Origin of the sequence: Parabacteroides sp. TM07-1AC, from assembly GCF_003480915.1 — a bacterium.
Taxonomy (GTDB): Bacteria; Bacteroidota; Bacteroidia; order Bacteroidales; family Tannerellaceae; genus Parabacteroides; species Parabacteroides chongii.
The window spans coordinates 173,015-230,685 of sequence record NZ_QUKD01000002.1 but is presented as its reverse complement, the minus strand read 5'-3'; the positions used below and the strand labels follow the sequence as shown (position 1 = coordinate 230,685).

The 57,671-nt window shown below is 43.7% G+C and carries 52 protein-coding genes and 1 tRNA gene (2 of these 53 running past the window's edge); 33 read left to right on the top strand and 20 right to left on the bottom strand.

Going from position 1 to position 57,671, the window contains the following annotated elements:
• The 11 genes from DXD68_RS05685 to rny all read left to right on the top strand — a co-directional run.
• Positions 1–862, top strand: the final stretch of a protein-coding gene (locus tag DXD68_RS05685) for an ABC transporter permease (RefSeq protein ID WP_122360699.1). The gene continues 1,547 nt to the left of window position 1, outside the view; 862 of the gene's 2,409 nt are visible here — the last part of the coding sequence; its start codon lies beyond the left edge, outside the window; it ends in the stop codon at positions 860–862.
• A gap of 27 nt (positions 863–889) precedes the next feature.
• A complete protein-coding gene (locus DXD68_RS05680) occupies positions 890–1,564 on the top strand; it encodes an ABC transporter ATP-binding protein (protein ID WP_122360698.1) in 675 nt (224 codons plus the stop codon).
• Between the two features lie 215 nt (positions 1,565–1,779).
• Positions 1,780–2,316 (top strand): hypoxanthine phosphoribosyltransferase, encoded by a 537-nt coding sequence (gene hpt, locus DXD68_RS05675; protein ID WP_122360697.1) that lies wholly within the window; start codon positions 1,780–1,782, stop codon positions 2,314–2,316.
• 35 nt (positions 2,317–2,351) lie between these two features.
• Positions 2,352–2,924, top strand: a complete 573-nt coding sequence (locus DXD68_RS05670) for an adenylate kinase (RefSeq protein WP_122360696.1) — start codon at positions 2,352–2,354, stop codon at positions 2,922–2,924.
• A gap of 15 nt (positions 2,925–2,939) precedes the next feature.
• A complete protein-coding gene (gene obgE, locus DXD68_RS05665; RefSeq protein WP_122360695.1) occupies positions 2,940–4,097 on the top strand; it encodes a GTPase ObgE in 1,158 nt (385 codons plus the stop codon).
• Positions 4,042–4,893 carry a peptidoglycan editing factor PgeF gene (pgeF, locus tag DXD68_RS05660; protein WP_122360694.1) on the top strand — a complete coding sequence of 284 codons (852 nt, stop codon included), beginning with the start codon at positions 4,042–4,044 and terminating at the stop codon, positions 4,891–4,893. The genes obgE and pgeF overlap by 56 nt, the downstream gene beginning before the upstream one ends.
• Before the next feature lie 6 nt (positions 4,894–4,899).
• On the top strand, positions 4,900–5,589 hold the full coding sequence (locus DXD68_RS05655; RefSeq protein ID WP_122360693.1) for a B3/4 domain-containing protein: 690 nt from the start codon (positions 4,900–4,902) through the stop codon (positions 5,587–5,589).
• A gap of 129 nt (positions 5,590–5,718) precedes the next feature.
• Positions 5,719–5,919, top strand: a complete 201-nt coding sequence (locus tag DXD68_RS05650; protein WP_122360692.1) for a winged helix-turn-helix domain-containing protein — start codon at positions 5,719–5,721, stop codon at positions 5,917–5,919.
• A gap of 148 nt (positions 5,920–6,067) precedes the next feature.
• Positions 6,068–6,361 carry a hypothetical protein gene (locus DXD68_RS05645; RefSeq protein WP_122360691.1) on the top strand — a complete coding sequence of 98 codons (294 nt, stop codon included), beginning with the start codon at positions 6,068–6,070 and terminating at the stop codon, positions 6,359–6,361.
• Between the two features lie 5 nt (positions 6,362–6,366).
• Positions 6,367–6,663, top strand: a complete 297-nt coding sequence (locus DXD68_RS05640; protein ID WP_122360690.1) for a cell division protein ZapA — start codon at positions 6,367–6,369, stop codon at positions 6,661–6,663.
• A gap of 107 nt (positions 6,664–6,770) precedes the next feature.
• Entirely contained in the window at positions 6,771–8,309 is a 1,539-nt protein-coding gene (gene rny, locus DXD68_RS05635; RefSeq protein WP_122353866.1) for a ribonuclease Y, read from the top strand.
• Positions 8,310–8,391: 82 nt separating this feature from the next.
• On the opposite strand, the gene DXD68_RS05630 is transcribed toward rny, so the two are convergent.
• Both DXD68_RS05630 and DXD68_RS05625 read right to left on the bottom strand, forming a co-directional pair.
• A complete protein-coding gene (locus tag DXD68_RS05630) occupies positions 8,392–10,233 on the bottom strand; it encodes an LTA synthase family protein (RefSeq protein ID WP_122360689.1) in 1,842 nt (613 codons plus the stop codon).
• A gap of 64 nt (positions 10,234–10,297) precedes the next feature.
• Positions 10,298–11,911, bottom strand: coding sequence for an ABC-F family ATP-binding cassette domain-containing protein (locus DXD68_RS05625; RefSeq protein ID WP_122360688.1), 1,614 nt, complete (start codon positions 11,909–11,911; stop codon positions 10,298–10,300).
• 509 nt (positions 11,912–12,420) lie between these two features.
• On the opposite strand from DXD68_RS05625, the gene DXD68_RS05620 reads away from it, so the two are divergent.
• From DXD68_RS05620 to rodA, 8 genes are all read left to right on the top strand, one after another.
• Positions 12,421–14,094, top strand: coding sequence for a tetratricopeptide repeat protein (locus DXD68_RS05620; RefSeq protein WP_122361075.1), 1,674 nt, complete (start codon positions 12,421–12,423; stop codon positions 14,092–14,094).
• Between the two features lie 129 nt (positions 14,095–14,223).
• On the top strand, positions 14,224–15,396 hold the full coding sequence (locus DXD68_RS05615) for a 6-bladed beta-propeller (RefSeq protein WP_122360687.1): 1,173 nt from the start codon (positions 14,224–14,226) through the stop codon (positions 15,394–15,396).
• Positions 15,397–15,635: 239 nt separating this feature from the next.
• A complete protein-coding gene (gene purH, locus DXD68_RS05610) occupies positions 15,636–17,159 on the top strand; it encodes a bifunctional phosphoribosylaminoimidazolecarboxamide formyltransferase/IMP cyclohydrolase (protein WP_122360686.1) in 1,524 nt (507 codons plus the stop codon).
• Positions 17,160–17,178: 19 nt separating this feature from the next.
• Positions 17,179–18,198, top strand: coding sequence for a rod shape-determining protein (locus tag DXD68_RS05605; protein ID WP_122360685.1), 1,020 nt, complete (start codon positions 17,179–17,181; stop codon positions 18,196–18,198).
• Positions 18,199–18,291: 93 nt separating this feature from the next.
• Positions 18,292–19,146, top strand: coding sequence for a rod shape-determining protein MreC (gene mreC / locus DXD68_RS05600; RefSeq protein WP_122360684.1), 855 nt, complete (start codon positions 18,292–18,294; stop codon positions 19,144–19,146).
• Entirely contained in the window at positions 19,139–19,654 is a 516-nt protein-coding gene (mreD, locus tag DXD68_RS05595; protein WP_122360683.1) for a rod shape-determining protein MreD, read from the top strand. Before mreC ends, mreD begins: the two co-directional genes overlap by 8 nt.
• Positions 19,644–21,530, top strand: coding sequence for a penicillin-binding protein 2 (mrdA, locus tag DXD68_RS05590; protein WP_122360682.1), 1,887 nt, complete (start codon positions 19,644–19,646; stop codon positions 21,528–21,530). Before mreD ends, mrdA begins: the two co-directional genes overlap by 11 nt.
• Positions 21,511–22,956, top strand: a complete 1,446-nt coding sequence (gene rodA / locus DXD68_RS05585) for a rod shape-determining protein RodA (RefSeq protein WP_122361074.1) — start codon at positions 21,511–21,513, stop codon at positions 22,954–22,956. The genes mrdA and rodA overlap by 20 nt, the downstream gene beginning before the upstream one ends.
• A gap of 10 nt (positions 22,957–22,966) precedes the next feature.
• Here rodA and gldH read toward each other — a convergent pair whose 3' ends face one another.
• From gldH to spt, 3 genes are all read right to left on the bottom strand, one after another.
• Entirely contained in the window at positions 22,967–23,482 is a 516-nt protein-coding gene (gene gldH / locus DXD68_RS05580) for a gliding motility lipoprotein GldH (protein ID WP_122360681.1), read from the bottom strand.
• The gene (locus tag DXD68_RS05575; protein ID WP_122360680.1) at positions 23,418–24,863 is read right to left on the bottom strand and encodes a stage 0 sporulation family protein; all 1,446 of its coding nucleotides are present in this window, start codon (positions 24,861–24,863) and stop codon (positions 23,418–23,420) included. Before DXD68_RS05575 ends, gldH begins: the two co-directional genes overlap by 65 nt.
• A gap of 169 nt (positions 24,864–25,032) precedes the next feature.
• Complete coding sequence (gene spt, locus DXD68_RS05570; protein ID WP_122360679.1) at positions 25,033–26,220, bottom strand: serine palmitoyltransferase; 1,188 nt, start codon at positions 26,218–26,220, stop codon at positions 25,033–25,035.
• Between the two features lie 197 nt (positions 26,221–26,417).
• Between spt and DXD68_RS05565 the strand changes: the two genes are divergently transcribed.
• Entirely contained in the window at positions 26,418–27,389 is a 972-nt protein-coding gene (locus DXD68_RS05565) for a diacylglycerol/lipid kinase family protein (RefSeq protein WP_122360678.1), read from the top strand.
• On the opposite strand, the gene DXD68_RS05560 is transcribed toward DXD68_RS05565, so the two are convergent.
• Positions 27,374–28,090 carry a tRNA1(Val) (adenine(37)-N6)-methyltransferase gene (locus DXD68_RS05560; protein WP_122360677.1) on the bottom strand — a complete coding sequence of 239 codons (717 nt, stop codon included), beginning with the start codon at positions 28,088–28,090 and terminating at the stop codon, positions 27,374–27,376. The genes DXD68_RS05565 and DXD68_RS05560 overlap by 16 nt on opposite strands.
• A 104-nt stretch (positions 28,091–28,194) precedes the next feature.
• Here DXD68_RS05560 and lon point away from each other — a divergent pair, with 104 nt between their 5' ends.
• A complete protein-coding gene (gene lon, locus DXD68_RS05555; protein ID WP_122360676.1) occupies positions 28,195–30,657 on the top strand; it encodes an endopeptidase La in 2,463 nt (820 codons plus the stop codon).
• Positions 30,658–30,749: 92 nt separating this feature from the next.
• Here lon and DXD68_RS05550 read toward each other — a convergent pair whose 3' ends face one another.
• The 5 genes from DXD68_RS05550 to nusB all read right to left on the bottom strand — a co-directional run bounded on the left by DXD68_RS05550 (position 30,750) and on the right by nusB (position 34,159).
• Positions 30,750–31,199 (bottom strand): DUF5606 domain-containing protein, encoded by a 450-nt coding sequence (locus tag DXD68_RS05550; RefSeq protein WP_122360675.1) that lies wholly within the window; start codon positions 31,197–31,199, stop codon positions 30,750–30,752.
• A gap of 66 nt (positions 31,200–31,265) precedes the next feature.
• The gene (coaE, locus tag DXD68_RS05545) at positions 31,266–31,838 is read right to left on the bottom strand and encodes a dephospho-CoA kinase (RefSeq protein WP_122360674.1); all 573 of its coding nucleotides are present in this window, start codon (positions 31,836–31,838) and stop codon (positions 31,266–31,268) included.
• Positions 31,835–32,845 (bottom strand): YbbR-like domain-containing protein, encoded by a 1,011-nt coding sequence (locus DXD68_RS05540; RefSeq protein ID WP_122360673.1) that lies wholly within the window; start codon positions 32,843–32,845, stop codon positions 31,835–31,837. The genes coaE and DXD68_RS05540 overlap by 4 nt, the downstream gene beginning before the upstream one ends.
• Before the next feature lie 12 nt (positions 32,846–32,857).
• Positions 32,858–33,169: a preprotein translocase subunit YajC gene (gene yajC / locus DXD68_RS05535; RefSeq protein WP_122360672.1), complete on the bottom strand. Its 312-nt coding sequence runs from the start codon at positions 33,167–33,169 to the stop codon at positions 32,858–32,860.
• A 63-nt stretch (positions 33,170–33,232) separates the two neighbouring features.
• The gene (gene nusB, locus DXD68_RS05530) at positions 33,233–34,159 is read right to left on the bottom strand and encodes a transcription antitermination factor NusB (protein WP_122360671.1); all 927 of its coding nucleotides are present in this window, start codon (positions 34,157–34,159) and stop codon (positions 33,233–33,235) included.
• 225 nt (positions 34,160–34,384) lie between these two features.
• On the opposite strand from nusB, the gene DXD68_RS05525 reads away from it, so the two are divergent.
• On the top strand, positions 34,385–34,747 hold the full coding sequence (locus DXD68_RS05525; RefSeq protein WP_122361073.1) for a DUF3276 family protein: 363 nt from the start codon (positions 34,385–34,387) through the stop codon (positions 34,745–34,747).
• Positions 34,748–34,848: 101 nt separating this feature from the next.
• Here the strand turns inward: DXD68_RS05525 and DXD68_RS05520 are convergent, their stop codons facing one another.
• The gene (locus DXD68_RS05520; protein WP_122360670.1) at positions 34,849–35,016 is read right to left on the bottom strand and encodes a DUF362 domain-containing protein; all 168 of its coding nucleotides are present in this window, start codon (positions 35,014–35,016) and stop codon (positions 34,849–34,851) included.
• A 111-nt stretch (positions 35,017–35,127) separates the two neighbouring features.
• On the opposite strand from DXD68_RS05520, the gene DXD68_RS05515 reads away from it, so the two are divergent.
• On the top strand, positions 35,128–35,829 hold the full coding sequence (locus DXD68_RS05515; RefSeq protein WP_122360669.1) for a porin family protein: 702 nt from the start codon (positions 35,128–35,130) through the stop codon (positions 35,827–35,829).
• On the opposite strand, the gene DXD68_RS05510 is transcribed toward DXD68_RS05515, so the two are convergent.
• The 3 genes from DXD68_RS05510 to rsfS all read right to left on the bottom strand — a co-directional run bounded on the left by DXD68_RS05510 (position 35,816) and on the right by rsfS (position 39,237).
• Positions 35,816–36,649, bottom strand: a complete 834-nt coding sequence (locus tag DXD68_RS05510) for a phosphatidate cytidylyltransferase (protein ID WP_122360668.1) — start codon at positions 36,647–36,649, stop codon at positions 35,816–35,818. The genes DXD68_RS05515 and DXD68_RS05510 overlap by 14 nt on opposite strands.
• A gap of 139 nt (positions 36,650–36,788) precedes the next feature.
• Positions 36,789–38,849, bottom strand: a complete 2,061-nt coding sequence (gene ftsH / locus DXD68_RS05505) for an ATP-dependent zinc metalloprotease FtsH (RefSeq protein WP_122360667.1) — start codon at positions 38,847–38,849, stop codon at positions 36,789–36,791.
• Positions 38,850–38,877: 28 nt separating this feature from the next.
• Positions 38,878–39,237, bottom strand: a complete 360-nt coding sequence (rsfS, locus tag DXD68_RS05500; protein ID WP_122360666.1) for a ribosome silencing factor — start codon at positions 39,235–39,237, stop codon at positions 38,878–38,880.
• Positions 39,238–39,461: 224 nt separating this feature from the next.
• Here rsfS and DXD68_RS05495 point away from each other — a divergent pair.
• A tRNA-Gln gene (locus DXD68_RS05495) sits at positions 39,462–39,532 on the top strand.
• Positions 39,533–39,575: 43 nt separating this feature from the next.
• On the opposite strand, the gene DXD68_RS05490 is transcribed toward DXD68_RS05495, so the two are convergent.
• The gene (locus DXD68_RS05490; RefSeq protein WP_122360665.1) at positions 39,576–40,481 is read right to left on the bottom strand and encodes a helicase associated domain-containing protein; all 906 of its coding nucleotides are present in this window, start codon (positions 40,479–40,481) and stop codon (positions 39,576–39,578) included.
• 172 nt (positions 40,482–40,653) lie between these two features.
• Between DXD68_RS05490 and DXD68_RS05485 the strand changes: the two genes are divergently transcribed.
• Positions 40,654–40,863 (top strand): hypothetical protein, encoded by a 210-nt coding sequence (locus DXD68_RS05485; RefSeq protein ID WP_122360664.1) that lies wholly within the window; start codon positions 40,654–40,656, stop codon positions 40,861–40,863.
• On the opposite strand, the gene DXD68_RS05480 is transcribed toward DXD68_RS05485, so the two are convergent.
• Complete coding sequence (locus tag DXD68_RS05480) at positions 40,860–42,353, bottom strand: IMP dehydrogenase (protein ID WP_122360663.1); 1,494 nt, start codon at positions 42,351–42,353, stop codon at positions 40,860–40,862. The genes DXD68_RS05485 and DXD68_RS05480 overlap by 4 nt on opposite strands.
• 178 nt (positions 42,354–42,531) lie before the next feature.
• Here DXD68_RS05480 and DXD68_RS05475 point away from each other — a divergent pair, with 178 nt between their 5' ends.
• On the top strand, positions 42,532–43,239 hold the full coding sequence (locus DXD68_RS05475) for a pirin family protein (protein WP_122360662.1): 708 nt from the start codon (positions 42,532–42,534) through the stop codon (positions 43,237–43,239).
• 70 nt (positions 43,240–43,309) lie between these two features.
• Here the strand turns inward: DXD68_RS05475 and DXD68_RS05470 are convergent, their stop codons facing one another.
• Both DXD68_RS05470 and DXD68_RS05465 read right to left on the bottom strand, forming a co-directional pair.
• A complete protein-coding gene (locus DXD68_RS05470; protein ID WP_122360661.1) occupies positions 43,310–44,596 on the bottom strand; it encodes a M64 family metallopeptidase in 1,287 nt (428 codons plus the stop codon).
• Positions 44,597–44,874: 278 nt separating this feature from the next.
• Complete coding sequence (locus tag DXD68_RS05465) at positions 44,875–48,816, bottom strand: hybrid sensor histidine kinase/response regulator transcription factor (RefSeq protein ID WP_122360660.1); 3,942 nt, start codon at positions 48,814–48,816, stop codon at positions 44,875–44,877.
• Between the two features lie 180 nt (positions 48,817–48,996).
• Between DXD68_RS05465 and DXD68_RS05460 the strand changes: the two genes are divergently transcribed.
• From DXD68_RS05460 to rseP, 7 genes are all read left to right on the top strand, one after another.
• A complete protein-coding gene (locus DXD68_RS05460; RefSeq protein WP_122361072.1) occupies positions 48,997–50,808 on the top strand; it encodes a glycoside hydrolase family 2 protein in 1,812 nt (603 codons plus the stop codon).
• A 130-nt stretch (positions 50,809–50,938) separates the two neighbouring features.
• A complete protein-coding gene (locus tag DXD68_RS05455) occupies positions 50,939–51,538 on the top strand; it encodes a DUF4290 domain-containing protein (protein WP_122360659.1) in 600 nt (199 codons plus the stop codon).
• Positions 51,535–52,839 (top strand): UDP-N-acetylglucosamine 1-carboxyvinyltransferase, encoded by a 1,305-nt coding sequence (gene murA, locus DXD68_RS05450; protein ID WP_122360658.1) that lies wholly within the window; start codon positions 51,535–51,537, stop codon positions 52,837–52,839. The genes DXD68_RS05455 and murA overlap by 4 nt, the downstream gene beginning before the upstream one ends.
• An 11-nt stretch (positions 52,840–52,850) precedes the next feature.
• The gene (gene rimM / locus DXD68_RS05445) at positions 52,851–53,372 is read left to right on the top strand and encodes a ribosome maturation factor RimM (protein WP_122360657.1); all 522 of its coding nucleotides are present in this window, start codon (positions 52,851–52,853) and stop codon (positions 53,370–53,372) included.
• A gap of 71 nt (positions 53,373–53,443) precedes the next feature.
• A complete protein-coding gene (locus DXD68_RS05440) occupies positions 53,444–54,316 on the top strand; it encodes a M23 family metallopeptidase (RefSeq protein WP_122360656.1) in 873 nt (290 codons plus the stop codon).
• A gap of 4 nt (positions 54,317–54,320) precedes the next feature.
• Positions 54,321–55,487 carry a 1-deoxy-D-xylulose-5-phosphate reductoisomerase gene (locus DXD68_RS05435; RefSeq protein ID WP_122360655.1) on the top strand — a complete coding sequence of 389 codons (1,167 nt, stop codon included), beginning with the start codon at positions 54,321–54,323 and terminating at the stop codon, positions 55,485–55,487.
• A 56-nt stretch (positions 55,488–55,543) separates the two neighbouring features.
• Entirely contained in the window at positions 55,544–56,875 is a 1,332-nt protein-coding gene (gene rseP / locus DXD68_RS05430) for an RIP metalloprotease RseP (RefSeq protein WP_122360654.1), read from the top strand.
• Between the two features lie 184 nt (positions 56,876–57,059).
• Here the strand turns inward: rseP and DXD68_RS05425 are convergent, their stop codons facing one another.
• Positions 57,060–57,671: the 3' portion of a hypothetical protein gene (locus DXD68_RS05425; protein WP_122360653.1), read on the bottom strand. The gene runs 108 nt beyond the window's last position; the window shows 612 of its 720 coding nt (coding positions 109–720); its start codon lies beyond the right edge, outside the window — the gene reads right to left on this strand; it ends in the stop codon at positions 57,060–57,062.

Sequence of the window (57,671 nt, the reverse complement as noted above, 5' to 3'; positions counted from 1 at the left end):
CGGACAGGTCGACTCGCTGAAGCTGGTTGGCGTTGTGGGCGACGGTCATTTCATGAAAACCCTGGGACTGACACTGCTCAAAGGAGATATGTTCGGTGCCGACAAGAATGCTTATATGGATGGGACATATAGTAAAGAATCGCCTGTCGTGATCAACGAAACGGCGTGGAAGATGATGAATGTGAAAGATCCGGTCGGCATGATCGTTCAGAATAACGGATGGTTCGGAGAGACTTCCCGGATCGTCGGAGTGGTAAAGGATTTCCATTTCCAGCCGTTGCGTGAGAAGGTGAAACCTGCCTATCTGTATTATTCCCGCCAGCTGTTGAATACGCTGTATATCAAGATCGCACCGGAGAACAAGGCGGAAACCCTGAAGTTCCTGAAAGATAAATATGAGGAAATGCGTCCGGATAATGTGTTCTCTTACCGTTTCTTCTCGGATGCGCTGAACCGGAACTATGCCCACGAACAACAGCTGGGAGAAATGTTCCTGGTGTTTACGGTATTGGCGATCATCGTGGCGATGATAGGCGTACTGGGACTGGTTGCCCTCGCCACTGCGCAACGGACGAAAGAGATCGGTGTCCGCAAAGTGAACGGGGCACATTCCGACAGGATCGTGCGGATGTTTTGCCGGGAGTATATGCTTTGGGTGGGGATTGCCTTTGTGGCGGCGTGTCCGCTCGGTTATCTCCTGATGGTCCGCTGGCTGAGTAACTTTGCTTATCAGACGACGATCAGCTGGTGGCTCTTCCCCGTATCGGGACTGGTCATTTTACTGATCACCATCCTGACAGTGGTATTGCAAACCTGGCGTGCCGCTTCCCGGAATCCGGTGGAATCGTTGCGGTATGAATAAAATAATAAGAATAATAATAGAAAGATCATGATAAAAGCAGTCAATTTAACGAAAGTGTTTCGTACGGAAAGTGTGGAGACGACAGCCCTGAACGGCATTAATCTGGAAATAAACAAAGGAGAGTTCCTGGCTATTATGGGCCCTTCCGGTTGCGGCAAATCCACCTTGCTCAATTTGTTGGGGTTGCTGGATAACCCGACTTCCGGCGAACTGTGGTTTATGGGAGAAGAGGTTTCCCGCTATACGGAGAACAACCGTACCGACCTGCGGAACGGCAACCTGGGGTTTGTCTTCCAGAGTTTCAACCTGATAGACGAACTGACCGTATTTGAAAATGTAGAACTTCCTCTGTTGTATGCCGGGGTTCCGGCAAAAGAACGGATAACGCGGGTCAACGCCGCACTCGACCGGATGCAGATTGCTCACCGGACGGAACATTATCCGCAGCAACTCTCCGGCGGTCAGCAACAGCGTGTAGCAATTGCCCGTGCCATAGTAACGAATCCGCATATCATCCTTGCCGACGAACCGACCGGAAACCTGGACTCTGTAAACGGCAGCGAGGTGATGAACCTGCTTCTCGAATTGAACAAGGAAGGGGCGACCGTTGTCATGGTTACCCACTCGGAAGAAAACGCCCGGATGGCAGGACGGCTGATCCGTATGATGGACGGAAATATCCTGACGGAAAGCTATAAATAATGTAAAATGATACTTAATCTTGCCCAGGGTGAAGCCATTTTCTTAGTTGGCTTCACCCTGTGTGGGTTCCTATAATCATAACGTTCGACCCTCTGACGGATGGATGAACCCGAAAATACCATAAACTTTTTCTGAACGGATATATATGCTCTGCCATCCTGTTTGTGCTTCGCTGAAAATGTTGTACCTTTGCTCCCTCGAAAAATAAACGGTATATGGATAAGATCCGATTAAAAGACAAAGAATTTGAACTGTTTATCCCGGAAAAGGAGATCAGGGAGGCCATTGCGAAGATGGCTGAACGGATCAAGGCAGATGTAGGCGACAGCAATCCTCTCTTCGTAGGGGTGTTGAACGGAGCGTTTATGTTTACTGCCGAACTGATGAGGCAGATGGATGCACATTATGAAATTACATTTGCCCGTTATTCTTCTTACCGGGGTCTCAATACCACCGGAGTTGTTCGCGAGATCATGCCGGTGCAGGCCGATGTGAAAGGACGTACCCTGATCTTGCTCGAAGATATCATCGATACCGGCTACACGATGCAGTTCGTGATGGATAAGTTGAGAAACGACGGGGCTGCCGATGTCAAGCTGGCTACGATGTTGTTCAAACCGGATTCCCTGAAATGTGATTTGAAACCCGACTATGTGGGCATACAGATTCCCAGCGATTTTATTGTAGGTTACGGACTGGATTACGACGAGATGGGACGTGCCTATCGGGATATATATAAGGTAATAGGTTAAAAGGTTATACATTTATATAATTAAGAAACAATATTATGTTGAACGTTGTTATTTTTGGTGCTCCCGGATCAGGAAAGGGAACACAGAGCGAGTTGATCATTAAAGAGTATGGTTTGGATCACATTTCAACAGGTGATGTGTTGCGTGCTGAGATGAAAGGTGAAACAGAACTTGGCAAGATCGCAAAAGATTATATTGAAAAAGGTCAGCTTGTACCGGATGAACTGATTGTCGATATGCTGGCAAAGGTATTGGACAGCAAGGCTGGTTCTAAAGGTGTTATCTTCGACGGTTTCCCTCGTACTATTCCGCAGGCTAAAGCGCTGAAAGAAATGTTGAACAAACGTGGTACGGATGTATCTGTTATGCTGAACCTGCAGGTGGAAGAAGAAGAACTGATCAACCGTCTGCTGGAACGCGGTAAAGTATCAGGACGTTCTGACGACAATCTGGAAACAATCAAATCCCGCCTGGAAGTTTACCATAACCAGACAGCTCCTTTGGCTGACTACTATGTAGGCGAAGGCAAGCACGTGGGTATTCATGGCATGGGTACAATTGAAGAAATCTTCGGTCGTATCAAAGAAGCAGTAAATAAAGTAAAATAAGAAAGAAATAAGAAAATGGCTGAATCAAACTTTGTAGATTACGTAAAGATCTATTGCCGCTCGGGAAAGGGCGGAAGAGGGTCTTCTCACTTTCGTCGTGAGAAATATATTCCGAAAGGAGGTCCCGACGGAGGCGACGGGGGGAGAGGAGGCCATGTATATCTTCGCGGTAACCGGAACTACTGGACTCTCCTGCATCTGAAGTTCGAACGTCATATCATGGCGACGAACGGAGAAGGCGGAAGTGCCAAACGCAGCTTCGGTAAAGACGGTGAAGACCGGGTGATCGAAGTGCCTTGCGGAACCGTAGTATATGATGCCGAAACCGGTGAATATATCTGCGACGTTACCGAAGACGGACAGGAAGTCATGCTGCTGAAAGGCGGTCGTGGCGGACAAGGGAACTGGCATTTCAAAACGTCTACCAACCAGGCTCCCCGTTATGCTCAACCGGGCGAACCGGCTCAGGAACGTAAAGTGATCCTGCAGTTGAAGCTTCTTGCCGACGTTGGTCTGGTAGGTTTCCCGAATGCCGGAAAGTCTACGCTGCTTTCTGTCGTATCGGCAGCCAAACCGAAGATCGCGAACTATCCGTTCACGACACTGGAACCGAACCTGGGTATCGTTAGTTATCGTGACCACCGCTCGTTTGTGATGGCGGATATCCCCGGTATCATAGAAGGTGCCAGCGAAGGGAAAGGTCTCGGACTTCGTTTCCTCCGTCATATCGAACGAAACTCGCTGCTTCTGTTCATGATTCCGGCAGATTCCGACGATATTAAAAAGGAATACGAGATCCTTCATAACGAACTGGTCAAATACAATCCGGAGTTGCTGAGCAAGAGCCGTGTCCTGGCTATCACCAAAAGCGATATGCTGGACGACGAGCTGATCGAGGCGCTGTCGGCGGACTTGCCGGAAGGTGTCCCGCATGTGTTTATCTCCTCGATCACCCAGCAAGGCATTACGGAACTGAAAGACTTGCTGTGGAAGGAACTGAATAAGGAAACTTTCCATCAGGTCGAGAATATCGTCCATCAGAATATCGATGTGAGTTCTATTCCGCTGGATGACGACGACGACGATTTCGTCTTTCCTGTGGATGAGGATGATCCGGATGAAGAGTATGAAGAATACGAGTGGGACGACGAAGATGAAGAAACTGAAAAATAAGACAGTCGAAATGTTGCAATTCTCCGGATTAAGCGGAGAATGCAACATTTCTCATTTTATAACGACCCGTCACGGTGGTGTGAGTGCAGGCAACTATGCTACGATGAATCCGGGAGCGTATAGCGGAGACGATTTGGCTTCCGTCCGGATGAACCGGCAACTCCTTTCGGATGTAATCGGAATTTCTCCCGAACGGATCTTTGCTCCTTTCCAGATACATGAGGCGGAAATCGGTTGTATTGATGCCGGTTTCCTTTCTCTTACGGAGACGCTGCAGAAAGAAGCAATGAACGGAAAAGATGCTTTGGTGACCGATATACCCGGCGTTTGCGTGGCTGTCTCTACGGCTGATTGCGTCCCTGTCCTAGTGTATGCACCGGACAAAAAGGTAGTGGCGGCTATCCATGCCGGATGGCGCGGAACGGTAAAACAGATCGTAGCTAAAACCATCGCTTGTATGGCTGACCGTTATTCCTGCGATCCTTCTCGGATGATGGCTGGTATTGCCCCGTCGATCGGGCAGGCTGCTTTTGAAGTAGGCGAGGAGGTGGCTGATGCTTTCCGGACAACCAGAGTGGATATGAACCGTATCATGAAACGGCATCCTCAGACGGGTAAAGCGCATATCGATCTTTGGGAGGCCAACCGTATTCAATTGCTTCAAGCCGGATTACAGGCAGATCGTATCGAGGTTTCGGGTATCTGTACTTATCAGCACGATAAAGATTTTTTCTCAGCCCGTCGGCTGGGTATTAAAAGCGGACGTATCCTGTCCGGCATACTAATTAAAGAGTAATACGATATGATACATGTTTCTATCTCGGAAGAAATAGCAAAGGCTTGTCCGGAACTGCATGTCGCTGTTGTACAATGCGACGTAGTAAATACAGCATCAGACGAACAATTGTGGAAAGAGATCACGGAAATGGAAACCCTTGTCCGTACCTCCTGCAAGCTGGAAGAGATAAACAAATTCCTGCCTATACAGGCAACCCGACAGGCTTATAAGCGACTGGGGAAAGATCCGAACCGGTACCGTCCTTCGGCGGAAGCCCTTCGCAGACGTATTCTTCGTGAGTTACCTTTATATAAAATAGATACGCTGGTCGATATCATCAATCTTTTGTCTATCCAAAGCGGCTACTCTATCGGTGGGTTCGATGCCGATAAGATCGACGGAAACCTGGTCTTGGGAGTCGGTAAGGAGGGTGAGCTTTATCATGGTATCGGGCGTGGCGAACTGAATATAGCCGGTCTTCCGGTATATCGCGATAACCAGGGAGGCGTTGGAACTCCGACCAGCGATGAGGAACGGACCAAAATCGACCTGCATACGAAAAAGCTGTTAATGATTATAAACGGGTACTCGGGAGAGAGTGGTTTGCGGGATGCGGTTGCTTATGGTGCCGGTCTTTTAAGCCGATATGTTTCAGCAACAAACTTCGAAATGGAGGAAATAACGCCTGGAAGTAGAGTGAAAATATTGTTATAAACGCGTTAATTATGTTTAGAAACATCAAAAACGCTGCTTTTTATGCTAAAAAACATCTATTTCCTTTTGTTTTAATCGATTAATCTCTAAATTTGCCCCCGTTAACGAATTAACAAAACGAAAAAGAAAATGATCGAATTGATTGGAACAAACGCCGGCCTCGTTTGGAAAGTACTGAATGAAGGCGGAAAAATGAGTGTAAAGGCAGTAAAGAAAGCAACAAAGATCAAAGCAGAAAAAGACATGTATGCTGCGTTTGGTTGGTTAGCAAAAGAAGGCAAGTTGTCTTTTGAAGAAGTTGAAGGTGAATTATTTGTTGCGCTGATTTAATCACGTAACCGATACTAGGTAAAGGAGGGCTGTTCGGATAGTATTTGGACGGCCTTTTGTGTATCTGTACGTTTTCAGTTTAAAAAAACGGACGGAGTGTTGTTTAATTCAATTCAAAATTTTACTTTTGTATAGAATTTGGTGTGAAATGACCGAAGATCAAAAGAGATTGTTGGCTGTATTTGAGGTTAGAGTTCGTGATTTAATGGAATTATGTAATAAGCAAAACCATAAGATCGACGAGCTCACAACTGTTTTGAACCATAAAGAGACAGAATTGAAGCAGGCAATGAAAACGATCGAAGAGTTGAATACCAAATGCGATAAGCTGTTGACGGCAAGAGTTGTTTCTGTAAATGAAGGGGAAATGAAAAGTGCCAGGATGCGTTTATCGAAGTTAGTGCGGGAAGTAGACAAGTGCATTGCACTATTAAACGAATAGAAGCGATGGACGATAAATTTCTTATACATTTAGAAATAGCCGAAAAGAGCTACGGCCTCTGGATTAATCGGGGAGAAGAACAACTTGCGCGGGATGCCGCCAAGCAGATCCGGAATAAGATTAACCAGTATCGGCAATATTTTGCTAAATCCGATTTGGATGTAAAAGATTTGTTAGCCATGGTTGCTTTTCAATTGTCTATGAGTAATTTGCAATTGGAAGATAAAAACGATACAAGTCCTATTACAGATAAGATACAGGAACTCACGGGTGAGTTGGAACGGTATCTGAAGGATAAGTAATTATATAATAATTGTAAGAAGAGTTTCCGCACTGCTCTGCACGGTGAATCGTGTATTGTAGTGCTTTTTTTGTTTTTATATATAAATGAATTTAAACTATAAGTAAAATGGCTGTGTATATAATCATATCATCAATTGTGGCTCTCCTGATAGGAGGGTTGTTGACATGGTTGAGCATGCGTTTTCTTCTGAAGTCGAGGTACGATTCCGTGCTGAGGGAAGCTGAGAAGGAAGCAGAAGTGATCAAGAAAAACAAATTGCTGGAAGTAAAGGAGAAATTCCTTCACCTGAAAGCGGATTTGGAGAAACAAGTATCGGCAAGGAATGCAAAGATTCAGTCTGCCGAAGGTAAGTTGAAACAACGTGAACTGACATTAAACCAGCGTCAGGAAGATTTGCAGCGTAAAAACTGCGAAATAGATGCGGTAAAGGAGAATCTGGCTAACCAGCTGGAACTGGTAGATCGTAAAAAGCAGGATCTGGAAAAACTTCATCAGAGAGAGATCGAACAGTTGGAAGCTCTTTCCGGTCTTTCTGCCGACGAAGCAAAAGAACGTTTGATCGAATCGTTGAAAGACGAAGCCAAATCGGAAGCTACTTCTTATATCAATGAGATCATGGAAGAAGCAAAGATGACGGCTAATAAAGAAGCGAAGAAGATCGTTATCCAGTCTATCCAGCGTGTCGCGACTGAAACGGCGATTGAAAACTCAATCACTGTATTCCATATCGAATCGGACGAGATCAAAGGCCGTATCATCGGTCGTGAAGGTCGTAACATCCGCGCACTGGAAGCTGCTACCGGTATTGAGATCGTGGTGGACGATACTCCTGAAGCAATCGTGCTTTCCGGATTCGATCCTGTCCGTCGTGAAATAGCCCGTCTGGCATTGCACCAGTTGGTACAGGACGGACGTATTCACCCGGCACGTATCGAGGAAGTGGTGACTAAAGTGAAAAAGCAGGTGGAAGACGAAGTGGTTGAAACTGGTAAACGTACCGTGATCGACCTGGGGGTTCATGGATTGCATCCTGAACTGATCCGTATGATCGGTAAGATGAAATATCGTTCTTCTTATGGTCAGAACCTGTTGCAGCATGCCCGTGAAACAGCCAACCTTTGTGCTGTGATGGCTTCTGAGCTGGGACTGAACCCAAAGAAAGCAAAACGTGCAGGTCTGTTACATGATATAGGTAAAGTGCCTGATGACGAACCGGAATTGCCGCACGCAATCCTGGGTATGAAGCTTTGCGAGAAATATAAGGAAAAACCGGATATTTGCAATGCGGTAGGTGCTCACCACGATGAGATCGAGATGCAGACGCTGTTGGCTCCGATCGTTCAGGTATGTGATGCCATCTCCGGTGCTCGTCCGGGTGCCCGTCGTGAGATCGTAGAGGCTTATATCAAACGTTTGAATGATCTGGAACAATTGGCGCTGTCTTATCCGGGTGTTGTGAAGACTTATGCTATCCAGGCTGGTCGTGAGCTTCGCGTAATCGTAGGAGCGGATAAGATCGACGATAAGGATACGGAAAATCTGTCAAACGAAATAGCAAAGAAGATCCAGGACGAAATGACTTATCCGGGTCAGGTGAAGATCACGGTTATCCGTGAAACACGTGCTGTAAGTTATGCGAAATAAGCGTATATAATTAAGTAAATTATAATTCAATAAAAAAAGGCAGATCGGAAGATCTGCCTTTTTTTATTTCTGCCTGTTTAGGTTACCGGTTACCCAGGTCGTCGTATAGTGTTTGTAGCAGAACTTTTCCTTTGTTCAGGCGTTCGTTGCTGTTCTCTGCCGGGCTTTCGATCAGTGGTTTGTTACTCTCGTTGTCATATACGGAGATACCTGTGCTGTCGATGAATCCGAACCCGTTCGGGAATGTATAGAATGCATATTCCGGATATCCGGGAGCCAGTATGTCGCGGCTGAATGTGAAGGAATCGTGAGGTAAGTTCAGTTGGCTTAGCAATGTCGCTGCCAGGTCTGTCTGATTGGCATATGTGTCGATGATTGCAGGTTCTTTGATTGCACCACCCAGCCAGATCATCGGGATATGGAAGCGTCGGGGTTCATAGTCCGTTAACGATGCAGGATAACGGTAGCCGTGGTCGGAAACCAATACGACCAAGGTGTTTTTCCAGACGGGTAATTCCTTTAGCTGGCCGATGAAACTGCCGATACAGCTATCGGTGAAAGCCATCGAGTTGAGATACGGGTCTTCCAGGTGATGGTAGGGCACTTCGAATGGTTCGTGGCTGCTCAATGTCAGGAAGGTACTGAGCCACGGTGTCTTTTCGTCTCTTTCCCGGATCGATTCGTACAGGTGGGTAAAGGTTATATTGTCATTGGCTCCCCATTTGCTTAACCTGCTGGAAAGCGGGAAATCACGGTCGGCAGTTATTTGGCTGTACCCGGAGCTGAAGAAATAACTTTGCATATTGGTGAAGTTGATATCTCCGCCATAAAGCATATCGGCTGTATATCCCTGTTCACCCAGGCTTTTGGCAATGGACGGGAGTGTCTGGCTTTTGGCGGGATACTTCATGATAGAAGTGGTCGGTTGTGCCAAATAGCCATTCAGTACGGATACTATTCCCCGGTCGGTACGGAAAGAATTGGCATACATATTCGTGAAAGTGATTCCTTCCTGGCTTAGTTTGTTGAGGTTGGGAGTGATTCCGGGTTCACCGCCTACTGCTTCGATAGCATTTGCTGTAAAACTTTCCATCAGAATAATCAGGATATTGGGGCGATCGGTTGTCAGTAAAGATCGCTTTTCTGCATTTCCGGGCAATGTGTCGTTGGTTTGCGTTAAGGCTGTATATCGTTCCTGTCTCTCTTCTTCGGGAAAGAAATTGAACTGGGCTGCAAAATCCTGCTGTTTGCTCAATGACGCAAGCAAGCTGAAAGCCGGATTGATTGCTGAATGGTTCAGGAATTGATTCTTACTGAAATAAACCATGCCGACATTGGCGGTAGAAGTCGTTACACCTCCCCGGATCGGGATGAATAGTATGCCTCCCAACAGGAGAACGATCATTGTTCCTCCTAATCTGCTGCGGACAGGGATTGCAGGGAATAGCGGAATAATAAACCGTTTGAATATCCAAAATATTCCATATGCATATATAAGGAATAGCAGAAACTGCAGAAAGAAGGTTCCGACAGGAACGCTTGCCATCGCATCAGCCGGAGATTGCAGGTAGAAGAATAATGTGGCATCCAGCCGGAAGCCCCAATATCCGTAAAGCGCCACGTCGACAGCAAAGATCGCTGCGATCAGAAGTGCTGCAACCCCAAAATATCCTTTCAGAAATTTCTGATAGAATGCTCCCGGCAACCAGATGGAGATCAATATACAAAGTAGAGGAATAGCAGTCAGATATCCCGAAACCGTACAGTCAAGCAATAAACCATGTGTGATTACCTTAAGGTAATCGGTTAGCGAACACCCGTTCGCTAAGGCGTGGTGATATAAAATGAAGACCGGCTTTTGAATTGCAAGGATCGGAAGCCAGCAAAAAAATACTGTCAGAATAAATAATAACCGTTTTTTCATCACTCTGTCTATTTGGGTGTAGTATAAAATAAAGAAGGGCGACTGTTACAGCCGCCCTTTATAATTATTTGTATAACTTTTCGCGTAGTTCGGCTACTGTCGGATCGGTGATGTAATCATCGTAATCCATCATCTTGTCGATAATACCATTCGGAGTCAGTTCGATAATACGGTTCGAAACCGTCTGAATAAACTCATGGTCATGGCTGGAGAACAGGATATTACCCTTAAACTGCTGCAATGTATTATTGAATGCCTGAATAGACTCCAAATCCAAGTGGTTGGTCGGTGTATCCAGAATCAGACAGTTCGCATCCGTAAGCATCATGCGTGAAATCATACAACGCATCTTCTCACCTCCGGACAATACGCTCACTTTCTTCAACAACTCTTCGCCGGAGAACAACATGCGGCCGAGGAATCCTTTCAAGAACACATCGTTCGTGTCCGGTGAGAACTGGCTCAACCAGTCGATCAGATTATAATCGGAAGCGAAATATTTGGCGTTATCCAACGGCAGATAGCTTGTCGTAATGGTCTGCCCCCACTGATAAGTACCTTCGTCGGCCTTCTCCTCGCCGTTGATAATTTGGAACAGGGCAGTCATGGCACGCGGGTCGCGGCTGATGAATACCACTTTGTCTTCCTTCTCAACGTTGAAGTTCAAATCCTTAAACAATACTTTGCCTTCAATACTCTTCGTCAGTCCTTTTACTTCCAGAATCTGATTGCCCGGCTCACGATTCGGCGTGAAGATGATGCCCGGATAGCGGCGTGAAGACGGCTTGATCTCTTCTATATTCAGTTTCTCCAACATCTTCTTACGGCTGGTAGTCTGCTTAGACTTAGCCACGTTGGCACTGAAACGACGAATAAATTCTTCCAGCTCCTTCTTCTTCTCTTCCGCCTTCTTGTTTTGGTTCTGCTGCTGGCGAAGTGCCAACTGGCTTGATTCGTACCAGAAGCTATAGTTGCCGGCAAACATCTGTAGCTTACCGAAGTCGATATCTACCGTATGTGTACAAACAGAGTCGAGGAAGTGGCGGTCGTGGCTCACAACCAAGATGGTATGTTCCGAGTTAGACAGATAGTTCTCCAACCAGCTAACCGTTTCAAGGTCGAGGTCGTTGGTCGGCTCATCCAGCAACAGATTGTCCGGCTGACCAAACAGAGCGCGTGCAAGCAAGATACGCACCTTCTGCTTACCACTCAGGTCTTTCATCATGCTGTAATGATATTCTTCGCTGATACCCAAACCGCTGAGTAGGCTGGCTGCATCGCTTTCGGCGTTCCATCCTTCCATTTCGGCGAACTTCTCTTCCAGTTCCGATACGCGGATACCGTCGGCATCGCTGAAATCCGGTTTTTCGTAAAGCGCATTCTTTTCGCTCATCACCTCCCACAGGGTGGTATGTCCCATCAAAACGGTATCCATCACCGTATATTCGTCGAAAGCAAAGTGGTCCTGGCTCAATACCGAAAGACGTTCTCCCGGACCCAGGCTCACCGAACCGCGCGTCGGGTCGAGCTGTTTGCTGATCACGCGAAGAAATGTTGATTTTCCGGCACCGTTGGCACCGATAATACCGTAGCAGTTACCCGGCGTAAACTTCATGTTTACATCCTGAAAAAGGATACGTTTGCCGAACTGTACGTCCAGATTGTTTACTGTTATCATATTTTGAGTATCTATTAAATTTCGAATGAGTGTGCAAAGATACTAAAAACAGACGTTCTGTGCCAGCCGGAATCGTTTTAATCGGCATTTACTTCAAAATATTGTGTCTTTAAAATAGCACTATAGTACAATGCTAATACTATAGTGTTCATATCGCGCTGTAAGTATACTATCTTTCCTTCATTTCATTATCATTAAACGAAAGAAACACAATTGTCAAACGAATAAAGCATATATGTGTTTTATTCGTTTGATATGTATCAAACGCAAAAATGGACGAAAAGAAAAATGATTCTTACTAATATGATTTATTCGGAAAAGCCTTATATTTATGGGGTCTTACTGATTAGTTGTTTTTATATTAAACAAGTGATATCAACAAACATTGAACGTGCGTTGGATAATGTAAAGCAGACGTTTTGTGCCAGCATGAATCGGTTTAATCGGAGTAATCGCATTAAAATATCGTACAAAATCTTATCTTAGTATTGTTAATGAATGGAACTTATATGATCAAACTATTAAAGCAGCTGTTAAGCCTTTTGTTTTTTCTCTTACTGGCAGCCTGTAACGAGAAAAACGAGATTACTTCCCTGTTGAGCGAGGCCGAGAGCTATATGCCTGTAAAGCCGGATAGTGCTTTATGTCTTTTAGACAGCATAAAACATCCGGAAAGACTGTCACGTAAGGAACAGGCCCTTTGGTGTTTCTTATATACGGCAGCACAGGAGAAAAAACAGATAAAACATACATCCGATTCTTTGATACAAATAGCTGTCAGATATTATGAAAAGACCGATTGGGGAGAACGGAAGATGCAGGCATACTATTATTGTGGCAGGGTGTTGCAGGACTTGAATGACGCTCCTCAAGCCCAAGCTTTTTATTTGAAAGCTTATGATTTGGGAAAGACTTTGGATGCCCCTGCTTTGTCGGGAGAGTTGTGTGCTAATTTAGGCTCTTTATATACTCTTCAAAAACTGTATCAGCCGGCCTTGAATTATCAGAAAAAGGCGGTTGATTATTTTATGATGGATGAAGATACAGTCAGTGTGTCAGTGACTCTCCGGAATATTGCTCGTATTTATGTGTGCGAAAATAAGCTGGATAGTGCAGTTATTTATTATTCGATAGCTTTGTTGCATACTTCCGATTTGTATAAATTGAATATGTCGAATGAATTGGCTGATGCGTATAACCGAGTGGGAGATTATGAAAGAGGCTTGTCTGTTGCTTGGAATGCTTATTCAAAAACAAAGACTAGGGAAGATTCCTGCCGGGTTAGCCTGACTTTAGGAGATTTGTATTTTAAAATAGGGAAAATGGACTCCGCTTACCATTATCTATCGTTTGCCAGGAAAAGTACTGACCTGCGTACCCTGTGTGGTACATATCGTAATTTGTCACTCTTTGAGAAGTCCAGAAATAACTTTCAGGGTTATATGACTGTTTACGGACAGTTTGAAATACTGCGGGATTCACTTGATAAACAGCTTCATGAGGAGATGTTGGCTCGGGTGGAAAGTTTGTATAATTATCGGATGGTTGAAAGAGAAAAAGAGAATTACAAGCTGGAAGCAGATCGTAAAACGGTTTATTTGTACAGGTTTTTGGCAGGAGGTTCTTTTTTATTACTGGTAGCGGTGTGTGTTGCTTTCTGTTTGTTTAAGAAAAAGAAGCAAAAAGAAGAACAGCTGGATCAGTTTCTGCGTTTTCAGGAACAGAAATATAAAGAAAGCCAGGAATATCTGAAAGAGCGAAATGTCACTATCGCCAAACTGGAACAACAAATAGCTGCGGAACAAAAAAGAATAGAAACAAACACGCTACAGAATGAAAGGAAGTTGGCACAGGAAACATTCTTCACTTCAGACTTATATCTGGGATTATGTACAAAATGGAAAAAGTTAGACGAGACACAATGGCCGGAGGTGGTTAAGGCTATAGACCATGTCTTGTACAGAGATTTTACCAGTAAAATAAGAATGTTATATCCTCGGATCTCAGAGTTGGATTTGGTTGTATGTTGTTTGACCAGATTAGATATTCCGGTGGGACGTATAGCTTCGTTATTATCGGTAAACAGCCAGGCGATATCTAATAAGCGTAAACGTTTATATGAAAAATTGACTAACCAAAAAGGAACAGCACAGGATTTTGATGAATTTGTAAAAGATTTTTAAGAATAGATACGGTTTTAATGTGTTGTTTATTAGCTGTTTGATAAATGTGACATATTTGTGACATGAAACTTTTGGAGAGGTTTTTTGGGGGGACTATTTTTGTGTAAACGTAATTTAAAAGTTATTATCATGAAAAACTTTTTGTTGAATAGAGCATTTGTCTATGTTGTCCTATTGGTATTGATGGGATGTGAAGGCAACAAACCTGGGACTGATAATCTTATCGCAGTGGATGTCACGGCAAACTATCCGAAGAAGAATTTGACACTTCAGGATTTTATGGATGTAGAGTATATTCCATTGGAGACGACGGATGAGTTTATAAGTAAAGGCAAGGTGGCGGATGTTGGGAAAAATATCCTGATATTGACAAATATGCGTCAGGGAGAAATATTGATTTTCGACCGCTCGACCGGCAAAGGATTGAAGAAGATCAATCGCAGGGGACAAGGACCGGAGGAATATATACTTCCTTTTAATGTTCACTTAAATAAAGAGGAGAACGAGATATTTGTGAACGATGGCCCTTCAAGTAAGATCCAGGTGTATGATCTGGAAGGTAATTATAAAAAAACGATCTTTTATAAAAAAGGAGCACTTGTTACGAACCTGTACGATTATGACGATCTTCATTTTCTGTCTCAAAATGTATATGCTCCGGAGAACGACTCTTCTACGAGTACATTCTTCCTGCTGTCTAAAGAGGATGGAAGCTGGACGGATATTGAGGTTCCGTACGAGAAAAGGATATCGCCGGTAATCATGAAACGTGTAGCGGATAGGGTTTATGCAAGCGTTCCCGGTAATAGTTTTATATCCTTTTATCAGAGGAATTGGATTTTGAGTGAGCCTTCAGCCGATACTATTTATGCTCATTGTCCGGGTGGGGATATTCGTCCGTTCATAGTCAGGACTCCTTCTGTACAAAAGATGACACCGGAGGTCTTTCTCTTTCCGGGTGTTCTGACGGATCGTTATTACTTTATGCAGACGGTGAAAAAGGAGTGTGACTTCGAGAAGGAAACAGATATGCCCAAAGTTGATTTGGTATATGACAAACAAGAAAAGAAAATCTACAGCAGTATCGTTTATAATGCTGATTTCGATCAGCGGAAAGAAGATATGTCCTCTTGTGCATTGAATGAGGAGATTGCTTTTTCGGTACAGCTGGAAACTGCGGATTTGTTGGAAGCTAACGGGGAAGGTAAACTGAAAGGCAAATTGAAAGAAGTTACAGACGGATTAAACGAAGAGGATAATCCGGTGATCATGTTGGTAAAACTAAAAAACAGTAGTGAATAGTTATTCGTTTAGATACATATTAACTATCTGATTTGGAAAAGGCTTGCATTTCTCTTTTGAAAAGTGTAAGCCTTTTTCGTTGTTTTTTCTGTTTTTTCGGGATTTGCCCCTACAGTTTTCAACAGATTCTAAGTTTTATTAATGAATTGCCTCGGGAAATTAATTCTCAACATTCATATACATATTGAAAATAATTATCTACTTTTGTGCTCTAAAACATTAAAATAAACCTAACAAAGATGGCTGCAACAAAACGTATTAAGCGTGCATTGGTCTCCGTGTTTCATAAAGAGGGACTGGATGAAATCTTAAAAAAACTCCACAATGAAGGTGTGACTTTTGTGTCAACTGGTGGAACTCAGACGTTTATCGAATCATTAGGCATCCCTTGCGATGCGGTAGAAGACCTGACTGGTTATCCTTCTATCTTGGGAGGACGTGTTAAAACACTTCACCCGAAAGTTTTTGGCGGCATTCTTAATCGTAGAGAAAATGAAGGCGACAGAGAACAGATCGCTCAATACGAAATTCCAGAAATTGACCTCGTGATTGTAGACCTGTATCCGTTTGAGGAAACAGTTGCTTCCGGAGCTGAAGAACAGGCAATCATCGAAAAGATAGATATAGGCGGTATCTCATTGATCCGTGCCGCTGCAAAGAACTTCAAAGATGTAGTGATCGTAGCATCTAAAGCACAGTATCAGCCTTTGATGCAAGTGCTGAATGAAAAAGGGGCAGAAACTTCCCTGGAAGACCGTAAATGGTTTGCCAAAGAAGCTTTTGCTGTTTCTTCTGGCTATGATTCTGCTATTTTCAATTATTTTGACGGACGCGAAGGCTCTCACCTGCGTGTTGCTGTAGATCAGCCAATGCACCTGCGTTACGGTGAAAACCCGCACCAGGCTGCCAAATACTATGGTAAGTTCAACGATATGTTCGATCAGATCCATGGTAAGGAAATTTCTTACAACAACTTGCTGGATATCGATGCTGCTGTCAGCCTGATCGACGAGTTCGACGAACTGACATTCGCTATCCTGAAACATAATAACGCATGTGGTATCGCATCCCGTCCGACTGTGCTTGAAGCATGGAAAGATGCATTGGCCGGTGACCCGGTTTCTGCTTTCGGCGGTATCCTGATTACCAACAGCGTGATCGATAAAGAAGTAGCAGAAGAGATCAACAAGATCTTCTTCGAAGTGATCATCGCCCCGGAATATACAAAAGACGCTTTGGAAGTGCTGATGCAGAAGAAAAACCGCATCATTCTGATCCGTAAGGAAGCAAAGACATGTCCGATGCAATTCCGCTCACTATTGAATGGTGCATTGATGCAGGAAAAAGACCTGAGCATCCAGACTGCTGCAGATCTGGAACCGATGACTGACAAAAAGCCTTCCGCACAGGAAACGGCAGACCTGTTGTTCGCTAATAAACTGGTGAAACACAGCAAATCGAACGCTATCACATTGGTAAAGAACAAACAGCTTTGTGCCAGTGGTATCGGTCAGACATCGCGCGTAGATTCTTTGAAACAAGCTATTGAAAAGGCAAACTCTTTCGAATTTGATCTGAAAGGTGCCGTTATGGCTTCTGATGCATTTTTCCCGTTTCCTGACTGTGTTGAGATTGCTGATAAGGCAGGTATTACTGCCGTTATCCAACCGGGTGGTTCTGTAAATGACAAGCTGTCTGTTGATTATTGTAATGAACATGGCTTGGCTATGGTTAAGACGGGAGTCCGTCATTTCAAACACTAAAAAAACACCTTATTAAAAAATGGGATTATTTTCTTTTACACAAGAAATAGCGATGGACCTGGGTACTGCGAATACCATCATCATCAGTGGTGGTAAGGTCGTGGTAGATCAGCCATCGGTAGTTGCCCTCGACCGGCGTACCGACAAGGTGCTGGCAGTCGGAGAGAAGGCACGCCAGATGCACGGAAAGACGCACGAGAATATTCGTACGATCCGTCCGTTGCGCGATGGTGTGATTGCCGACTTCTTTGCTGCCGAGCAAATGATACGCGGTATGATCAAAATGATAAATCCGAAACATCGCTGGTTTTCTCCTTCATTGCGGATCGTGGTTTGTATCCCGTCCGGAAGCACTGAAGTGGAGATACGTGCCGTACGTGACTCTGCCGAGCATGCCGGAGGACGCGATGTTTATATGATCTATGAACCTATGGCGGCTGCGATCGGTATCGGTATCGATGTGGAAGCGCCCGAAGGAAACATGATCGTGGATATAGGCGGTGGTACGACTGAGATCGCTGTTATCTCGTTGGGTGGTATCGTTTCCAATAAATCGATTCGTATCGCCGGGGATGACCTGACGGCTGATATAATGGAATATATGCGTCGCCAGCATAATGTGAAAGTCGGTGAACGTACAGCCGAGCTGATCAAGATCAATGTCGGTTCTGCATTGACGTTCCTGGATAATCCTCCTGAAGATTATATTGTACATGGTCCGAATCAGATGACGGCTCTTCCGATGGAAGTTCCCGTTTCTTATCAGGAAATAGCACATTGTCTGGAAAAATCTATTTCCAAGATGGAAGCAGCTATCCTGAGCGCACTCGAACAGACTCCTCCCGAACTGTATGCCGATATCGTACGCAACGGTATCTATCTGGCAGGTGGTGGTGCTCTGATGCGCGGGCTTGATAAGCGTCTGACGGATAAGATCAATATCCCGTTCCATATTGCAGAAGATCCGTTGCATGCGGTTGCAAAAGGTACGGGTGTAGCATTGAAGAATATAGATAAATTTAATTTCCTTATCCGATAAAATAGTTGACAGTTGACAGTTGACAAGTGACAGTTTAATTTTTATTCTAACTGTCAACTGTCACTTGTCAACTGTTAACTTGTTATATGGCTTATGCGTAAACTGCTGGACTTCCTGGTAAGAAAGAGGCATTGGTTTCTGTTTGTTTTGCTTGAGATTGTTTCGTTGATGCTGATCTATCGTAATAATGCATACCAGCGGAATATCATCTTTAGTTCGGCAAACGTATTGACCGGTCATATTTCATCTGTTTCCGGTTATGTGACATCCTATCTGGACCTGCGTGAAATAAACAAGGAGTTGCTGGAGAGGAACGGGCAGTTGGAAATGGATTTGCTGGAGTTACAGGACCGTTTGGATATGATGGTCGCCGATACACTTACTTTTAGCGGGTTTGCTCCTGATTCGACCGAACAGTTTCCGTATAGTTTTGTCTTGGCGGAGGTTGTGAATAATAGTGTAAGCCATCTTTCGAATTACATTACTGTGAATAAAGGACGTAAAGACGGTATCGCACCGGATATGGGCGTTGTTTCCGAAAGGGGAGTTGTTGGCATTGTTTCCACTGTGACAGATCAGTTCTCAGTGATTATCCCTTTACTTAATCCTAAATCACGGTTGAGTTGCAAGGTGTTGGGAAGTAGTTATTTCGGTTCGTTGAGTTGGAATGGACGAAATACCCGCTATGCCAACCTGGAAGAACTGCCACGGCATGTGGAGTTTCAGAAAGGAGATACGATCGTGACGAGCGGTTATTCGAGTGTGTTCCCGGCAGGACTGGTTGTCGGTACGGTTTCCGACTTTGAGAAACAGCACGACGATAACTTCTTTTCACTGGAGGTGGAACTGGCGACAGATTTTCAGTCGTTAAACAACGTCAGGATCATTAAGAATTATAATCAGGCAGAACAGAGAAGAGTAGAACAAGAGGCGAGGAGAAATGATTAATTTATTACGGGGGTTGATTTATTTCGTTGTATTGGTATTGATTCAGGTGTTGATCCTGAACAATATACATTTCCTGCGGGTCGCAACGCCGTTTTTATATCTTTATTTCATCATAAAGATGCCGGTAGGAACGTCGCGCGATGTGGTTGTTTTGTCTTCTTTTCTGATCGGGCTGGTGATCGATATGTTCTCAAATACACCGGGAATGCATGCTGCGGCATGTACACTGGCTGGGTTTATACGTGAACCCTTGATTCGCTTTTTCATGGGAAAGGACCTGCCCGAAGGGATCTATCCTTCCTATAAGACCTTTGGCTATGGTGGTTTCTTCCGATATGTTTTCTCATTCGTGGTGATCCATCATGTCACTTTATTCCTGATCGAATCGCTGACTTTATTCGATCCGTTATTCCTTGCGATCCGTATCGGTGCGAGTGTGGTAACGACTACATTATTAATTTGTACGATAGAAGCTTTCAATATAGAGACACAGAAGAGTGGAGACTAATACGAAGTATACACTTGAGAACAGGCGTTATGTAATAATAGGTGCCGTAGTTCTGTTGGTTCTCATCTTTATTGTTCGTTTGTTCTACCTTCAGGTAGTGGAGAACGATTATAAAGCATGGGCTGACAGTAATGCGTTTTTGAAAAAGACCCTAAACCCTTCCCGTGGGATGATCTATGACCGTAATGATAAACTGTTAGTCTACAATCAACCGGCTTACGATGTGATGCTTATCATGCGTGAGGTTCAGCCTTTCGATACGCTGGATTTCTGTAATATCCTCAATATAACCAAGGAGCAGTTTGAAAAGCAGATAGCCAATATCAAGAACCGCCGGTTGAATCCGGGATATTCGTCATATGTCCCGCAATTGTTTATGAATCATCTTTCAGCACAGGAGTGTGGCGTATTGCAGGAAAAACTGTATAAATTCCCCGGCTTTTATATCCAAAACCGTACGATTCGCCAATATGAATATCCCTATGCGGCACATGTGTTGGGTAATATAGGGGAAGTAAACCGGAAAGATATAGAAAAAGACGATTATTATGTACAGGGAGATTACGCCGGTCGTGCAGGAGTTGAACGTTCATATGAGAAAGAGTTGCGTGGTGTAAAAGGAGTGGAGATTCTTTTACGGGATGTGCATGGTCGTATAAAGGGAAAATACGATGACGGGAACAGCGATATTCATCCGGTTTCGGGTAAGAGTTTGAAACTGGCAATAGATATTGATTTGCAGGCTTACGGAGAGAAGCTGATGCGGAATAAGGTTGGAAGTATCGTGATGATAGAACCGGAAACAGGTGAAGTGCTTTGTATGGTTTCTTCACCTAATTACGATCCAAGCTTGCTGGTCGGACGCCAGCGGGGTAAGAATCATAAGATGCTGGAGGAGACTCCCCAGACTCCGCTTATCGATCGTTCTATAACAGGTTTTTATCCTCCCGGTTCGACATTTAAACCCACACAGGGGCTGATCTTTTTACAGGAAGGGGTGATAACGCCTGAAACGATGTATACCTGTGCGCATGGATATACTTATTCTCCAAAGCGGAAACCGGCCTGTCACGGACATCCTTCTCCTTTGAGTCTGGTCCCGGCTTTGGCAACTTCCTGTAACTCTTATTTCTGTTGGGGGTTACATGATATGCTGGATAGCCGCCGTCGTTATCCGACCATACAAAAAGGTTTTGAGGTTTGGAAGAATCACCTGGTATCTATGGGATACGGCTATCAGTTGGGAATCGATTTGCCTGGAGAAAGAAGAGGATTTGTCCCGAACAGTAAGTTTTATGATAATTATTATCACCGTTGGACTTCTACGACAGTCATCTCTATTGCAATCGGTCAGGGAGAAATAGCAGCAACGCCGTTACAAATTTGTAATTTGGCGGCAACAATTGCCAATCGGGGATATTTTATTACCCCTCATGTCGTGAAAGAAATACAGGATACACCTTTGGATACTCTTTATACAAACAAACGATATCCGACTGTGGATGCAAAACATTATGAAGTTGTTGCGGAAGGTATGCGTAATGCGGTACTGGGCGGTACTTGCTGGGCTGCAGCGATTCCCGGTATTGAAGTATGCGGTAAAACCGGTACAGCTGAAAACCCTCATGGAAAGGACCATTCTGCCTTTATCGGCTTTGCTCCTTATAAGAACCCGAAAGTGGCTATCTGCGTCTATGTACAGAATGGAGGTTTCGGTGCGGCGTTTGGAGTTCCTATCGGTAAGTTAATGATGGAATATTATCTGAAGGGTGAAATATCACCGGAAGATAAAGCCTTGGAAGAAAAAATGACAAATTCGGTGGTAACTGAAGACCGTGTTTATTTATTATCTGATTATGGGGTACAGAAAGACTGAAATGTGGAAGACGATTGACTGGTTTACCATTATACTTTATATGTTGATGATAGTAGCCGGTTGGTTCACTATTTGTGGTGCCAGTTTTGAGTTTGACAGCATGAGCCTGTTTGATATAAACGGACGTCCCGGATCGCAGCTGATGTGGGTGGGGATTTCTATGGTGGTTATTTTTGTCATACTGATGCTGGAAAGCGATTTCTTCGATGTCTTCGGTTATCTGATATATGCAGCTATTATCCTTTTGCTGATAGCTACTATCTTTTTTGCTCCGAATATCAAAGGGTCTCATTCGTGGTTGCAACTGGGGTCTTTCCGTATACAGCCGGCGGAGTTTGCTAAGTTTGCAACGGCACTGGCTGTGGCGAAGTTCATGAATTCTTATGGATTTCAACTGACCACAGTCAAGAACTTTTCTATAACACTCCTGCTTATTTTCCTGCCGATGATTTGTATCATTCTGCAAAAAGAAACCGGTTCGGCATTGGTTTATTTTGCTTTTTTCCTGATGCTATATCGGGAGGGCATGTCCGGATATATTCTGCTGGCAGGTGTTTGTGCGGTAGCTTTTTTTGTGACGACCATGAAGTTCTCGGATGTTGTAGTAGGTGCAACGGATATGGGAACATTGATTGTCTCTTCAATGATATTGGTTATTTCTTTTTTTCTTGTGGCTAGAATTCGCAAGAACAGGATGGCTTTACAGATTATGCTGGGAGGGACGGCTCTCGTGTATCTGGCAGCTTATATAACTTCTCTTTTTATCCCCGTAAATTTTGCCTGGGTTTCAGTGGGATTAGTCGGACTGGCTATCGTTTATCTGATATATCTTTCTCTTCGTAACTGGGTGTGGCATTATGGAATGATAGCGGCTTTTGCTTTAGGGTCGATGGCTTTTATGTATTCGGTGGATTATGTATTCGATGAAATACTGGAGCCTCACCAGCAAATTCGTATCAAGGTGTCGTTGGGATTGGAAGATGATCCCAGCGGAGCAGGTTATAATGTGAATCAGTCGAAGATCGCTATCGGGTCGGGTGGGTTGACCGGGAAAGGTTTTTTAAACGGGACACAGACCAAATTGAAATATGTGCCGGAGCAGGAAACCGATTTTATTTTTTGTACGGTAGGCGAGGAACATGGTTTTGTCGGTTCTACGCTTGTCCTTCTCCTGTTTGGGGCATTTATTATCCGATTAGTCGTGCTTGCAGAACGGCAGAATACAACATTTGGCAGGGTGTACGGATATAGTGTTGCCTCCATATTCTTCTTTCACCTGGCTATCAACGTCGGAATGGTTACCGGGCTGACTCCTGTGATCGGTATTCCGTTGCCTTTCTTCAGTTATGGAGGCTCTTCTTTATTAGGTTTTACAATCTTATTATTTATTTTCCTTCGGCTGGATGCTTCCCGGAGAGAGCGTTGATCTTCGTTGATCAGTTCACTTTTTCTACCCGGAAGCCGATTTCCTGTATACCTCTTAATGTACTGTCACGCATACCCTGGCGGAAGCTGAACGTATACATCCCCGGATGTTCGAATTTATAATTTGTCCGTATGGGAAAACTGGACTGAAATAAGGAGATACCGTGTCCATACCATTTTCCGAATTCATCCGCTAAAACACATTCTATCGTATCCCTCTTCAAAGGACCGATCGGCTGTTCTTCGTTGCAGAATAGCCAAAGATTCTGATAAGGATACATATTGTTGTTGCGAACCTCAAAAGTCAGGTTGTAAGGAGTGGTGATGTCGTCTACGTGAAAAGAAAAATAATATTCCTTATCCTTCCCCCACGTTGTGTTATCAATGGCCTGGTACTGGTCGTACAAGGCCTGTTGATCGCAGGAGAAGCATAAGAATACAAAGAGAACGACAACGATTCCTTTAAGCTTCGGGCTTATTCTCCGGTTTGTTTCCTCCCGGTTTAGCTTGATGCTGAGGTTTGTCATTATTCGCTTGTTTGTCATTATTCTCTTTAGGCTTTTGTCTGTTTCTGTTATTCCGGTTGTTATTATTGTTGTTGCGGTTGTTATTATTACCGCCTCCTTTATTACCTCCGGAGTTGTTATTGTTATTATTGTTGGGAGCCTTTTCGTTTCTGGGCTGTTTGTCGTTACCCGAAGGCCGGTTATTTGCCGGTTTGTTGTTACCGTTTTCTCTATTTTCTCCGTTGGCAGAAGCGTTCGGATGATTCCCTCCGCTATTATTGCCGTTGCCTCCGTTTCCTCCATTGCCTGACGGACGTTTTTTCTTCTTTTTCTTGACAGAGTCAAAACGAGTGACGCTATCCTGACCGAGAATATCCTGTGCATCGCGTTTAGGCGGTTGCGGTTTGGTGTCGGCTTCCAGAGTAACCGGTTTGCTTCCTTTCTTATTCATATTGATCACATCGAAAGCACGATCTGCTGATATCGTAACCAGGTTGGCGGCAAAAGATTTGTCGGTTGAATAAGTTATCTCACGTTTGAAGATGTCTGTCTTGAAGTGATAGTAATTGTTATCCTTTGTTTCAAGTACGATTTCCCTGGACGGTAAACGCTTCTGTGCTTCCACGTAAGCATCCACTTCATAGTTGATGCAACATTTCAGTTTGGCACATTGTCCGGCCAGTTTCTGAGGGTTCATGGATATATCCTGATAGCGGGCAGCACCGGTAGCCACTGAAACAAAGCTCGTCATCCAACTGGAACAGCACAATTCACGTCCGCAAGGACCTATACCACCGATACGTCCGGCTTCCTGACGGGCACCGATCTGTTTCATTTCGATACGTACACGGAATGCTTCTGCCAGGACTTTGATCAGTTGGCGGAAATCGACACGCTCGTCGGCGATATAATAGAAAATAGCCTTGTTGCCATCTCCCTGGTATTCTACGTCGCCGATCTTCATGTTCAGTCCCAGGTCTGCTGCGATCTGTCGTGAACGGATCATAGTGGCATGTTCTTTCGCCTTTGCTTCTTCGTACTTCTCTATATCAGTCGGTTTCGCTTTGCGATATACCTTCTTAGGTTCATATCCTTCCCCTGTACGTACATTGTTCTTTTTCATTTGAAGAAGAACAAGTTTTCCGGTAAGGGTGACAGTCCCTATATCATGTCCGGGACTGGCTTCGACAGCAACCATATCCCCTTTTTCAAGAGGTATTTTTGAACTATTCAGATAATACCCTTTACGGGTGTTTTTGAATTGCACTTCTACGTAATCGGTTGCATTTTCCGCATCGGGCACATCGCAGAGCCAATCGTAGGTATTCAGTTTATTATTTTGTATTTTGCTGCATCCTTTTTTCCCCATGCAGCAACTTCCTTTATTTAGTTTGAAATCCATTTTCTGGTTGTATATGTATTTATAGTCTGTACAATTACGCAAAAATAGTCAAATATTCTCAGAGAATGAGCAAGGGAAAGTGAAAAAACAAGAATAGGGAAAACGTGAAAGGCTCCCAAGCTGATATTTCTACCGTTTGGGAGCCTTTTATTATAAAAATAGTAACAGTTTAGTCTACTAAGCCGTGACTTTTAAATACCTTGTGAATTGCTTCAAGTGCATAATCCAACTGCTCTTTCGTGTGAGTAGCCATCAGTGAGAAACGGATCAGCGTGTCTTCCGGAGCAACGGCCGGAGAAACTACCGGATTTACAAAGATTCCGGCTTCGAACAATTCTTTAACGATCAGGAATGTCAGATCGTTATCACGGATGAATAACGGAATGATCGGAGTGGCGGTATGTCCGATTTCACAACCCATGTTACGGAAACCGTCCAGGGCATAGTGAGTCAGATCCCACAGATGTTCGATACGTTCCGGTTCGCTCAACATGATATCGAGTGCGGCACCTGCTGCTGCTGTAGCTGCCGGCGTGTTGCTGGCACTGAAAATGTAAGAACGTGAATTGTGACGGAGGTAGTTGATCGTGTCTTTATCAGAAGCGATAAATCCACCGATAGAAGCCAGTGATTTACTGAATGTACCCATAATGAGGTCTACGTCGTCGGTAACACCGAAGTGGTTACATGTTCCGCGTCCGTGATCACCTAGAACTCCCAGGCCGTGTGCTTCGTCAACCATGACGCTGGCATTGTATTTCTTTGCCAGTGCTACGATTTCGGGAAGTTTGGCTATATCTCCTTCCATACTGAATACTCCGTCGATAACGATCAGCTTCACCTTGTCAGGTTCGCATTTCTGGAGTTGTTTTTCCAGCGATTCCATGTCGTTATGCTTGTATTTCAGTTTAGTTGAGAAAGACAGACGATGGCCTTCAATGATGGAGGCGTGGTCCAGCTCATCCCACAAGATATAATCTTCACGTCCTGTCAGACAGGAAACTACTCCCAGGTTCACCTGGAAACCTGTTGAATACACGATCGCATCTTCTTTTCCTACGAATTCAGCCAGACGTTTTTCCAATTCAATATGGATGTCAAGCGTACCATTCAGGAAACGTGAACCGGCACAACCCGTACCGTACTTTTTGATCGCTTCAATTGCTGCCTCTTTTACCTTAGGATGATTAGTCAATCCTAAATAAGCGTTTGAGCCAAACATCAAGACTTTTTTACCACTGATCATTACTTCAGTATCCTGATCGCTTTCGATCATTCTGAAATAAGGGTAAATTCCTGCAGCCATCGCTTTTTGAGGAGCATCGTACTTTGCTAGTTTCTCTTGTAAAAGTTTCATATTATTATTGAAGAGAATGATTTTCTCGCTTATTAAAATTCCATTATAGAATTAAGGGTTTGTCGTATACATATTCACCTATGTTTCGGCAAATCCAGCCGCAAAAGTAGTAAAAAAATAACTTATAGTAGCCTTAATGCTTTAAAAGTTTTACAAAAGCATTATTTTTGTCGCTTCAATCTTTATAAACAGTTAGGATGGGCGGAAAAAAAATAAAGGTGCAGGCTATAATAAATCCTATTTCCGGCGTCGGTTCGAAAAGAAAGATACCTAAGATGATCGAGCAAATGTGCGAGAAAGGCGATTGTCCGTTGGAGATTTCTTTCACCGAATATGCGGGGCATGCCAGTGAGTTGACGAGAAAGGCAATTGACGAAGGAGCCAATTGTATTATAGCTGTAGGTGGCGACGGCACGGTGAATGAAATAGCCCGTGCGATGGTTCATTCGGATGCCGTTTTGGGGATTGTCCCGAAAGGGTCCGGCAACGGGTTGGCCCGTGAGCTCCATATACCGATGGATGCTAAACGGGCATTGGAGCTGATAATCAAAGGACATGTTTCCACTATCGATTGCTGCAAGGCGAACGACCGTGTATTCTTTTGTACCTGTGGGGTAGGTTTTGATGCGGCGGTAAGCCAGAAGTTCGCTGAGGAAAAACGGCGCGGATCTCTTACCTATATAAAAAATACGGTGGCGGAATATTTGAGTTACAAGCCGGAACCATATGAGTTGCTGGTGGATAACCAGACCATTAAGGAGAAAGCTTTTTTGGTGGCATGTGCCAACGCCTCCCAGTATGGAAACAATGCGTTCATTGCCCCTCATGCCAATATACAGGACGGGCAGATGGATTTGACTATATTGTCGCCTTTTACACCGTTGGATATAGCGCCTTTGGCAATCCAGTTATTTACAAAGCAGATCGATCGGAACAGTAAGATCAAGACAATGAAAGCGCGTCAGGTAACCATTATCCGTCAGAGTCCGGGTGTTATGCATCTGGATGGAGAGCCTGTTATGGCAGATAGCCGGATCGATATTTCGGTCATACCGCAGTCTTTACATGTGATAACGCCTGAAGTGATATCCTTTACCGAGGAGGTTCATAATTTGTTTGGTGAAGTAACGCGTTTCTTCGACAAGAAACTACCTTACATTTTCAGATAAAAATCTTTGGTTAATGCTATATATTCCGGGGTGTACTGGTGTCTGGATTCTTCTATGACCAGTGTATCCCGGTTTGTTGTATCTGTTTCTACTGCCGATAACTCAATCAGTAATCGTTTGGGGTGAGCTCCGGGGACAGGTATTACGTCTGTCTGTCTGGAAACAAATAAAGAATTTTTCCGGGCAATCGATTCTACTTCCTCCAATTGTTCGTAAGGCAGGACCAGGGCTATACGTCCGGAAGAAGATAACAGGGAACAGGCATTTTCAACCAGTTCGGATAAAGGCAGGCTGTCCGTATGGCGTGCAACCGAACGTTTATCGTCCGGACATTTCAAGGAATTTATAAAATAGGGAGGATTGGAAACGATCAGATCGTATTTTTTACGGGTAACCGAACCGGCAAATTCCGAACAGGCAGCATGTATAACCCTGATTCTTTCAGCGAATGGAGATGCCTTCACATTCTCTTCCGCCTGGATACAGGCATCGTTGTCTATGTCGATCGCATCGATATCTCCCGTACTTCGCTGGGCGAGCATTAGAGCGATGATTCCTGTACCGGTTCCTATATCCAAAATGTTTTTACAGTCGGCGAGATTGACCCATGCTCCGAGCAAAACGGCGTCTGTTCCGACTTTCATTGCACACTTATCATGCCATATCGTGAACTTTTTGAATTGAAAATAAGGATTTGCCATACATATTTTTATATTGTGAGGGGCAAAAGTAGCTAGAATTACCTGAAAAGCTGTAACTTTGGCACGTTTATTGTATCAATAAGTACAATTGATAGGGAAGTAATATGATGAAAGAAAGAATGAAGAGGTTTACCGATGAGTCGTATGACGATTTGGACGATAATATTGGGATTGTAATGCCTATCCTTACAGAATGTGATGTGGATGAGGATTTTACAGATGGTATAGATAAAGTAGGGAATGTGGTTCCTATTCTTCCGTTGAGGAATATGGTACTTTTTCCGGGAGTAGCCATGCCGGTCATTGTCGGCAGGCCTAAATCTATGCGTCTGATAAAAGAGGCTGTTCACAATAAATCTTTGATCGGTGTTGTCTGTCAGAAAGAAGTGAACACGGAGGATCCGGAGTATAATGATTTGTATACGACCGGTGTAATCGCAGATATTGTCCGTGTACTTGAAATGCCGGATGGTACGACAACGGTGATTCTGCAAGGAAAGAAACGTTTCTCCCTGGATGCTCTGGAAGAAACAGAACCCTATCTGAAAGGAAAAATAACTTTGCTGGAAGATAGGATGCCGGATAAGACCGACCGTGAGTTTGAGGCGCTTATCTCAACGATCAAAGATCTGACAATTAAAATGTTGGGTTCGATGAGCGAGCCGCCGCGTGATTTGATCTTCTCCATAAAGAATAATAAGAATGTCCTTTATCTGGTCAACTTCTCCTGTAGCAACATCCCCAGCGGAGCTTCAGAAAAGCAGGAACTTCTGTTGATCGGCGACCTGAAGGATCGTGCTTATCGTTTGTTGTTTATTCTGAATCGTGAATATCAGCTGGTAGAACTGAAGGCTTCTATCCAAATGAAAACACATGAAGATATAAACCAGCAGCAACGGGAATATTTCCTGCAGCAGCAGATCAAGACTATTCAGGAAGAACTGGGTGGAAATATAAACGAACTGGAAATAAAAGAGTTACGGGAAAAGGCCAGAAAGAAAAAATGGCCGGCTTCTGTTGCTGAGATATTTGAGAAAGAGGTGCGTAAGCTGGAACGTTTGCATCCGCAATCGCCTGACTTCTCCATACAGACACAATATGTGCAGACGATCGTTAATTTGCCGTGGAATGAATACAGTAAAGATAACTTCAACCTGGTACATGCCCAGAAGGTTCTTGACCGTGATCATTACGGACTGGAAAAGGTAAAGGAACGTATCATCGAGCATTTGGCGGTCTTGAAGCTGAAAGGAGACATGAAGTCGCCGATTATCTGTTTGTACGGACCTCCGGGAGTGGGTAAAACTTCGCTGGGTAAATCTGTCGCTGAAGCGTTGCACCGTAAATATGTGCGTATATCGTTAGGCGGTCTGCATGATGAAGCAGAGATACGCGGTCATCGTCGTACGTATATAGGGGCTATGAGTGGCCGTATTATTCAAAATATCCAAAAGTCGGGAAGCTCGAATCCTGTGTTTATCCTGGATGAAATAGATAAAGTAACGAATGATTTCAAAGGTGATCCTGCTTCTGCCTTACTGGAAGTCCTGGATCCGGAACAGAACTCCGCTTTCCACGATAACTATCTGGATATCGATTATGATTTGAGTAAAGTCATGTTTATCGCTACGGCAAACAATTTGAATACGATTTCACAGCCTTTGCTGGATCGTATGGAGTTGATTGAAGTGAGCGGATATATCCTGGAAGAAAAAGTAGAGATCGCTGCCCGTCATTTGGTACCGAAGCAACTGGAAGCTCATGGCCTTAGTAAAGGCAAGGTGAAGTTTCCTAAAAAGACTTTGCAGGTTATTGTCGAATCATATACCCGTGAAAGCGGTGTCCGTGAACTGGATAAAAAGATTGCCAAGATCATGCGTAAACTGGCTCGTAAAGTCGCTTCCGACGAAGCTATCCCATCGCAGATCAAACCGGAAGATCTGCATGAATATCTGGGGCCGGTAGAATACAGTCGTGATAAATATCAGGGGAATGAATATGCCGGTGTTGTAACCGGATTGGCGTGGACCGCTGTAGGAGGAGAGATCCTTTTCGTGGAATCCAGCCTGAGCCGGGGAAAAGGGTCGAAGTTAACTTTGACAGGTAACTTAGGGGATGTAATGAAAGAATCTGCCATGTTGGCACTTGAGTATATCCATGCCCATGCCTCTGTCTTCAATATAAATGAGGATTTGTTCGAAAACTGGAATGTACATATCCATGTTCCTGAAGGAGCGATCCCGAAAGACGGGCCCAGTGCCGGTGTGACCATGGTTACGTCTTTGGTATCGGCATTTACACAGCGTAAGGTACGGAAGAATCTGGCAATGACCGGAGAGATTACATTGCGTGGTAAGGTGCTTCCGGTTGGAGGTATCAAGGAAAAGATCCTGGCTGCCAAACGGGCAGGTATCAAGGAACTGATTCTTTGCAAGGAAAACCAAAAGGATATCGAAGAGATCAAAGCGGATTATGTAAAAGGATTGACTTTCCATTATGTGGAAGATATCCATCAAGTGATCGATCTTGCCTTGTTAAAGGAAAAAGTAGATAATCCGTTATTCTGATAGTTATCATGACGGATCAAATCCGTCATGACTAAATAAAAAAGCCGATGTAAATCAATTTATACATCGGCTTTTTTATTACTGATTGATTTTTATTCAGCTTTTTCTTCAGCGCTGGTTTCTGTTTCAGCTGTTGCTTCTTCAGCGACAGGTTCTTCCTCCGGTGTGAAGTCTGTGATTTCAGCTCCGATCAGGATGTTATACCATGTCAGCAATTTTTTGATATCGCTCGGATATACTCTTTCGCGGTCAAAATCAGGTAAAACTTCAGCAAAATAAGTACGCAATGCCTTTGTGTCGGAAGGTACTGTTACTTTGGCTCCGTTTTCTTTATTTTTTACGCTGGTAAGCACTTCGTGCAAAGGAACTTCAGTCTCGTTCGTGTAAATAGCGATATCACCAAGCGAGATCACTTTATCTTTTGCATAAGCTGGTACTCTTTTTTTATCTGTCAGCGATTCGACAATCAGCATGTTCTTTCCGTGGGAAACCAATCTAAATAATCCCGGTTTTCCCGAAATAGACAAAATAGTCTTCAACATAATCTTTGTTTTCTAATAGTGTTAAACTTTAAAGCTGCAAATGTAGCATAACTATACGATTTATTCCTATAAAGACGCCAGAAATTTTTCAACCTGGGGCAGTAAAGCCTGCTTATCGTCATTGTAGATAACATAATCGGACCAGTCTCTTTTTGTTTCATCCGGCAGTTGGTTCTCAATACGGCGAATGATTTCTTCCCGGGCAGTATTATCCCGTGAAACCGCCCGTTCGATACGGATCTCCCGGGGGGCATATACCATCAGGCTTTTGTCAACGACTTTGTTGAAGCCCGACTCGAAGAGAATTGCCGATTCGATAGCACATATGGGGCTGGCCTGAGCTTTTGTCCAGGCGGAAAAATGATTGTTCACTTCCGGATGGATAATGGCGTTTACCTGTTGAAGATATTCCGGATTAGTGAATATATGGGAAGCCAGTAGCTTCTTGTTCAGTCCTTTGTCGGTATAAAGGTCGTCTCCGAACAAAGCAGTGAGCTTTTCTTTGATTGCCGGTGATGTTTCGGTCAGAATCTTACTCTCCGTGTCAGCTACGTAGACCGGTATTCCATACAGGTTCAGCAAGGAAGCAATGACCGATTTGCCACTTCCTATACCACCGGTTATTCCGATTTTGATCATTGAAGGTTGTTTTGTTCCAGGATGAATTCTATTTTGTCCGGGACAAGCGTTGTGGTGGTTACCCAATCCGGCTTTTTCGTCAGTTGGATTGGTAGGGTACCCGACACGTTTTGTTCCAGATCTTTAAATGAAAATTTGATCTCAAATGCGTCTTCCGATAAGTCCTTGAACCGGGATAATGGAATACTGCATGTAACTTTTGCTACAGACGGGAAAGTACGCAATGTATAGTGCGAAGGTAAATCCGTACAAAGAACCGGTATTTCCAGTGTTTTTTCCGTAAATTCCTCTATAGGAATCGTGATGGTAACGCTCGTCGGGTCATAAGTCGCTTCGCTGACCTTTTGCAGTTGTACCGTCTTGGTGATTGTTTTGTTGCCTTTTTTTATTTCAGTAAATACCGTTTTAGCCTGGTTCAGGGTATCCAGTACTACATCACTGGCATATACACTGATATTCATCGGTGAGATCGTTATGCTTCCGGATACGTGGAAACCTGGATTTGTCTGGATTGTCCCGTTGAAAACCACCGGGATATCTTTCTTGATGCGTTTACTGTAAGGCGCTTCAATGTGCTGAGGTTCGAAACCTACCAGCGAAGTGGTTGCCAGCAATTGTTTTTGGATATCGTTCTCAATCGCTTTTTTCGCAATGGATAAAGAGCCGCTTTTCTCTGCCTGATTTTTCATGTTCATTTCGATCGGGGCAAACGATCTCCCGAAGGAATAGTTCAGCAGAACACTTCCTTTATCTTTTACTTTAGCAATCACCTCCTGCGGAGGCGTTTCCGTAAAAGAAATATCGGGTGGGATATTCTTATATCTGACCGGTATGTTGATCTCTATTTCGTATTCCTGCTGAAGGCTCTGCAATAGCCAAAAGCCTAATGACAGTAGTACAAAAAAGAAAAAGATTAATGCTTCTTTCCATCTCTGACGACGCAGAAAAGCATTAATCTTCATCCGGGCAGACTTGAATGATTGATTTATATTATCAAGCTGCGGCATATTTGTTGTTCCTTATTTTTGCTGTGCGTCTTCTGATGAAGCAAAGATAGAAGTTTTATCGACACGGATACGTACTCCGTCTGAAATTTCTATCAGCATATAAGTGTCACCGATTTCTTTAATCTTTCCGTAGATACCTCCGGCTGTAATCACTTTATCACCAGCTTTCAACGCTTCACGCGATTTTTGGATCTCTTTCTGCTTTTTCTGTTGCGGACGGATCATAAAGAAATAGAAGATCGCAACGATAACCACCATCATTAGGATGCCTGACCACTGTGACTGGCCTCCGGCAGCCTGAAGTAAAATACTAACTAAGCTCATAATTAATTATATTCATTTATAAATTTGTACCAAGTTGACTAGCTACAAATGTAAGTATAATAATTAGTCTTTAAGCAATACCTTTTCTTTTTTTAACTCGGATACGATAGAATCTAATATACCGTTGATAAATACTCCGCTCTTTGGCGTACTGTAATATTTTGCAATGTCGATATATTCGTTCAGTGTGACGTTGATAGGTATTGACGGGAATGTCATGATCTCTGCCAGTGCAACCTGCATGATGATCAAGTCCATATTGGCAATACGTTCAGCTTCCCAGTTCTTCATATGCTTGTTGATGCGTTCGCGATATTCAGCGCCTTTCAACAAAGACTGGCGGAACAGTTTAATTGCAAACGACTGGTCTTCCAGATCTTTGAACATCGGCAACAGTTTCTGCTTGCTTCCGCTTTTTTCCTCAAATTGCTTGATCGTTTTTAATGTAAACGTTTCGACGATTCCGATATCGTCGTTCCAGTAGATGCTTTTGTCTTCCAGGTAATCTTCGATAACTTCATTACCACAGATTAACTTTTTGAATACGGCACGCCAGAATTCCTTGTCTGTTTCGTACGAATCGTTCTCGTTGTCCAGATATTCGTTGTACAAATCCGAAGCCAGGATTATATCCAATACATTCTTGATGAAGTCTTCGTCGTTAACCCATGACAACCCTTGTTCTGCTACATATTTTTGGAGAGCTTCGTTTTCTGCCACCTGGGCGGTGAAACGGTTATCCACCAAACGGGTATTGGGGTTCAATTCGGCATAAGTCGGCATGTACTTGCTTTTTTTAGCGTCGAGTGTCCGTCTTTGCAGGTTAGTGACTTCGATAATAAGAAGAAGGAAATAGTGATATAAGTCATACGACTTCCGTAAGCTGAAAAGCAATTCATTTTCCGCTACTTTGAGGTCATTGTTTCCGTTTTGATAGAATGAGTAAACTATCTGTAAAACTTTAATGCGGATTAAAATTCTGTTGATCATCGTTTGAAGGAACTACTTTATTATAAATTAGGATGCAAAGGTAGTCAATCTTTTGATAAAAGTGCCTCGCTTTATTTAATTTTACATGTGTTAGGCGTTATTTTACACTTTCAAACGTAAAATGAGATATTTTGATGCGTTAAAATAGTTGTTGTTTAAAAAAAAATGCACATATTTGAAGCAAGTTATGAATATTGGGTGGGTTTTTAACAAATGTTGGCTAATATGGATGAGTCGGTGAAGAAAATACAGGTTGAAGGTGGCGATAAAGAGATTTTGTACTCTAAAGCCATAAAAGCAGGTAAGCGGATCTATTATCTGGATGTGAAGAAAAACTTGAAAGACGATTTGTTCCTGGCGGTGACCGAAAGTAAAAAGGTACAGCCTAAGAACGGAACACAGGTATCTTTCGAGAAACATAAGATTTTCCTTTATAAGGAGGATTTTGAAAAGTTTATGGAGGGTATGAATGATGTGATCAATTACATCAAACAACGAAACTCCGAAGATCAAAAAGCACAGGCCCCGGATGCTGAGACAAATACAGACGATGGTTCGGATGAGATAAAGCTGGATATCGATTTCTAAAGAGGGGGAAAAATAATAACGGACTGTTTTTCTGATAAAGAAAAAACAGTCCGTTATCTTTTATAGGTAGCCTGTTGCCAGGTTTGCCTATTTCCTGCGGTTTAAGCCGGATGAATTGCTTCTGTAGGACAAGCGTCAGCACAAGTGCCACAATCTGTACACATTTCAGGATCGATATGATAGATATCACCTTCCGAAATTGCTCCTACCGGACACTCGTCGATGCAAGTACCACAAGCAATACAATCTTCACTAATTAAATAAGCCATTTTCTTAAACGTTTAAATTGATAACTATTAGTTGGTGCAAAAATAGAGTTTTATTTGTATTTCTGCAATAAGTTCTGATCTTTTTCGTTATTATTCAAAATTGATTGAGAGTTGAGACGTCTATTATTTTTATTATTGATATGTAGTCTTGCCATTCCTGGTGTGATGGCACAGAAAGAGAAGGTTAAGAATCAGCCGTATGCCGACTTGAAGTGGGTTCATTTGGGATTCCATGTCGGATTGCATGCGCAGGATTTGTTATTGACCAATACCGGTGTGGCAACCGACGGTGAGACATGGTTTGCTGAAATTCCCAGTTATTCACCCGGATTCAGTGTCGGTGTGATAGGGGATATGTATCTGAATCCTTATTTTAATCTGCGTTTTATACCTACGGTGCATTTCGGAGATAAAAAGTTTCTGTTCCGCGAACAAGCTACCGGCGAAGAGTTCACTACTTCTGTTCGTTCCACGATCCTGAGCTTTCCTCTGAGTGTGAAATATTCAGCCCTCCGTTTGAATAACTATCGTCCTTATCTGATTGGCGGTATATTCGGAGCAATGGACCTCGGACGTAAGAAAGGAATGCCGGTCTTATTGAAAGGGGCCGATTTTGGTTTGGAATTCGGTATAGGATGTGATATTTACCTGCCGTTCTTCAAGCTCTGTCCTGAATTGAAGTTTAGTTTCGGACTGGTCGACCTGCTACAGAAAGACCGTAGTGACCTGACGGATAAAGATCTTATCAAATATCCGAATGCATTATCGAAAGCGACTTCCCGTATGGTTTCGCTGACGTTTAATTTCGAATAAATAGTTCTATATAAATGTAGGCGGCAGGGGCAGCCAGCATCAGGCTGTCGAACCGGTCGAGCATTCCGCCGTGGCCGGGGAGTACGTTCCCCGAGTCTTTTACACCCAGTGTGCGTTTCAACAGCGATTCGATCAAATCTCCCCAGGTGCCGAACAGGACAACGGTAGCTGATAATCCCAGCCAATTGTACCAGCTTACTTCCGGTGCATACCATGCCAGTGCTTGTGAAGCACTCAATACGACAGCCAGGCCTCCGAAGAATCCTTCCCATGACTTTTTAGGGGAAATTCGTTCAAACAATTTCCTCTTCCCGATCATCGAACCGACCAGATAGGCTCCGGTATCGTTCAACCAGATGAAAATGAAAATAGCCATAATAAATAATGGAGAATAAACGATCTGCCCCGGAGTATCCGGCAGGGCTGCTATAAAGTTCAGCATCGAAAATGTCCCGGCACAATAGACCTGTGCAAAAATGGTAAATGCCCAGTTATTGATCGGGTTCGGGGCTTTGTAGTATAATTCGGCAACTAGTGTATATATAAGGAATAGGAGATAAGGCAGGAAGACTACACCGTCGGCCAGTTGGTTGGTGTAGGCAAAAGTGGCAGCGAATAAATAAGCCCCTCCCAATGAAGATATAGTCCGTTTGATGGAGGCCTCTTCATAATGTTTCACTAAACCGTAAAATTCCCATAAAGTCAATCCGGTAATTAAGCCGAATACAACAAGGAAAGAGATTGGATGGTAGCAAATAGCTCCCACTAGGATCGCAACGAAAATTATACCGGTAAGCGCCCGTTTTATCAGATTTTTCAATACTGTATCGTTTTGTTCGTTTGTTGATTTATTTTTCGTGCAAAGATAAAGAATAAATCTAAATATATACAGAGAGACCGGGCAGTTCTTTCTTGAAGAATACTGTCCGGTCTCTTTTTATTTATCGGATAAATGTTTGTCAGGCAATATTGTCAGTCTCACTGACATTCGCTGTAACAGCCTGGACCTTATTATCGGTTGATTGGCAGTCTGTATCTTCCGGCTTTTTATCGTCGGAAGCCTGTTTCTCATTATTCGCCTTTTCCTGTAGCTCCAGGATTTCCTGTGAGCGTGAGATCCAGGCCCGTTTACCAAAGATATGCTCCACATCTTCCGTATAGATCACTTCCCGTTCGAGTAGAACCTGTGCCAGTTGGTTGTGTCCTTCTGCATTTTCTGACAGGATTTTCTTTGCACGTTCATATTGTTCGTTGATGATCTTTTGTACTTCCTGGTCGATCATGCGGGATGTCTCTTCACTGTATGGTTTAGTGAATCCCCAGTCCTGACCGGTTGAATCGTAATAATTCAGGTTCGGAAGTTTATCACTCATACCGAAATAAACCACCATGGCATATGCCTGTTTGGTTACACGCTCCAGGTCGTTGGATGCACCGGTCGAGATCTTACCGAGGAACAATTCTTCGGCAGCACGTCCGCCCAGTGTTGCACACATTTCGTCGAGCAATTGTTCGCGCGTAGTGATCTGACGTTCTTCCGGCAGATACCAGGCAGCTCCAAGAGCTTTACCTCGCGGTACAATCGTTACCTTTACCAACGGGTTGGCATGTTCAAGCAGCCAGCTCAATGTGGCATGTCCGGCTTCGTGGTTGGCGATGCTGTTGCGTTCGTCAGCTGTAGTTATTTTAGTCCGTTTTTCCAGACCGCCGACAATACGGTCTACAGCATTCATGAAATCTTCTTTTTGTACAAATTTCTTTCCGCTACGGGCTGCGATTAAGGCTGCTTCATTACAAACATTGGCAATATCGGCACCTGAGAATCCCGGAGTCTGGCGAGCCAGAAATTCAGCATCGACACTTTCGTCTATTTTGATCGGGCGTAAATGTACGCCGAATATTTCTTTACGTTCATTCAGGTCGGGCAATTCCACATGGATCTGACGGTCGAAACGTCCTGCACGCAGTAAAGCCTTATCCAGAATATCGGCGCGGTTGGTTGCTGCCAGGATAATCACACCGCTGTTTGAACCGAAACCGTCCATTTCTGTCAGCAACTGGTTCAGGGTATTCTCACGCTCGTCGTTACTGTTCATGTTTACGTTTTTGCCACGGGCACGACCTACGGCATCAATTTCATCGATGAACACGATGCAAGGCGACTTCTCTTTAGCCTGGCGGAACAAGTCACGAACACGTGATGCACCCACGCCGACAAACATTTCAACGAAGTCTGAACCCGACAGTGAGAAAAACGGAACATCCGCTTCACCTGCTACAGCCTTTGCCAGCAACGTTTTACCTGTTCCCGGAGGACCTACCAAGAGAGCTCCCTTCGGAATTTTACCACCCAGTTCCGTATATTTTTCAGGATTTTTGAGGAACGAAACGATTTCTTCCACTTCCTGTTTGGCCTCTGACAAACCTGCTACATCTTTAAATGTCACTTTCCGGTCATTATCTTTGTCAAAGAGTTGTGCTTTCGCTTTGCCGACACTGAATACTCCACCTGGACCACCGCCTGCACCGCCGGACATTCTTCTCATCAGGAAAATCCATACGGCAATGATCAGGATGATCGGTCCGAAAGAAACCAAAAAGTTCCATATGGCATCATCTCCTTCTTCGAAGCGCACTTGTGTGTCGACATGATTATCTGTCACCGCTTTATCGTAAAAATCGGAAAATTTGTCTGCAGATGGTATCTTTACGTATACTTTCGGGTTAGTCCCCAGTGCAGTGCTGTCACTTTTAAATACCAATCCTTTCTTTCCGCTTTTAACGGTGGCTTCAACCAGATTTTTCTTGTTGTAGACAACCATTTTGTCAAACACATTCTCCTGAGCCAGCTTTTGGAATTCAGTCCATCCCAGCTCTTTCGATGCCGAGGAGTCGTTTGTCAGGTATAACGCAAAAAGCATTATGAATATTAGCCCGTACATCCAATACAGGTTAAACCGGAACATTTTAGGCTTATTGTTCTTCGGCGCTTTATTAAACATGTCGTTTTTATTTTCCATACTTTGAATTCGATAATATTAACCCGGCTTAATCGAGATCCGGTATCTGCGTGACTTTAACGTCCGACCACAGTGTTTCCAGATTATAGAACTCGCGTTGTTCCGGTAAGAATATGTGTACAAGAACCGTGCCATAATCCATTCCTATCCACTCGGCACTTTGGTTGCCGTCAACAGACAATGGCTTTTCTCCAGCCTCTCTACGTGCAAAATCCCATACTGAATCAGATAGGGCCGACACTTGGGTGGGGGTGCTACCTTCACAGATCACCATGTATTGGCAAATCGCTCCGGGTATCTGGGTTAAATCTACGGTTACAATATTTTTGCCTTTTTTATCTTGCAGGCCTTCTACAATTGTTTTTACTAATTCGTTTGTTTGATCCATTTATTTTTTATTGAATAATTTTCGAAGTTGCAAATATACTCCTTAATTTATTATCTGCATCCTTTCTCTCTTTAATATATGTATAAACCCTGTAATTTCAAAACAGGAGAAAAAGAAAAATGTTTATTTTGATGAAATTTTTTTGCAAAATATTTGCAAGAATAAAAAATGTCCGTATCTTTGCACCCGTAATCGAGAAACATACTACTCGAAGCTACAAAAACTGTTCTATGGTGTAATGGTAACACGTCAGATTCTGGTCCTGAAATTCCAGGTTCGAGCCCTGGTAGAACAACAAGAAAGGTTTGAAATTCATTTTTCAAACCTTTTTTTTGTTTTTATTCTTCACTTCCTTTTCCCCATCTGAAACCGATGCAATCAAGCAAATGGATACGTTCGCTGCTGAGTTTGTTTCTTCTTTTCAGATAAGCCATTCTCATCCACCACGAGTATAGAGATTCTTCTATCGGATCTTCGGATTTGACACGGGGGTATCTTTTTTTGCTTGCTGTGAATTCACAAAATTCGTGATATCTTTCGATCCATATTCTGTTGACCCGCTCCGGAGAACGTCCGTTGTTGCCATAACTGCCGGTCCAGTCGAAGCCCAGATCATTCAATTTTTTGATCTGTCTGGAAGTCAGCGTGACGCTTGTGTCCGTCTGATTTTTGTAAGCCCTCATTTTGCTGCACCATTTGGCCAGTTTCGTTTCTTCCGGATCTTTAGTGTGGACAGGCCAGTGCCCCGTATTGTTATAGAACTCCTTCACCAGATCGAAAGATTCCTTCCATGTCCTTCTCGATGTATATGAATCCCAGCGAAAGCCGATAGCATCCAACAATTTGATACGTTTTTTATTTAGTTTGTATTTAGGCGTGTTTTTTCTGGTGATCCGTTGTGCCAGACACCAGTGGAAAAGCCTGAGTTCTTCCGGGTCTGTTGTTTTGTTGGAAGGCCATCGCTTTTCTCTTTCTATAAATTCCTTTACATTCTCGTAATTAGTCAACCACTGTTCTTCCTTTTTCTGAGTCTTCTCTACGTCGATCCTGTCGATTAATTGGATCTGTTTTTCTGTAAGCTTTTCCGGAGTATGATTTCTGATAAATCTATATCTGATAATCCATTCAGCCAAATGTCTCTCTTTTTCATTTTTTGATGTAAGCATAGGCCATCTGTTGTTCTTTTCGTAAAAAGCAACAACGGCATTCTGTTTGGTATTTCTTTTCTTCTTTCTCCTTTTCATATACTAGCGACTCTTGAACGACTTTATCCTCCTCAAAGATATTCAAATATTTGATTTCTAGTGATATCATTTAATATCATTTTGACAGAATGTTATTTTACCCCTGTTTTCTCTAGGTTTTATAGGAGATATTCACGTCTGTTTTCAAAATATCCGTTTCTCACGAGGGAAAATGAATACAAATGGTTTTTGTTTGATTGTTTGGGCTAACATATTGAGAGTGGTTAATGGAAATTCTCCATTTATCTTACAAAGTGAATGGCAAGCAAAGGTATCAGGTATTATATTAGGTAAGCTTTATGGTACAAAATTCCCCAACCGTAAACTTTTTATCCGGAAGTTTACGGTTGGGGGATTGAATTTATCAGATATGATTGATTAATTCTGTTCTTTCAGGATTACATCGTGTGCACCGCCTTCTACGATACTTGTTGAGGAAACCAATGTAATCTTAGCACTTCTCTGCAAAGCGGGGATTGTGATAGCACCACAACTGCACATAGTTGATTTGATCTTGCCTAACGTCAGATTCAGATTGTCTTTCATCTTACCGGCATAAGGAACGTAACTGTCTACACCTTCTTCAAATTTCAGTGAAGCAGTTCCTCCCATATCGTAACGTTGCCAGTTTTGGGCACGGTTTGAACCTTCTCCCCAATATTCTTTTACGAAATTATTTCCGATACGCAGTTTCTTTGTAGGTGATTCGTCGAAACGGGCAAAATAACGTCCCATCATCAAGAAGTCAGCACCCATTGCCAATGCCAGTACCATGTGATAATCGTGTACCAGACCACCGTCACTACAGATAGGAATATAAATGCCTGTCTTTTCCTTGTATTCGTCGCGAGCTTGCGCAACATCGATCAGGGCTGTAGCCTGTCCGCGCCCGATACCTTTCTGTTCACGTGTGATACAGATGGAGCCGCCGCCGATACCGACTTTGATAAAATCAGCTCCAGCTTCTACCAAATATAAAAATCCTTCTCTGTCTACCACGTTTCCGGCTCCGACCTTTACTTTGTCGCCATATTCCTTCTTGATCCATTTCAGTGTTTCATATTGCCATTCGGAATAACCGTCTGAAGAGTCGATACACAATACATCCACACCGGCTTCAACCAGGGCAGGGACGCGTTCCGTATAGTCGCGGGTATTGATACCTGCACCAACCAGCAATTTCTTGTCAGCACCGGATATCTCGTTCGGATTCTCGCGGTGGCTGTCATAATCCTTGCGGAATACGAAATATGCCAGGTTCTGGTCTTTGTCTATGATCGGAAGTGTATTCAGTTTATGATCCCAGATGATTTGGTTGGCTTCTTTCAGCGTGATACCGACTTCGCCGACGATCAGCTTGGAGAAAGGAGTCATAAATTCTTTTACTTTTGTGGAAGGATCGTCTTTTTCTGCACGATAGTCGCGGCTGGTAACCAACCCCAGCAGTTTACCGTTAGGGGTTCCGTCGTCGGTGATACCGATTGTGGAATGTTCTGTCTTGTTCACCAGGTCGATCACGTCGGCCAGTGTGTTTTCGGGTGTCAGATTGGAATCGCTGGTAACAAAACCTGCTTTGAATTTCTTTACTCTTCTAACCATTTCAGCCTGGCTTTCAATAGGCTGTGAACCGAAAATGAAGGAAAGACCACCGTTGCGGGCGAGTTCAATTGCCAGTTCCGGACCGGATACCGATTGCATGATTGCTGATACAAACGGGATATTTAATTCGATAGATGACTTATCGCCAACATTGTGTTTGACAAGCGAAGTTTTTAAAGATACGTTTGTTGGCACACATTGTTTTGTAGTCAGACCGGGAATAAGAAGGTATTCACCGAAGGTTCTAGATACATCGTTTAAGTAAACTGCCATATGATTAATATTTACTGGATGAATTTTTGTGCAAAAGTACTGAATTCTGTTCAGATATGTTTTATATATAACCATTTTTCATACGAATAAAAAGGGGTATTATAGAGTGAGGGGGGATGCCGGAACTTTTTCAATGGCTCAAATGTTATATATGTGAATTAAAGAGGAGGAATATTTTATGAAAATGGTAGTAGATAAGGCGAACTCTCGCGGATATGCAAACCACGGCTGGCTGAAAACATATCATACATTTAGTTTTGCCAATTATTACAACCCTAAAAGAGTACATTTCGGAAAGTTGCGTGTCTTGAATGATGATACGGTTGCACCGCGTGAAGGTTTTGATACACACCCGCATAAGAATATGGAAGTTATCTCTATACCGCTGAATGGTTATTTGCGGCATGGTGACAGTATACAAAATAGCGAAACGATTACTCCGGGAGATATACAGGTGATGAGTGCCGGTACGGGTATTTTCCACAGCGAGTTTAATGACAGTGCTGAACAGCAACTGGAGTTTCTGCAGATATGGATTTTCCCACGTGAAGAGAATACCAAGCCGAAGTACAACAATTACGATGTACGTCCTTTGTTGAAAAAGAATGAGTTATCTCTGATCCTTTCACCAGACGGTGAAACACCGGCGGCGATCAATCAGGATGCCTGGTTCTCGTTGGGGACATTGGATGCCGGACAGATCAAGGAGTATAAACTTCATAAAAAAGAGACAGGCGTGTATCTTTTCGTTATCGAAGGAGAAGTGGAGGTGAATAACACCACCTTATCCAAGCGGGATGGTGCCGGCTTCTATGATACTGACAGTATTACAATAGAAGTTCTGAAGGATGCGAAAGTCTTATTGATGGAAGTCCCGATGAATTGATTTTTTGGATCTTTTGGTTAATATGGATATGAAGGAGGTATGTTGTAACGGCATACCTCCTTCTGTTTTTTTAGTAGTCTCTGTCGGATAGAAAATCGATCATTCGAAGAATAGCACGGCTACAGGCCGGACAGAACGGGGCGTAATCGCGCATCATGCAATGATCCATCGGTCGGTAAATTCCTTTGGATATGTAGCCGCCTCCTTCAAATACACCGGGCTTGTCTTTATACGTAGCGTTCAGGGGTGTTGGAACAGGGGTATTGGTGGGTAACAAATCTTTCCACTTGCTGTCAAAATCGACCAGTGTGGTGATATTGGGTTCCCAGGGCTCGTATTCCAGATTGTAGAAATCCTGATAGGCTACTTCGGAAGAGAAATACTCGTCTGCCAGTCCGGCGAAACTATGTCCGAACTCATGGACGAAAACATGCTGCGTTTTTTCGTTATCAGCTGTTCCCATTGCATAGAAATTATACATGCCGCCTCCGCCGTATGTGTCCGTATTGACTAGCAGGAATATAGCATCGCAGGGAACATTCCATACGGCATCGCGGATGGATTTCATATCCGGTGTCGTTAGATAGCGGTCGACTCCGAATGTGTAATATCCGGAATTCAAAGCCGTGTTCTTGTAAATACCTTTGCCGGAAATATCGGTTCCTTTATCTTCTGAAATGAGATTTACAGCCCATACATTAAAGTCTTCCCGGCGTGTAGTATAGGGTGGTGTCTGAAATAATGTTTCAGTGAACTTCTTTGCATCGGCTACAAATTTTTCCTGATCGTCTGCGGTGTAACCTTCTGCAATGAAGACCAAGTCGACCTTTTCTTTAGAATCTCCTTTATATTGGATTTGAGTCACTTTATTGTCTTTCAGTTTACCTCGGTCGATAAAAATACTGGTCGGGTCGATATCCATTTTTAACAGGGAATGAAATTGCATATCCGCTTTGTCGCGTGCTGTGATTTCGACAACGACTGTTGTTTTCGGATAGGGCACTGAGATACTGTTTATCCATGATTGAGTTTCCGTTTTAGCTTGTTCTGTGCTACGCCATTCTTCAAAAAGTGTGTTGAAGCCGCGCGAATAGATCAATTCGTTATTTGATTTGTCATATATATTGACATAATACCCTCCGTAATTGAATTTGTCGATCAAATTTTTCACGGGACCTCCCCATACAGGTTCTTCCCGCAGTTGCTGTATGGCTGCTGCCTGGAACTGTGTATTTCCGCTTAATGCGAAATCTATCCGCAGGCTTTTGATGGTGAAGTATTTGTCGAACTCATTTTGTGCCAGGCATGTAAGGCTACAAAAACAGGCGATTAGAAGCAGGGAAATTTGTGTTCTCATATTTTTAGTGTTTTATCAGGTGTGATTTGTACGCACAAATATAGTATAAAAAATTAATCCCGGGAAGGACTCCCGGGATTAACCCTCTTCTCTTAGTTATGATGGAACTTTGCACCATCTCACGGCGTATCCCTTATCGCCCTCCTTTTGACTAAATTATTACCTATTATTTATAACACTACATGATTCTGTAGCAAAGTTCGCTTATTCGTTTACCCTTGCCAAACTTATCTGATGGATAATATCTATGAGGCGATAGACTGTATTTATAGGAAGAATTATTCTTTCATAAATTCTGACGGGGTTTTCCCATACTGCTTCTGGAAACAGGTTGAGAAATAAGCCGGCGAAGAAAAACCGGTTTGGAATGCTATTTCGTTGATGCGGCTTTCTCCTTTTTCCATAAGCTGGACCGCTTTTTTTAATCGGGTTACTTTGATAAAGTCGACCGGGGACAGGCCCGATAGCCCTTTTACTTTCCGGTACAGGCTGGATGTACTCATTCCCATTTCCGTGGCCAGCATTTCTACACCCATCGCTTCGTTGGTGATATGTTCTTCCAGATAATTGCTGAGTTTACGGAGGAAAAGATCATCAACTGTGGAGACAGCCAATGTGGTTGCCGGAGTTGCCGGAGTTTCTTTATATGTTTTGGTCAGCATTTCCCGGCTTTTCAGCAAGTTGGCGACCTGGGCAACCAGCAATTCTATCGAGAAAGGCTTTTCCATATAGGCATCAGCCCCGTTATTCAACCCTTTTAACCGGGATTGCAGATTATGCTGGGCAGTCAGCAGAATGAAGGGAATATGGCTGTAGTCGATATCGTTCTTGACTCTGTTGCATAGTTCAAAACCATCCATAACAGGCATCATGACATCACTGATGATCAGGTTGACCGTATGATCTTTTAAAAGAGTAACAGCCTCTTTTCCGTTGGCTGCTTCCCAGACCCGGTATGTTTCTGCCAGCTCTTTCGCAATGAACCGGCGCATATCTTCCTGGTCTTCTACGATCAGGACTGCCGGTTTTGCTGTATCTCTATCGTCGTCATTATCAACGACAGTATTTTCCGTATTCTTTTCGGATGATAATAAATAACAGTCTTCCTGCTTTTTGGGTAAGGTAAGTGTGAACCGGTTCATTCTTTCCGGAGTCTGAGTATAGGTAAGTGAACCATTGTGGAATTCGGCCAACGAACGGGCGAGAGAAAGACCGATACCGCTTCCCTGTTGGTGTTCTGTTTCTTTCAAGCGGTAGAAAGGAGTGAAGATATTTTCTTTTTCAGTGGCAGGTATAAGCATGCCGTCATTAGTTACGGAAATGATAAATTCGTTCTTGTCCTCCTGTATCTGTAATTGCAGAGCGAGATACTTGTCTGAATATTTTATGGCATTGGTCAGCAGGTTATTCATTATCTTGGAGAAAGCCTCCCGATCGATAAAGGCGGAAAATGTTTCATCGGAAATGTCGCAGGCAAATGTTTTATCCTCATGCTCCATAACAGGGAGGAAAGGTTGTAGGATTGTATGAAGCCAAAGGGGGATGTCCGTATTTACGTAATTCAGTTTGAATCCACGGCTTTCCGTTTTCCGGAAATCGAGTAACTGGTTGCTCAGATTCAATAACTGTTGCGTATTTTTTTCTATGATTTGCAGATTCTCCCTGGTCGACGGGTTGCCGTCGTTCGATTTGATGATCTTTTCCAATGGGGCTTTGATGAGGGTTAGCGGTGTCCGTATTTCATGCGTGATAAAAGTAAAGAACTGAATTTTGGCATCGTATAGTTCTTTTTCTTTTTTACTTTCGAACAAATCCTGGTTTATACGGTGTTTCTCTTCCAGTTTTGTTTTCTTGTAATTATAAAAGAGGACGATGCAGATAACAATAATCAGGGCGTAGACTAGAAAAGCCCAACCGGTAGCCCAGAAAGGCGGGGTGATGATGATCCGTAACGATTGTTCGTTATCCTGCCATATGCCACTGCTGTTGGTCGATTTCACTTTGAAAGTGTATTTTCCGGGAGAGAGATTGGCAAATGTGACGTTTTTATTCTGATTCATATAGATCCAGTCTTTATCGACACCTTCCAGTTTGTAGGCATAGCGGATTGCATCCGGTGAAGTATAGCTGAGGGCTATATACGACAGAGTAAAAGTAGAAGCATCGTAAGGTAATTTTAAAACTTTCCTGTCTTCGATAGAAGAGGAGGTGAGGTTATGCTTGTTTGCTTCATTATCAGGAAGGTCGATTCCGGTGATATACATAGGAGGGGTGAATATATCTTCTTTGAACCGGGACGGATTGAATGACAGCATCCCGTTAATGGTCCCCATATAAATTGTTCCGTCGGGGGCCTGGTAGGAAGAACTGTAGTTGAACTGTGTCTCATGCAGCCCGTCCTTATAGGTGAAGATTTGCATCCCGTAAGTTTCCGGATTGAACTTTACCAGTCCGTTCGCTGTGGATAACCAAAAATTATGAGAATCGTCTTCAACGATCCGGTAAATGATGTTACTGGGTAATCCGTCTTCGGCTGTGATCCGGTTGAACGATTTGGTCTCCCGGTTGAACAGGGATAATCCATTAACGGTAGTGATCCATATCCTGCCTTTTGAATCTTCAAAAACGGATGTCGTGTTATTGCTGCCGATGCTCTGTGGTTTGTTGATATCGGTGTTGTACTGCTCTGTTTTATTCTTTTCACGCAGGTAATGGTAAATACCGTTGGAGGTAGCAGCCCATATATCTCCGCGACTGTCTTCAAATATCTGTCTGGTCAGGGTGTAGATAGTATTCCATTGTGTAAAACTTTCTTTCTGCCTGTCGTAAGACAATATCCCGCTGCCGGTTCCTATCAGAAATTCGTCATTCTTTGTTTTGCAGAAGCAAAGAACGAAATTGTTATTCAGGGTATTATTTGTGTTTTCGCGTGAATAATGTTTGATGATCCTGCCGGTCGGGATATCCAGTACGTCGATCCCTTTATTGAATGTACCTACCCATAATTGATTACCGTCGGCCAGCAGTCCATGGATATTGGTGGCTGACAGGAGATGATTCGGATTGTTGTATGAATAATTTGTTATTTGTCCGTTTTGAGGATTGTAACAGTTGATGCCGTTATCTTCTGTCCCCAGCCATAGATTGCCATATTGGTCCGGTACGATTTCACGGATTGCGTTTCCGGGTAACTGGGGATGTGTCTTTCCTCCGATGAAATAGTTGAACCGATTATATTCTTTCGGCAGGTAACTGATGCCTCCAAAGAAAGAACCAGCCCACATGCCTCCTTCACGGTCACGGGTCAGTGAATAAACGGCATTGTCAGCGATGGCATATTCGTTTGTTAAGGATTTTCGCAGGTTAGTTACCGTCTGATCTAGTATATTATAAATGTAGATGCCTGATTCGGATGCGATCCAATAAGTCATTGTACTGAATGGGGTGATGGCACGTACCTGTATTTCCGGAATGATGTTTATCACACTCCGGTCCTGGTATTTATACAGCAGTAGTCCGGCTTGGTTGGTTCCTGCCAGAATACCTAAGTCTGGAATCTGGCAGATAGCCTGTATGATGGTCTGATTGTCGATCTGTTCTTCATTCAGAAGAGGGTGTTTCTGAAAATTGTCAGTTTCGGATTTGTATGTATACAAGGATTGACGGTCAGAGAACAGAGGATTTCCGTCTTCTGTCAAAGATATGAGAGCCGGGTAGAAATTGTTTTCTGCCGGATAGGTGTGGAAAGTAGTGTCCGATGGGTTGTACCGGACAATCCGGTTATAACCGATGAACCAGAGATGATGATCTTTGTCTTCCGTTACAGCGGAAAACGATTCCGGTACGTTCTGTCTGGGAGACAGCCGAAACGGTTGAAAGGTGTCTGTCTTGTAATCGTAATAACAGGTACCTCCGGCAGTAAATACCCAGATTTTTCCGTCCGAACTTTCAAAAAGATTCCCGATATGATCATTCGGCAGGCTGTTCGGATGAGAAGAATTATGTCTGTATATTTTAAATGTATGTCCGTCGAAACGGTTCAGCCCGTCTTCCGTACCAAACCACATGAATCCCCGCTGGTCTTGTAGTGAGCAATATACCGTATTATGCGATAATCCGTGCTTATTGTTGTAATGCCTGAAATGTGAGTTTTCAGAAACTCCCGGCAGACATATAAACAATAGCATTATATAGACGATTAGCAACGGTATTCTCTTCATATCAAATCATGATAGTGTTTCTCGAAGGCAAAGCTAATAAATAAAAAAAAACAATGATCATTTTGAATGATTATTGAAAGCTTATGCAGGAAAATTGAAAGTCCTTCTGCTTGAAAAAGCGTTCCTTTGTGTCAATAAAAACTACATGCCATGAAAAGGCGTACTTTAATATTTAAGAACATGAAAAAAACATTATTGGTATGTTGTGCTTTGGCACTGACTGTGTGTGCACAGGCTCAATGGAAGCCGGCGGGTGACAAGATCAAGACAAAATGGGCGGAACAAATCAACCCCAAGAATGTATTGCCCGAATATCCTCGTCCGCAACTGGAACGTACGGATTGGGTAAACTTGAACGGAGAATGGGAATATGCCATTAAGCCGAAGGGAGAGGTTGAACCAAAGTCGTTCGATGGAAATATACTGGTTCCTTTTGCTGTGGAATCTTCCTTGTCGGGGGTTCAGAAAGAAGTGGGGGATATGAATGAATTGTGGTATAAACGGACATTCTCTGTTCCGGCTAACTGGAAAAACAAGGATATTGTACTTAATTTCGGGGCGGTAGACTGGAAAGCGGATGTGTTTATCAATGATATTCTGATCGGTTCCCACCAGGGTGGATTTACTCCGTTCTCTTTCAACATCACCCCTTACTTGAATGGCAAGAATAACCAGAAACTGGTTGTACGTGTTTGGGACCCGAGTGATAAGGGATATCAACCACGAGGAAAACAAACTTCCAATCCGGAAGGTATCTGGTACACGCCTGTGACCGGAATCTGGCAGACCGTATGGTTGGAACCGGTGGCGACCAATCATATTACTTCTGTGAAGTCAATCCCGAATATCGATAATGGAACGATGAATGTAACAGTCGGTACATCTGTTCCTTGTAATACATCTATTGTAGAGGTTAATCTTCTCGATAAGGGACAGGTCGTTGCTTCAGCAAAAGGTATTCAAGGGAAAGAACTTCGTCTGGCTGTACAGAATCCTACGCTTTGGGATACCTCCAATCCGTATCTGTATGATATGAAGGTTTCTCTGGTAAAGGATGGTAAAGTCCTGGATAACGTGAAATCATATACTGCTTTCCGTAAAATTTCAGCAAAGAGAGATGCTAACGGTGTTATGCGTATGCAGTTGAATAATAAAAATTTGTTCCACTATGGTCCGCTAGACCAGGGATGGTGGCCTGACGGATTGTATACAGCTCCGACCGACGAGGCATTGCTTTATGATATCATTAAAACAAAAGAGTGGGGATTCAATATGATCCGTAAACATGTGAAGGTGGAACCGTCACGCTGGTATTATCATTGCGATAAAGAAGGTATCCTGGTTTGGCAGGATATGCCGAGCGGTGATATGGGAAACCACTGGGCTCCTCATACATATAACGGTGGTACGGATAAGAATCGTTCTGCAGCTTCTGTGGCAAACTATTATCAGGAATGGAAAGAGATTATGGATCTGTGTGTGTCTCATCCTTCCGTAGTCGTATGGGTTCCTTTCAATGAAGCATGGGGACAGTTCGATACGGAAAAAGTGACCGAATGGACAAAGGGGTACGATCCTTCCCGCCTGGTAAATCCAGCCAGTGGTGGTAACCATCGTGCTTGTGGGGATATCCTCGACTTGCATAACTATCCGGGGCCGAGCATGTTCCTGTATGATCCGCAGCGGGTGACCGTATTAGGTGAATACGGAGGCATCGGTTTACCTTTAGAAAACCATTTGTGGTGGAATAAACGTAACTGGGGATATGTGCAGTTTAAGAACAGAGATGAGGTGACAGCTGAATATGTAAAGTATGCTAATGAACTGAAAGGTATGGTTGACCGTGGTTTCTCTGCTGCCGTTTATACACAGACCACCGATGTGGAAGGTGAAGTAAATGGCTTAATGACCTACGACCGCAAAGAAATCAAGATCAACGAAGCTGCCGTGAAGAAAGCAAACCAGTCCGTGATCAACCAGTTGTCAAAGTAAATAGTCAATCTGAATAAATAATATTTGTTTAGCTGATAGGTTTTGTCCCTATACCTCTTAATGCAGGTATAGGGACATCTTGTGTAAATCAATTAAAATAAGTACATTTGCCGAATAAACGAATATGATAATGAAATATAATACAGAAGAGAAGAAATTGGCTATGCCCGAATACGGACGCAATATTCAGAACATGGTAGACTATTGTGTGGCAATAGAGGACAGAGAAGAACGTAAACGTTGTGCCAATACTATAATTAACATCATGGGAAATATGTTTCCCCATCTGCGTGATGTAAACGACTTTAAACACATTCTATGGGATCATCTGGCTATCATGTCAGATTTTAAGCTGGATATCGATTATCCCTACGAAATTGTAAAGAAGGAAAATCTGTATGCCCGCCCTCCGCGTATCCCGTATAATAACAACCGTATCCGTTATCGTCATTACGGTAAAACGTTGGAGCTGATGATCCGTAAGGCTACGGAGCTGGAGCCGGGCATTGAGAAAGATCAACTTATCAAGTTGCTGGCTACCCAGATGAAGAAATCTTTCCTTACCTGGAATAAAGAATCAGTGGACGACCGTAAGATTTTTAAGGACCTCGATGAATTATCGGAGGGACAGATCGTGCTGGATGAAGAAGTTCATAAACTAGTGGAAAGCCGTGATATCCTGGCACGAAATAATACAAACAAAAAGAATTATCCCCGTAAAAGCCGATGAGTTCATTTGTTATAGAAGGTGGCTATAAGTTATCCGGCGAGATTACTCCGCAAGGTGCCAAAAATGAGGCCTTGGAGGTGATCTGTGCTGTTTTGCTGACTTCAGAGAAAGTAACGATCCACAATGTACCCGATATCCTGGATGTAAACAACCTCATTCAGCTTTTGCGCGACATGCAGGTGAAAGTGGAACATCCGGCTGCCGATACCTACACATTTCAGGCCGATAACATCGATCTGGATTATCTGAATACGGACGACTTCCTGCGTAAAAGCGGATCGTTGCGTGGTTCGGTTATGATCGTCGGTCCGTTGGTGGCACGTTTCGGCAAGGCATTGATCCCGAAGCCGGGGGGCGACAAGATCGGACGCCGTCGTTTGGATACGCATTTTGTCGGTATACAGAAGCTCGGCGCCTGCTTTAGCTACGATGCCGAACGCCAGTTGTACGAGATCGAAGCGGAGCGTCTCAAGGGTGCTTACATGCTGCTGGACGAAGCTTCGGTAACCGGTACGGCCAATATCCTCATGGCAGCCGTGCTGGCAGAAGGTACTACCACCATTTATAACGCAGCTTGCGAACCCTATTTGCAGCAACTTTCATCCATGCTCAACCGGATGGGAGCAAAGATATCGGGAGTAGGTTCAAACCTGCTGACCATCGAAGGTGTCGATGCCCTGGGAGGAACTGCCCATACTATTTTGCCGGACATGATCGAGGTCGGTAGTTTTATCGGTATGGCAGCCATGACCGGATCAGACATCATCATAAAAAATACCGGATATGATATGCTGGGAATCATTCCCGAGTCATTCCGTCGCCTGGGTATCTCTGTTGAACAGGTTGGTGACGATATTCATATCCCAACGCACGATTCATACGAAATAGATACTTTCATCGACGGCTCTATCATGACCATTGCCGATGCTCCCTGGCCGGGATTGACACCTGACTTGCTGAGTGTCCTCCTGGTCGTTGCGACGCAATCCGTAGGTAGCGTGTTGATTCATCAGAAGATGTTCGAAAGCCGTCTGTTCTTTGTGGATAAGCTGATCGACATGGGAGCACAGATTATCCTTTGTGACCCGCACCGTGCGACGGTGATCGGTTTGGGTAACCGTTTCAAACTGCGTGGTTCCAATATGGTTTCACCGGATATCCGTGCCGGTATAGCCCTGTTGATAGCAGCCATGAGTGCGGAAGGAACCAGCCATATCCATAATATCGACCAGATCGACCGCGGATATCAGAATATCGATAAACGTTTGAATAGCATAGGAGCCCGTATTACCCGGCTCTGACAACCTCTGTTATGATAAGAAAAGAAGAAGTTTTTAAGATCGGGCAGTTTGCCAAACCTCACGGGATCAAGGGAGAGATTTCGCTGGTGACGAACTGCGACTTGTTTGATGATGTAGAAGACCCTTGTATCGTTTGCGAGATAGATGGTATACTGGTTCCGTTCTTTATTGAGGACTACCGGTATAAGACCGACACGGTGATGTTGGTGAAGCTGGAGAATGTAAACGACGAGAAGGCCGCCCGCGATTTTACGAACCGTGAAGTCTTTTTCCCGTTAGAGGATGTGGGAGAAGACGACCTGGTAGGCGATATGTCGTGGGACAGTTTTATCGGATATACCGTTATCGATGAGCTACACGGGGAACTGGGTAAGATCACTGATGTGGATGAAACGACAATCAACGTTCTTTTGCAGATCGACCATAAAGGCAACGAAATACTCCTTCCCGCTGCCGAAGAGTTGATAACTTCTGCAGATCATGAAAACAAAACACTCCGGGTTTCCGTTCCCGAAGGTCTGCTTGATTTATAATAACGTTAATTAGAGTAAACAATGCCCGTGTCGATACGGTTTTTGTTACTTTTGCGTTTTAACATAAAAACATGGCACGAAAACAACGAAAGAACAATAAGAAATCATTCTGGCACCGGATCAGGTTCAAATACAAGCTGTCTTTTTTCAATGAAACGACGCTGGAAGAAGTATGGTCTTTCCGTTTGTCACAACTTTCCGCATTTCTTACGCTTGCCCTGTTCGCTTTTATGTTGGTGGGCATCACCTCGCTGATCATCATTAAAACGCCGATACGAAACTATTTGCCGGGCTACCTGGATGTAGAAATACGTAAAGAAATTATGCAGAATGCACTGCGTGCTGATTCGCTGGAGCGGATGATGTCTATCCAGTCGCTTTATCTGGAGAATGTAGCCGGTATCCTGTCCGGTACGATCGAGCTGGATTCTATCCGTCAGATCGATTCCCTGGCGCATGTGGATGCAAACTACGAAATCCCCCGCAGCAAATCGGAAGAAAAGTTTGTCAAGAGTTTTGAGGAAGAAGAAAAATATAACCTGACGGTGCTGAATCCGAATCCGGTTCCTACCGACGGCATCTTTTTCTACAAGCCTGTCAACGGTGTGGTGTCTTCACATTATGAAGCGGATGCCCGTCATTTCGGCGTAGACCTCGTGGCTGCTCCGAAAGAAAGCGTATTGGCGACCTTGGACGGTACGGTGGTATTTACCGGATTTGATCCCAATTTCGGGAATGTGATCCAGTTGCAACACAAAAACGGATTCCTTTCCGTTTATAAACATAATGAATTATTGCTGAAAGAGATTGGCGACCACGTGGTGGCCGGCGAAGCGATCGCTTTGGTGGGAAACACGGGGAAACTGTCTACCGGCCCGCATCTCCATTTCGAGTTGTGGTATAAAGGTATTCCGGTCAATCCTGAAGAATATATAGCTTTTTAAATCGATGAAAAGGACTTTAGCCATATTAGGTTCTACCGGTTCGATAGGGACACAGGCCCTGGAAGTGGTCAGCGAGCATGCCGACTTGTTCGAAGTGTATGCTTTGACCGCCAACAACCAGGTAGATTTACTGATTAATCAGGCACGTAAATATATGCCCGAAGTGGTTGTAATTGCCAACGAACAGAAATATCCCGAGCTGAAAGAGGCTTTGGAAGATCTGCCGATCAAGGTATGGGCGGGTTCGGATGCAATTGCACAGGTGGTACAGTCGGAACCGATCGATATGGTATTGACTGCCATGGTCGGATATTCCGGACTGAAACCGACAATTGCCGCCATTAAGGCAGGAAAGGCAATTGCATTGGCAAATAAAGAAACGTTGGTCGTGGCGGGTGAGTTGATCACTTCGCTGGCTACAGAGCATAAAATACCGGTCTTGCCGGTCGATTCTGAACATTCTGCCATTTTCCAGTGTTTAGCGGGAGAATGGGAGAATCAGGTGGAGAAGATTTTGCTTACTGCATCCGGCGGTCCGTTCCGTACGAAAACGATGGAAGAACTGGCCTTAGTAACCAAAGACCAGGCATTGAAACATCCGAACTGGAGTATGGGAGCAAAGATCACGATCGATTCGGCTTCCATGATGAATAAAGGCTTTGAAATGATTGAAGCCAAATGGTTGTTTGGCGTGACACCCGAACAGATCCGGATCGTGGTACATCCGCAGTCGGTCATTCATTCTATGGTACAGTTTGAAGACGGTGCTGTGATAGCCCAGTTGGGCATTCCGGATATGAAGTTACCGATCAGTTACGCGTTCTCCTATCCGAAGCGCTTGACAAGTAAAGCACCCCGGTTGGATTTTAACCAATATTCCACGCTGACATTCGAAGAACCCGACATGAAGCGTTTCCGTAACCTGGCATTCGCCTTCGAAGCGATCCGTACGGGGGGAAATATGCCGTGTATTTTGAATGCAGCCAACGAGATCGTGGTCGCGGCATTTCTGCGGGATGAGATCGGGTTCCTGCAAATGAGCGATGTGATTGAAAAGACAATGGAAAAGGCATCTTTCATAGCTACACCAGCTTATGAGGATTATGTGGCAACAGATACCGAAGCACGCCGGGTGGCGGCAGAGGTTATGAAAACGATAGCCGGATCGTAAACCGGGAAAGATTATATGAGTAAAAATGAAATAAATTAATACAGACAAATAAATAGATGGAGACATTTTTAATTAGGGCGCTACAGCTCATCCTGAGCTTATCGATATTGGTCCTCGTACATGAGTTCGGACATTTTATCTTTGCCCGTATTTTCAAGGTCCGGGTGGAGAAATTTTATCTTTTCTTTGATCCTTGGTTCTCGTTGTTTAAATTCAAGCCGAAGAACAGTGAAACAGAATATGGTATCGGCTGGTTGCCTTTGGGCGGTTATTGCAAGATATCGGGTATGATCGATGAAAGTATGGACAAGGAAGCGATGTCGCAGCCTGCCAAACCGTATGAATTTCGTTCCAAACCTGCCGGACAGCGTTTGATGATCATGATTGCAGGGGTTTTATTCAACTTCCTGCTGGCTTTGTTTATCTATTCGATGGTACTTTACACCTGGGGCGAAACTTATCTGCCTCTGAAGAATATGCAGTATGGCATGTACTATAGTGAAGCTTTCCAGGAAATAGGTTTTCAGGACGGCGATATTCTATTGAAAGCGAATAACGAAGAGCTGGATCGTTTGGATCAGGCAAGTTTCCGTAAAGTAGTGGAAGCAAATAATGTGACGGTATTGCGTGACGGTGTAGAAACGGTCATTCCTATTCCGGAAGATATGATGCAGCGTTTTATGCGTGAAGGCAAAGGCTTTGCCAGTCCGGAACGTATACCGATGGTCGTAAGGAGTCTGTTGTCAAAAACATCACCGGCTGCGGTTGCCGGTTTGCAGGCAGGTGATAGTATTGTTGCTGTGAATGGGCAGTCAACTCCCTTGCTGGAGGATGTCGCTGAATTATTCGATCAGAATAAAGGACAGAATATAACGCTGAACTTTTATCGTGATAATAAGGAACAATCTGTCGTTCTTCAGTTGGATACAGCCGGAAAGATGGGAGCTTATCTGATGAGATCATCCGATATATATCCGACAGTGACCCGCACATATGGATTTTTCGAATCATTCCCTGCCGGTGCTATGCTGGGGGTAAATACCTTAAAAGGGTATATCAATGATATGAAGTACGTCTTTACGAAAGAAGGGGCATCGAGCCTGGGAGGTTTCGGTACGATCGGAAGTATCTTCCCGACAGTCTGGAACTGGCAGGTCTTCTGGATGCAGACGGCGTTTTTGTCGATCATCCTGGCCTTTATGAATATATTGCCTATTCCGGCTTTGGATGGCGGACATGTGATGTTCCTGCTCTATGAAGTGGTTGCCCGTCGCAAGCCGAGCGATAAATTCCTGGAATATGCACAGATAACCGGTATGTTCCTGTTGTTCGCTTTACTGATCTATGCAAACGGGAATGACATATTCCGTTTCTTCTTCAAGTCCTGACTTTTTGTAAACAAATAGCACTACTATGTCACTACCTTTAGCACTACTGTGCTGATAGTAGTGACATAGTAGTTTAGGGGGGCTGAGACTATAGTGCTGTGAGGGGTGTAAAACTCAAAAGGAGTATGCCAAAACGACATACTCCTTTGAAAAGTAAATAACTATTTTAATGCTATTAGTGCGTTTATTTAGCCAACGTTTCGTTGATAGAATCCAGGATTTTCTTTGAGTTAGCGTCTGCTGCATTGATAGCCAGCGCCTGTTCCAGGTATTCTTTTGCTTTCTTCATCTGAACGTCTGCCTTATCTTTTTCAGCTTCATATTTTGCAGGATCAGTAGCAGCAGCCAGAATTTTTGCACCTTCATTATAGAACATAGCTCCTAAACTGTAAAGGGCATTTCCTTTATATTTCGGGTTGCTTACAATCAGGACGTCTTTATACAGTTCTTCTGCTTCAGCCACTTTTCCTCCTTTTTGGGCAGCTTGTCCTTGTTTTATACAATATACATAAAGCAATTTTTCCAGGTCTGCATCACCCGGTTTGGCTTTCAGACCAGCTTCAACTGTTGCAGTAAATTCGGCAGCTTTATTCAGGTTACGCAATGACATTGCTTTTCCTGTATAGGCATCGTCGATGTTTTTGTTCTTTTGAATAGCTAAATCATAATATTTTACTGCATCTTCATATTTCTTGGCTTGAAAAGCAGCGAATGCACAATTAAAAACACGGTCAGCATCTTCGTTGTTAGTTTGTTTCAGGAACCCGTCATACTTCGTAAATGCTTCCGCATAGTT

Bases quoted from the DNA above. Each gene is read 5' to 3' on its own strand.
- DXD68_RS05680 (WP_122360698.1), top strand. From the start codon at position 890: ATGATAAAAGCAGTCAATTTAACGAAAGTGTTTCGTACGGAAAGTGTG.
- hpt (WP_122360697.1), top strand. From the start codon at position 1,780: ATGGATAAGATCCGATTAAAAGACAAAGAATTTGAACTGTTTATCCCG.
- DXD68_RS05670 (WP_122360696.1), top strand. From the start codon at position 2,352: ATGTTGAACGTTGTTATTTTTGGTGCTCCCGGATCAGGAAAGGGAACA.
- obgE (WP_122360695.1), top strand. From the start codon at position 2,940: ATGGCTGAATCAAACTTTGTAGATTACGTAAAGATCTATTGCCGCTCG.
- pgeF (WP_122360694.1), top strand. From the start codon at position 4,042: ATGAAGAGTATGAAGAATACGAGTGGGACGACGAAGATGAAGAAACTG.
- DXD68_RS05655 (WP_122360693.1), top strand. From the start codon at position 4,900: ATGATACATGTTTCTATCTCGGAAGAAATAGCAAAGGCTTGTCCGGAA.
- DXD68_RS05650 (WP_122360692.1), top strand. From the start codon at position 5,719: ATGATCGAATTGATTGGAACAAACGCCGGCCTCGTTTGGAAAGTACTG.
- DXD68_RS05645 (WP_122360691.1), top strand. From the start codon at position 6,068: ATGACCGAAGATCAAAAGAGATTGTTGGCTGTATTTGAGGTTAGAGTT.
- DXD68_RS05640 (WP_122360690.1), top strand. From the start codon at position 6,367: ATGGACGATAAATTTCTTATACATTTAGAAATAGCCGAAAAGAGCTAC.
- rny (WP_122353866.1), top strand. From the start codon at position 6,771: ATGGCTGTGTATATAATCATATCATCAATTGTGGCTCTCCTGATAGGA.
- DXD68_RS05630 (WP_122360689.1), bottom strand. From the start codon at position 10,233: ATGAAAAAACGGTTATTATTTATTCTGACAGTATTTTTTTGCTGGCTT.
- DXD68_RS05625 (WP_122360688.1), bottom strand. From the start codon at position 11,911: ATGATAACAGTAAACAATCTGGACGTACAGTTCGGCAAACGTATCCTT.
- DXD68_RS05620 (WP_122361075.1), top strand. From the start codon at position 12,421: ATGATCAAACTATTAAAGCAGCTGTTAAGCCTTTTGTTTTTTCTCTTA.
- DXD68_RS05615 (WP_122360687.1), top strand. From the start codon at position 14,224: ATGAAAAACTTTTTGTTGAATAGAGCATTTGTCTATGTTGTCCTATTG.
- purH (WP_122360686.1), top strand. From the start codon at position 15,636: ATGGCTGCAACAAAACGTATTAAGCGTGCATTGGTCTCCGTGTTTCAT.
- DXD68_RS05605 (WP_122360685.1), top strand. From the start codon at position 17,179: ATGGGATTATTTTCTTTTACACAAGAAATAGCGATGGACCTGGGTACT.
- mreC (WP_122360684.1), top strand. From the start codon at position 18,292: ATGCGTAAACTGCTGGACTTCCTGGTAAGAAAGAGGCATTGGTTTCTG.
- mreD (WP_122360683.1), top strand. From the start codon at position 19,139: ATGATTAATTTATTACGGGGGTTGATTTATTTCGTTGTATTGGTATTG.
- rodA (WP_122361074.1), top strand. From the start codon at position 21,511: ATGGGGTACAGAAAGACTGAAATGTGGAAGACGATTGACTGGTTTACC.
- gldH (WP_122360681.1), bottom strand. From the start codon at position 23,482: ATGACAAACCTCAGCATCAAGCTAAACCGGGAGGAAACAAACCGGAGA.
- DXD68_RS05575 (WP_122360680.1), bottom strand. From the start codon at position 24,863: ATGGATTTCAAACTAAATAAAGGAAGTTGCTGCATGGGGAAAAAAGGA.
- spt (WP_122360679.1), bottom strand. From the start codon at position 26,220: ATGAAACTTTTACAAGAGAAACTAGCAAAGTACGATGCTCCTCAAAAA.
- DXD68_RS05565 (WP_122360678.1), top strand. From the start codon at position 26,418: ATGGGCGGAAAAAAAATAAAGGTGCAGGCTATAATAAATCCTATTTCC.
- DXD68_RS05560 (WP_122360677.1), bottom strand. From the start codon at position 28,090: ATGGCAAATCCTTATTTTCAATTCAAAAAGTTCACGATATGGCATGAT.
- lon (WP_122360676.1), top strand. From the start codon at position 28,195: ATGATGAAAGAAAGAATGAAGAGGTTTACCGATGAGTCGTATGACGAT.
- DXD68_RS05550 (WP_122360675.1), bottom strand. From the start codon at position 31,199: ATGTTGAAGACTATTTTGTCTATTTCGGGAAAACCGGGATTATTTAGA.
- coaE (WP_122360674.1), bottom strand. From the start codon at position 31,838: ATGATCAAAATCGGAATAACCGGTGGTATAGGAAGTGGCAAATCGGTC.
- DXD68_RS05540 (WP_122360673.1), bottom strand. From the start codon at position 32,845: ATGCCGCAGCTTGATAATATAAATCAATCATTCAAGTCTGCCCGGATG.
- yajC (WP_122360672.1), bottom strand. From the start codon at position 33,169: ATGAGCTTAGTTAGTATTTTACTTCAGGCTGCCGGAGGCCAGTCACAG.
- nusB (WP_122360671.1), bottom strand. From the start codon at position 34,159: ATGATCAACAGAATTTTAATCCGCATTAAAGTTTTACAGATAGTTTAC.
- DXD68_RS05525 (WP_122361073.1), top strand. From the start codon at position 34,385: ATGGATGAGTCGGTGAAGAAAATACAGGTTGAAGGTGGCGATAAAGAG.
- DXD68_RS05520 (WP_122360670.1), bottom strand. From the start codon at position 35,016: ATGGCTTATTTAATTAGTGAAGATTGTATTGCTTGTGGTACTTGCATC.
- ftsH (WP_122360667.1), bottom strand. From the start codon at position 38,849: ATGGAAAATAAAAACGACATGTTTAATAAAGCGCCGAAGAACAATAAG.
- rsfS (WP_122360666.1), bottom strand. From the start codon at position 39,237: ATGGATCAAACAAACGAATTAGTAAAAACAATTGTAGAAGGCCTGCAA.
- DXD68_RS05490 (WP_122360665.1), bottom strand. From the start codon at position 40,481: ATGAAAAGGAGAAAGAAGAAAAGAAATACCAAACAGAATGCCGTTGTT.
- DXD68_RS05485 (WP_122360664.1), top strand. From the start codon at position 40,654: ATGAATACAAATGGTTTTTGTTTGATTGTTTGGGCTAACATATTGAGA.
- DXD68_RS05480 (WP_122360663.1), bottom strand. From the start codon at position 42,353: ATGGCAGTTTACTTAAACGATGTATCTAGAACCTTCGGTGAATACCTT.
- DXD68_RS05475 (WP_122360662.1), top strand. From the start codon at position 42,532: ATGAAAATGGTAGTAGATAAGGCGAACTCTCGCGGATATGCAAACCAC.
- DXD68_RS05470 (WP_122360661.1), bottom strand. From the start codon at position 44,596: ATGAGAACACAAATTTCCCTGCTTCTAATCGCCTGTTTTTGTAGCCTT.
- DXD68_RS05465 (WP_122360660.1), bottom strand. From the start codon at position 48,816: ATGAAGAGAATACCGTTGCTAATCGTCTATATAATGCTATTGTTTATA.
- DXD68_RS05460 (WP_122361072.1), top strand. From the start codon at position 48,997: ATGAAAAAAACATTATTGGTATGTTGTGCTTTGGCACTGACTGTGTGT.
- DXD68_RS05455 (WP_122360659.1), top strand. From the start codon at position 50,939: ATGAAATATAATACAGAAGAGAAGAAATTGGCTATGCCCGAATACGGA.
- murA (WP_122360658.1), top strand. From the start codon at position 51,535: ATGAGTTCATTTGTTATAGAAGGTGGCTATAAGTTATCCGGCGAGATT.
- rimM (WP_122360657.1), top strand. From the start codon at position 52,851: ATGATAAGAAAAGAAGAAGTTTTTAAGATCGGGCAGTTTGCCAAACCT.
- DXD68_RS05440 (WP_122360656.1), top strand. From the start codon at position 53,444: ATGGCACGAAAACAACGAAAGAACAATAAGAAATCATTCTGGCACCGG.
- DXD68_RS05435 (WP_122360655.1), top strand. From the start codon at position 54,321: ATGAAAAGGACTTTAGCCATATTAGGTTCTACCGGTTCGATAGGGACA.
- rseP (WP_122360654.1), top strand. From the start codon at position 55,544: ATGGAGACATTTTTAATTAGGGCGCTACAGCTCATCCTGAGCTTATCG.